Source organism: Sphingobacterium composti (genome assembly GCF_009829075.1).
Lineage (GTDB): Bacteria > Bacteroidota > Bacteroidia > Sphingobacteriales > Sphingobacteriaceae > Sphingobacterium > Sphingobacterium composti.
Window position 1 is genome coordinate 1 of sequence record NZ_WUQZ01000016.1, and the last position, 57,671, is coordinate 57,671.

Below are 57,671 nucleotides of genomic sequence, written 5' to 3' on the forward strand. Positions count from 1 at the left end.
AACCATATATTTTCTTCCCTGTCTTTCGCAATAGGGTATCGTCCATGTGCGCATAGATATACCTATCCTCTGATTCATTCAAAAGAACAACTTGTTTTCGAATTACCCCAAAAATATCTTTTAGATTTATTCGGCTCCCCTTAAATAGATGGTATGCTGCAGACCAATCTTTAAATTGATTGCCACTTGCTGTTAACATACCAGTCACTGTACATCGACCTAGACTACATAGCAAACCCAATGCTAAACTGCGGGCTCTCTGAAAGGTACGGTGTTGATTAAAAGCCGAACTACATTATTCAAAAAGATATTGAAAATGAGCGATTATGCTTTTTTGGGGAGTTTTTTTTTAAGGTCTTTTACAGACTCGTCACTTCGTTGAAGAACAAGTCGCTGATGATCATCTATTACCCACTCTACAATTTCTCCTTGTTGAAATTCAATAGCTTGAGCAACTGCGGCTGGAAAGTTAACATACCACTGTTCACTTTTAGCGCGTTTAATCACTTGAACTTTTGTTGGATATCCCATACCTAGTTGTTTAACTAGATGTTAAGTTGTAAAAAAAATGCGATAAATCAAAAATCATCGCATTTTTTTTAAAATATCTAATAAACAGCCAAAGTCAAGAGAGAGCTCAATTGAGCTCTCTTCCTGTTTAAAAAACAGCTATCTATCTAATATTACTTTAGGGGGCAATTCCAAAACTTACAGCCACACCTTTGGACTGTAAGTTTGTTCTTCCATAACCAATACCTGTTAGAGGTATTTGCAAGAACGGTCTTATTCCAATACTCAACTCAATATTAATTTCTAGAGCAGACTAATGATAACAAAATCCCTGTGAGTGTTGCCTTTTTTGGAAGTGCAACCACTTCAGCAATGGGCAAATCCGAAGACCTAACATCTCCTTCTAATTTCTCAAAATTTAGCGATAGAATGACCTATGTAAGTCAGCTAGTAATAGCAAGAATGTTTAATCCTGCATTTTCATTAGTATTAATCCCAAGCTACATACATCATGATTATACAGCGTATGGAGATCAAAATTCAACCTTTGCGCTTTCTGTCGGTGGTCGATTAAAATTCACAAAAAGAATGACCCTTTTAGCCGACTATGTTGCACCGTTTCGAAATAAAGAAAAGAAAGATTACATAGAAAATATCAACGGAAATTTTATAATGCACTGGGGGTCGGACTCGAAATTGAGACTGGAGGTCATGTTTTCAATCTGAATTTCACTAACGCAAATGCTGTACAAGAATCACAATATATCACAGAGACGACTACCAGTCGGACAAAAGGACAATTCAGATGGGGATTTAGTATTGCAAGACGCTTCTCATTTGATAAGCAAAAGCATTAATAGATGTTCTGCTTAATTTAAATAATATAAGATATCATTAACAATTTTAGTTCATAAAAATTGTAAAATAAATAGCATTATACTTTTCATTATAAATCAATAAATCCAATATTTTGCATTTTCTCTATTGTTAACAATTAAAACCTTAACATAATAATATATTACCTTGATTATATATCAGGAATATAAGATAACATATTACCTACAATTAAGTATATTTAATCCATCTATCTCGCACCTTTGATGATTAAAAACTTAAAAACATTAAACTGTGAAGAGGAACAAATTCATTTATGTGGAAAAATCCAGAATTTTGGCTACCTCGTAGTCTTCAATTTATTAGGTGAATGCATAGCTATCAGTGAAAATTGTGACGAATGGTTTCCTTGCGGAATAACTAAAGCGTTGAATGTACATATTAATGAAATTTTAGATTACATTAATGTAGATAAGAAATTTGATAGCGCGCAAATTTCATGTTTAGAAGAGAATCCTTACACACAACACGTACTAATTAATGACTATTCCTATCAGCTTACTATATATTCCTATCAGGGGAATTTATATGTAGAGTTTGAGAAGAACGAAAGTATGGTCATTGCTTTGAGCCAGCTCAATGAATTCCAGCATACATTCCAAAAAAGTGATAGTCTATGGCAAGCATTATGCGATAATATATCAAAGATCATTGATTTCGACCGGGTGATGGTCTATCAATTTTTGGAAGATAATAGTGGTATAGTTGTTGCCGAAAAGAAAAAGCTTGAAGAAGATTCAATTTTGGGGTATAGGTATCCCGAATTTGATATACCACAACAAGCTAGACAACTTTATCTTAAAAATTTATCCAGACAAACTCCAGATATTCATGCGGATGTAATACCACTTTATGGTAATTCTCCCAAGAGTATAGATCTTTCAAAATCTCATGTACGAGCACTATCACCTATACATTTGCAGTATTTAAATAATTTTGGTGTACGAGCAAGTGCGAGCTTTTCTATTATCATAGATAATAAATTGTGGGGATTGGTGGCTTGTCAAAATATTTTACCGAAATATATACCTTATGATAAGCGAAGTTTAGGTTTGTTCGTGACACATTATGCGGCTAATAAATATTTGGTAGAGAGACAACGTATTCAAATAAAGCAAGATCAAATTATCAGTGAAATCGAATTAGAATTAAAAGAAAAACTGTTTTATAATCAATCTTTCGAAAAGACTTTAGGTGAGTTTGCACATCAGTTTATGCTAGCTCTATCAGCGACAGGATTAATAATTAAATCACTTGACCATTTTCTCAGCTTCGGAGAAACTCCAAGTGAATATATTCTAGAGGATATTCACACAAGCATTAATGAGAAAATGAGTACAGAGAATATATACACGTCTCACTCCTTCATGCTGTCAGAAGAAAAACAACTGGATAATAGTACATGGACGGGAATAGCGCGATTGAGTTGTGATAAAGACCATGAATTTGTTATTTATTGGTTCAGAAAGGAAATTATTATTGAAGAAAAATGGGCTGGAGTGCCTGAAAAACATCAAAAATTTTCCGAAGAAAAAAATGCTTATCTCTATTCTCCAAGAACTTCCTTTCAACTATGGAAAAAAGATGTCAAAGGTCAATCTGAAAAATGGTCAAAATTTGATCATGATTTTTTAGTACGCATTCAAAAGTTGATTCAAGAATCCATGTTGCGCAAAATGAATGAGGTCAAACGCCTTAATGAGCAGTTGATAGAAGCAAATAATAAGTTAGAAACTTATACACATGAATTGTCTCACGATCTAAAAAATCCGCTATCTACAATTATGACAGCAGCACAATTCATGTATTCACGTGATCAATTGTCCAAGGAAATGATCAATAAATTTGCAAAAAATATACACGAAGCAGCGCATTTGATAAACGAAATTATTGACAAGACTATCCAATCTACAAAAACATCATCGCAAATTCTTCCTTTTGAATCTATATCAACAGAAATCTTTATAAATCAAATTATTCATCAGGCAATACAAACTTATAAGGTGCAGAATTTTGAAATCATTTTAGGAGATCTGCATCCTGTATATGGAGAAAAAACATTATTATATCAGCTTTTTATGAACCTAATAAATAATGCCATAAAATTCAGTAGTAAAAAGCCGATGACTACAATTGAAATTCATAGTAAAATGGAAGGGAATAGACTTTTATATATAATTAAAGATAATGGAATAGGCATTGAAAATACTGAAAAGCAACATGTCTTCAGTATATTTAAACGTCTTACAAATGCGAGTCAATTTGAAGGAACTGGCGTTGGAATGGCTATTGTAAAAAGAATTGTTGACCGACTAAATGCCAATATCTCTTTTGAAAGTAACGTCGGTGAAGGAACTATATTTAAATTATCTTTCCCTAATGAATAGTAAGATTTTAAAAACAGAAACCCAAGATTTACATGATAAAATTGAGGAAGTAATGAATTCCCAACTTTTATTTTCAAATCAGTTTACGCTTGATCATTATCAAAATTTAATCCTTAAATCATATAATTATATAGCGGGGATACTTCCAAAGGTAAGTTCAGATTGGCCAGAATTTAAAATCATTTTGGAGCAGAAACTATCTGCGCTGTATTCTGATTTAAAGCATTTATCAATTATTATAAACAATTTATCGCCTGTAGTTATAAATAACACAAATCGCCATTACAAGCTGGGGTTGATTTATATTGTTTTAGGGGCTATGTTAGGAAATAAGATGATACTAAAAAAGCTACATGAATATCAAACATTTAAAGGTTTTCCATTTGTATACTTATCACAACATCAAGAAGATCTTTCCAAAATATGGAAAGAATTTCAGACACTAATTAATGGATTGGAAGAGATTGAACTTCAGAAAGTCATACAAGGTGCGAGAGATGGTTATTTATTATTTGGCAAATAACAGATAGTAAAACACTCATGGCATAAGTATTTATCACATCAGTATCGTGTCAAAAACTTTCATCATGCGATTTAATACTTAATATTTATAATTTTTCAGATTTACCCGAATCCAAATAATTTTTTGGCATATCAATTGAATAAGTGTAATCAACTATAAACATAAAACATCAGATTATGAAAACGATTGAACAAAAAGCAGCAGAATTGGGACTAGAAAAAGGTTATTATTTACTTTTATTAGCAATCATAGGAGACAATGTTGAATGACCTATGAAGAAATCTCTCAAAAATACTTTCATACAATAAACGCCTGCAAATATTCATTCGCAGGCGTTTCTATTATATATCAAATCCATTTTTAACGATTCAACAAATTCCTTGCATGTGCTAATGCCGCTTCACCAGGGTTAGTTCCACTAAGCATCTGCGCAACTTCAACTACGCGTTCATCTTCATTCATCAATACGATATTTGAACGGGTTTTGTCATTCTTGTCTTCCTTATAAACTTTGAAGTGTGAAGTTCCTTTGGAAGCAATTTGAGGCAAGTGCGTAATTGACAAAACCTGCATATTATTTGCTAAATCATGCATCACCTCACCTACTCGTAGCGCTACCTCACCCGAAATACCTGTATCAATTTCGTCAAAAATTATCGTTGGTAAAGCAGAATTTTGTGCAACCAAAGATTTGATTGCAAGCATCACACGTGATAACTCACCACCTGAAGCAACTTTATGAATTGGCTGCAAAGATTGACCTTTATTTGCTGAGAAAAGAAATTGAACCGCATCCAAACCTTTAATAGAAGCTTTATCTAAAGATTGCAAAATTAGTGACACTTCAAGTTTAGCATTTGCCATGCCTACATGCGCAAGAGTTTTTTGAACTGAGTCTTCTACTTTAGCTTTAATATTTTGGCGTTTTTGATGAAGCTGTTCTCCTAGTTTTAAAACTTTACCTTCTTGATTTTTCTTATCCTCTTCTAGTTTCTCCAAAATTTCGTCATGATTTAAGGCAACTTGTAGTTTTTCTTCCAATTCAGTTTGCAATTGAATAAGTTCCGTTTCCGATTCAAAACGGTGTTTCTTCAATAAACTATAGATATCACTTAAACGTGAATTGACTTCATCCAAACGCTTTTCATCCAAATTAACAGACGCTTCTTGACGTGAAATTTCTGATGAAACATCCTTGATCTCAATATAAGCACTGTTCAAACGATTTGCCAACTCTTCTGCATCTGTAAAGTAACGTGACGCTTGTTGAATTTGCTGTATACTTTCCTTTAATAGGGTCAAGGCATTTTGTTCGCCATCCGCCAACAAATGCGTAGAAGCTAACAAAGCTCGCTTAATTTCTTCTGCATTCTCCAATTGGCTTTGCTCCTCTTCTAATTCTTTCAATTCGCCTTCACGCACATTCAGTTTTTCCAATTCATCAAATAGAAATTGGTTATAATCCAATTCAGCATTAGCCGTGCGAGATTCTTCTTTCAGCGTTTTTAATTTTTTATCGAGCTGACGCAATTGTTGTAATTCTTTTCGAAAACCCTCCAAGAGAGAAGCATTATTCGCGATAGCATCAAGTACAAAAAGTTGGAATTCCTCGGTATTGATTTGCAAAGTCGCATGTTGCGAGTGAATATCAATCAATCTTTCACCCAGAGCCTTCAATGTCGATAAGTTCACCGGAGAATCATTAACAAAAGCACGTGATTTCCCATCTACTGAAATTTCACGACGAATAATCGTTTCGTTTTCGTATTCTAAATCATATTCTTCGAAAAATCCTTTCAGATCATAGGATGAAATAGAAAAATAACCCTCAATAACACATTTCTTGGAATCATCAAAAAACTGTTTGCCCTCCGCTCTATTACCCAAAACCAAGCCCAAAGCACCCATCAGAATAGATTTACCAGCTCCCGTTTCACCCGTAATAATATTCAATCCCTTATCAAAAGCGATATCCAAATTATCAATCAAAGCGTAGTTTTTTATGAGTAATCGTGATAGCATATTGTATAAATTGATGTAATGTGTATCGAAATTTCAATGTCAAATATAGGGATAAGATTTAGGTTTGAGAACCATAAAAAATTCACTTTTTAGGATTTAAATAATAAGTTTGTAGTGATATGCCAGATTTCAGCAAACAATTGAGCAAGTACATTCCTGCAGAAGCTGCACCAATAATTTCGCAATGGATTAATGATACCTCTTGCCGATTTAAAGTTACTAAAGCGCGTAGCACCAAACTCGGCGATTACCGTGCTCCATTTCGTGGAAGTTCGCATCAAATCACCGTCAATCACGACCTTAATCCCTATTCTTTTTTGATGACTACGGTACATGAGTTTGCACATTTGAAAACATATCAAGAGTTTAAAAGCCGTGTAAAGCCACATGGTGAAGAATGGAAAAACAACTTTAAATCGCTAATTCAGCCTTTTTTGAAATTGAACATTTTTCCAGTTGATGTCGTCTTGGCAATTAATAATTACATGAACAATCCTGCGGCATCTTCTTGTACGGATTTGAATCTATATCGTGTACTAAAACAATATGATAAGAAGGTATCGGAACTGATTCATGTTGAAGAACTACCGGAACAATCAATTTTTCAAATGAAAAATGGAAGAACATTCCAAAAGTTAGAAAAACTCCGTAAAAGATATAAGTGCTTGGAGATTTCGACACAAAAAATCTATTTATTTCATCCAATAGCAGAAGTCATTCCTGTCAAAGATTAGATACAAACCGCTACTTTTCTTTTTTAATCGTAATTTTAGTGGTTTCAACACATAAGAATTATGAATAAAACTTTTCTATTTTCCTGTGCATTGAGTATAGGTCTATTTTCGTGTAGTGAACAAGCTTCCAACTTTGATGCTACAGCATTAGACAGCACAGCACTTGGAGCTATTACAGAAGAATCCTATAAAGCCTACGTTGCACAACTCGCTTCTGATGAATTTTTAGGTCGCAAACCTTTTACCAAAGGTGATACATTGACGGTCAATTATATCGAAGAGCAATTTAAGGCAATAGGTCTTGAACCAGGCAATGGCGATTCATATTTTCAAGAAGTGCCCATGGTTGAAATCACATCAAAACCTGTAGAGCCCAATTTAACTTTCAAAGGAAAAAACGGTTCTATTTCTGTAAAATCACTAGATGATTTTGTTATTGGCACACGCAAACTCAAAGAGAACACTTTAGTGGAAGATACAGAACTTGTTTTTGCAGGATTTGGTATTGTCGCACCAGAATATAATTGGAACGATTACGAAGGTTTAGATGTAAAAGGCAAAACTGTTGTCGTGATGGTATCTGACCCTGGTCGATACGATAAAAACCTTTTCAAAGCTGATACGATGACCTACTATGGTAGATGGAGATACAAATTTGAAGAAGCTGGTCGTCAAGGCGCGACTGGAATTTTATTGATTCATGAGACTGCAGCAGCTAGTTATGGTTGGGATGTTGTTCGTTCAGGATGGTCGGGACCGCAATTGGAATTAACAACCAACAATCCAGACGAATTACCCGAATTCGAAGGTTGGGTTTCTACGCCTACTGCCGAAAAATTATTTAAACTTGCTGGACTTAACACGGACTTAATGGAAGCTGCTAAAAAGCCAGGCTTCAAAGCAATGCCGATGAATATCAGTACTAAAGTAGAATTAAAAAATGCATTTAGACACTCCAAGTCCAACAACGTAATAGCTAAAATATCAGGCACCAAACGTGCTGACGAAACAATTATTTACACAGCACATTGGGATCATTTGGGTGTTGGTGAAGCTGTAAATGGCGATTCTATTTATAATGGTGCCATTGACAATGCGGCTGGTGTAGCGGCTCTATTTGAAATTGGTAAAGCTTTCAAAGCTGCTAAGCATAAAGCTGAGCGTACCATTGTATTTATTGCGTTGACAGCGGAAGAAGAAGGCTTATTGGGTTCATCTTATTATGCAAACAATCCGATTTATCCTTTGAACAAAACTGTGGCAAACTTAAATATGGATGCTTTTAGTCCTTTAGGTGCTACAAAAGATGTGTCGATAGTCGGTATTGGACAAACAGAAATTGAAGATTATGTTGAACGCTCTGCTGCTAAATTCGGGAGAACAGTAGTTGGTGAGAAAAATCCAACTTCTGGAGGTTTTTATCGTTCTGACCATTTCAATTTTGTGAAAAAAGGTGTTCCAGGATTGTTTATGGGTTCGGGTTCAAAATTAATTTCGACAGATTCTGTAGCGATTGAAAAGCGTAAATCAGCATTAGCAAATAGATACCACAAACCACAAGATGAGTTGGATGAAAATTGGGATTTTAGCGGAATTTTGGCTGATATTCGTCTATTCTTCGACATCGGATATGTGATGAGTCAAGAAAAAACATTCCCTCAATTCAAAGCAAAATCTGAATTTAGAGAATTAGGCGAAAAACGACTTTCAAAATAGTACTTTTGTAGAATAGAAAATATTTAAAACTTTAAATCATATGTTAACAGGCATGAAACATTTACACTCCACTTTAGCTATTATTCTCTTAGTGGCCTTAGTTATTTCAATTGTCATTACGGCAGTGAATTATTTCAAAGCAAATCCATATAATCGTAAAATTGCTTTAATCGGGTTTATCTCTGCGCACTTGCAATTGCTAATTGGTTTGATAATTTACTTTGTGTCGCCCCTTGGTATTAAAAGTTTTTCAGGTGAAAACATGAGCAATAGCTTATCAAGATTATATTTCTTAGAGCATCCATTGATGATGATTATTGCTATTGTATTAATTACGGTTGGTTATATCAAAGCGAAAAAAGCTACACAAGATTTTGCTGCGAATAGAACAGTATTTATTACATACACTATCGCACTAATCTTGATTCTGTCCAGAATTCCTTGGTCGACTTGGTCGATTTTGAACTAATAACGAAAGGCTCATTTGTAAAAAATGAGCCTTTTTCTTTTATAAAATTTTCATAATAATGAAGAAGTATAACAATGCTATACATTTTTATGATTTCTATCAACTATACACTTCTTTAAACATTTAATTTCATTAACTTTACACGCATAATTTGTATAAAACAATCAAAATGAGTGTAGATATCAATAAACTTGAACAAACTGCAACACAAGTAAGACGTGACATCGTACGCATGGTACATGGATGTCAATCAGGACATCCTGGAGGTTCATTAGGCTGTGCTGACTATTTCGTAGCATTATATTTTCATGCTATGAAAAATGACCCATCGTTCAATATGGATGGTATTGGTGAAGATTTGTTCTTCTTGTCAAACGGACACATTTCGCCTGTATTTTACAGCACATTAGCTAGAGCGGGATACTTCCCTGTTAGCGAATTAGCGACATTCCGTAAATTAAACACACGTCTTCAAGGACACCCGACTACCCACGAAGGATTACCTGGTATTCGTATTGCTTCAGGTTCATTAGGTCAAGGTCTATCAGCTGCTATCGGTGCTGCACAAGCTAAAAAACTAAATAAAGACAATAATTTAGTTTATGTATTGATGGGTGATGGAGAATTGCAAGAGGGTCAAGTATGGGAAGCTGCTATGTATGCTCCACACAATAAAGTTGACAATCTAATCGCTGCTGTGGATTATAATGGTGCTCAAATTGATGGTTCTACAGACAATGTACTTTCATTAGGCAATCTTCGTGCTAAGTGGGAAGCATTTGGATGGGATGTTTTAGAAGTAGAGAAAGGTAATGATATGGCTGCAGTAGTAGCTGGTATCGATGAAGCTAAATCTCGTACTAGAAAAGGTAAACCTGTGATTATATTATTACACACAGCAATGGGTTCAGGTGTAGATTTTATGATGGGTACGCACAAATGGCATGGTGTAGCGCCAAATGATGAGCAATTAGCAAGTGCATTAAATCAATTACCAGAAACATTAGGCGATTATTAAAATAGATTTTAGATATAAGATGTTAGATATTAGATTATTTTCTAAATACTAACTACTAACATCTAAATACTACGACAAACATGAAAAAATATACATTCACAGAATCTAAAGATACACGTTCGGGCTTTGGTGCAGGGTTAGTAGAGGCAGGTAAGCAGAACGAAAATGTAGTGGCATTATGTGCTGATTTGATTGGTTCATTAAAAATGGATGCTTTTATCAAAGAGTTTCCTGAACGCTTCTTTCAAATCGGTATTGCTGAAGCAAATATGATGGGTATCGCGGCAGGATTGACTATTGGTGGCAAAATTCCTTTCACAGGAACTTTCGCTGAATTCTCAACTGCTCGTGTATACGATCAAATCCGCCAATCTATTGCTTATTCGCACAAAAATGTGAAAATCGCAGCGTCACACGCTGGTCTTACTTTAGGTGAAGATGGTGCTACTCACCAAACTTTGGAAGATATCGGTTTGATGAAAATGTTGCCAGGCATGGTGGTTATCAACCCTTGTGACTTTAATCAAACTAAAGCTGCTACTATTGCGGTAGCAAAATATGAAGGTCCAGTTTACTTACGTTTCGGTCGTCCAGTAGTTCCTAACTTCACTCCTGCCGACCAAACTTTCGAAATTGGTAAAGCAGTCATGTTGAATGAAGGTACTGATGTTACAATCGTAGCTACAGGTCACCTAGTATGGGAAGCGATCCAAGCTGGCGAAGAATTAGAAAAATTAGGCATCAGTGCTGAAATCATCAATATACACACGATTAAACCTTTAGATGAAGCAGCAATCTTAGCTTCTGTAAAGAAAACTGGTTGTGTAGTAACGGCTGAAGAGCACAATCGCCTAGGTGGACTAGGTGATAGTGTAGCACAACTATTAGCTACTCAATTACCAACTCCTCAAGAGTATGTAGCAGTAGATGATAGCTTCGGTGAATCAGGTACTCCTGCACAATTGATGGAAAAATATGGTTTGAATGCTGCTAGCATTGTAGCCAAAGCACAAAAAGTTATTAGCAGAAAAAAATAACAAATGGAAGACGCGCAAATCATATCCATGTTTGCCGATGAAAGTTCGCGTGAAGCAGCTTTCAAACAATTGTTGAAGAAATATCAACAAAAAATATATTGGCATGTCAGACGCATGGTCATCGATCATGACGATGCGGATGACGTGACCCAAGATATCTTTGTTAAAGTATGGCGTAATCTTGAGAAATTCAGAGAAGACTCTCAACTATACACTTGGTTATATAGAATCGCGACGAATGAATGTATCACGTTCTTGAACAAGAAAAAACAAAAAAACAATGTTTCATTAGACGATGATAATTCATCATATCTATCCGAAACATTGGCTGATGGTTCGTATTTTAATGGCGACAAGGCGCAATTAAAATTACAGCAAGCATTACTTACATTGCCCGAAAAACAAAGATTGGTATTCAACATGAAATACTTTGAAGATTTGAAGTATGATGAAATATCTGATATATTAGGAACCAGTGTAGGAGCCTTAAAAGCTTCATATCATTTAGCCGTTAAGAAAATAGAAACATTTTTTAATAGCCACGATTAAACCTTTGGATATTAGAATTATCTATATATAACGTATGAAGGAAATTAACACATATAACGAAGAATTAGGAGGCAAAAATCTACCAGATTCATTGCGTGTAAATCCTTTTTTTACTCCTCAAGACTTTTTTGAAGAGCAAGAAAACGTTATACTTAACCAAATTCGCCTATATTCTGCTGTTGGTAATCATAACGAAGATTCTCTACCAAATGCTACATCCGCTGTTCCTGATGGATATTTTGACACTCTTGAAAATTCTATTTTTGCAAAAATTGCTGAACATAGTCTAAAAGACAAAGTAGCTCAAGATGGATTTTCGGTTCCTGAACAATATTTCTATAATCTTAATCAGAATATTGAGTCAGCAGTAGCTGAAGAATATTTGAAATCTCAAGTTCCAACTTTAGATTTTGAAACTCCTATTGGCTATTTTGATAATGCTGAAGAACAAATTTTTGCTAAAATAGCAGAAATTAACATTCAAGAGAATGTAGGAAAAGAGACTGGTTATATCGTTCCTAATCAGTATTTCGAACATTCAGCGAATGAAATAGAAGCAACTATTAAACTTGACCAGTGGTCTAGAAAATCTGAGAATAACTCTTTCCATGTACCTGTTGGATATTTCGAGCAATTAACAACCTCTATTTTAGATAAAACTACAAATGCATCTAAAAAAGAGACATCAATAATTGTCTTTCCAAAACTTACAAATTGGAGAAAATACTCTGCAGCTGCCGCTATCGCTCTTTTAGTAGGAATTGGTTCTTATTTTGGAATTCAAAATATAAGTTCAACTAGCCAAATGCAACAGCATATTATTACTACAGATGTGAATCTGGAAAACATAAGTGATGAAGAAATTTTAAGCTATTTAGCTCAAGTTTCTGAAGGTGGAGATTTAATCCAATTGGCAGAATTTGCATCCGATGTAAATATCGTCGAAGAAAATGCTCAATTAGATTCAAATATTGAAGATGATGAAATTGAAGATTATTTAAATTACATGTTATAATGTTACATCTTAAATATATATTTACTACTATTTGTTTACTTTTTACAATGCAGGTCACTTTTGCGCAACGCAATTTTGAAGCTATAGAAAGTGAAAAAATAGCATATATTACCAAAGAGTTGAAACTAACACCTGCTGAAGCTGAACGTTTCTTTCCTATATACAATCAATATAACAAAGAAATGTGGGAGCTAAAACGCGCTAAGCGTGGGGCAATACGTACACCCGAAGGAGTTAATTCGCTAAATAGCGAAAAGCGTGATGTTATCGCTTATGATGTAAAAGAGGTAGAACTGAAAAAAGCTTTTCGTGCAGATTTTGCAAAATTCATTGGTCAAGCCCGAGCTTCACAATTTTTTCAAGTCGAAGAAGATTTTTTCAACTTACTGCGCAGTAAGATTCAGAATAGAAAGAAAGAATAAAAGATAAGCCTGCAAAACTGCAGGCTTACTTATTATTAATATTCAACCCTAAATCACCAAGGCTTAAAATCAGAAACCACAGGCTTAGTTAAATCAAATTTTACGGTAAATAATCTATCTGAACCAATTCTTCTCAAATTGTAGGTATATATTTTACCATCCATAGTAATCCACCATACATTCTGACATGCATAATCGATAAGTTGACAAGTTTCGTTGTCTGCCGGAAACATTTGTGAATTAACAGCTCCTTCGTTGGGAGATGTACCCCCGTAAAAAGTTACTTTATCAGGTGAACCATCTTCGTGTCTATGGTCATGTTTTAGTGTGATTACATTGTTTGAATAGCTCAAAATCCATGTTCTTGATTTATCATCACCCACAAAAAAAGGAATCTTCACTTCCCTATCATCATAACTCATTACTTGCATCAAAAGTTTTTTTCCGGTAAAACCATCACCTTCTTTACCACCTTCGACGATTTCACCTTCGAAATATTGACCTAAGAAAGGTTTGAATTGCTCTAAAAACAACTTTGAATTGGGTTTATCTTGTGCGATAACTAACTGAATGCTAAAAAGAAATACGAATAATAAATACTTCATAAGATATGCTTACATAATAATAAGTTTCGAATATAGCTTAAAAATCAATTGCTTACACTATTGTGTATATCGAATATTATCCTTACCTTTGCAACGCCTTAGGCAATAGTGCCTATTGTATAATTTATTTCATGAACCCATTTTTAGAACTGGGAATCCGTGAGGAAGTTGTTAAAGCCATCTCAGAAATAGGTTTCGAAAAACCTTCTGAAATACAGGAAAAAGCCATTCCTGTTTTATTGACTGGCAGCGACGATTTTGTCGGATTAGCCCAAACCGGCACAGGTAAGACAGCGGCATTTGGTCTACCATTATTAGAGCAATTAGACTTTTCTCAAAAACACCCACAAGCATTAGTATTATGCCCTACACGTGAGCTGTGTTTACAAATCGCTAAAGATTTAGAAAAATTTGCTAAGTACATCGACAACGTACATGTTGTAGCTGTATATGGAGGTGCAAACATCAGTGACCAATTGCGTCAAATCAGACGTGGTGTACAGATTGTAGTTGCTACTCCAGGACGTATGTTAGATATCATTGGCAGAAATGCAATTGATTTCTCTAATGTAAAATATGTTGTATTGGATGAAGCGGACGAAATGTTGAACATGGGCTTCCAAGAAGACATCAACAACATCTTGTCAGAAACTCCAGAAGACAAAAAAACTTGGTTATTCTCAGCTACTATGCCTAGAGAGGTACGTCGTATCGCTCAAAAGTATATGACTGACCCATTTGAATTAACTGTTGGCACAAAAAACACAGGTAATGCAAATATCGAGCACCAATACTTCTTGGTAAAAGCGAGAGATAAATACGCAGCATTCAAACGTATCGTAGATTCTAATCCGGATATCTTTGGTATTGTATTCTGTCGTACTAAAATCGAAACGCAAGAAATCGCTGAAGCATTAATCAAAGATGGTTACAATGCGGATGCATTACACGGTGATTTATCACAACAACAACGTGACAAAGTAATGAAACGTTACCGTGACCGTAGCTTACAAATGTTGATCGCAACTGACGTAGCTGCACGTGGTATCGATGTGAATGACGTGACGCACGTTATCAACTTCTCATTACCTGATGAAATTGAAAACTATACGCACCGTTCGGGTCGTACAGCTCGTGCTGGTAAAACTGGTATTTCAATCTCATTGATTAACATCAAAGAGCAAAGCAAAATTCGTCAACTTGAAAAAGTTATCGGTAAACCTTTTGTTAAAATGGAAGTCCCTCAAGGGGAAGAAGTTGTTGCTAAACAATTGATGACCATTATTGACAAGGTTAAAAATGTAGAAGTAAACGAAGAGCAAATCAACACTTTCTTGCCTGCTATCATGGAAGGTTTCGAAGATTTATCGAAAGAAGAAATTGTAAAAAGATTTGCATCTCTTGAATTCAACCGTTTCTTAGACTATTACAAAAATGCACCTGATTTAAATATCGATGCACGCGATATTAGCGCTAGAGGCGAACGTGGTGAAAGAGTAGAACGTGGTTCACGCCAAGGTTCAAAAGGATACACTCGTTTGTTCATGAACTTAGGTTCTGTAGATGAATTTAGCCGTGGAGATATGTTAGGTTTTATTTGCAACACAGCAAATATCACTGGTAAATCTATCGGTAAAATTGATTTGAAAGGTGTATTTACTTTCTTCGAAGTTCAAGATGAAGAGGTTAATAAAGTATTCGACGGATTCAAAGGTGTAGACTTCAACGGACGTCAAGTGCGTATTGAAGTTTCTGGCGAAGGACGTTCGGAGCGTGGTGGCGACCGTGGTGGTCGCTCAAGAGGCGGTGACCGTGGTGGAAGAGGCCGTAGCGAACGTAGCGGAGGTTTTGGCGGAGAGAGAAGAGACCGTGGCGGTGACCGTCGTGGTGGATTCTCCGGCGAACGTAGAGACCGTGGTGGAGATAATGGCGGTTTCCGTGATTTCTCAGGCAAACGTCGCGAATCAAAAAGCAAATATTAATCTTAAAAATATTGCGTAAATTTGTAAGGCTACCTACTTTGGGTAGCCTTATTTATTTTGTGATATTGCTTATGAATAACGAGCCTACACGTATATTTGACCTAGTCAACTATAGAAAGCACACTTACCCCACTTCCGCTATATTTTCTTATAAAAAGAACAATAAATGGATAGAAATATCGAATACAGATTTCCAAAACAAGATTGACGAAATTTCAAAAGGCCTTATTGCATTGGGTGTACAACCCGATGATAAAATAGGTATTGTAAGTGAAAATCGAATTGAATGGTCTTTATTGGATTTGGCAATTCAACAGATTGGTGCTATCGTGGTAGCTCTTTATCCAAATATATCTGATAATGATTACACGTACATTTTCAATCACGCTGAAATAAAACTAGCGGTCATCAGTTCTAAAGCCTTATATGAGCGAATTAATGAATTAAAGCCTTCTCTTCTACTATTAGAAAGCACTTTTATATTAGATGAAGAAACGACATTTCGACATTTGAATATGATAAATCAAACAGGAAAAGTTATTTCTGATAGTCAATTATTAGAGCGCAAAGCCGCAGTTAGAACTGAAGATATTGCAACTATTATTTATACAAGTGGCACTACTGGAAATCCAAAAGGTGTAATGCTCACGCACAAAAATCTATTAGCTGACATGATTAGCAGCGAATATTCGTTTCCAGTGACGGCTTATGACCGTGCCTTATCGTTCCTACCGGTATGTCACGCATACGAACGCTTGTTTCATTATGTCTATATGTACAAAGGGTTGACTATCTATTATGCGCAATCAATGGATACAATCGGAGCCGATATGAAGGAAGTCAAACCACATATTTTTTCTGCAGTACCACGGGTGTTAGAAAAAGTTTATGATAAAATTATCGCTACTGGAGAATCCTTAACCGGAATCAAAAGAAAACTATTCTTTTGGGCGATAGGCTTAGGAGAAAAGTATGATTTGGATGATGCGAAAAGGTCATGGTGGTATGATGTGCAATTGAATATTGCTCGCAAATTGATTTTTTCGAAATGGAAACAAGCTTTAGGGGGAGAAATAAAAGGTATAGCATCGGGTTCTGCAGCACTACAAGAGCGTTTGATTAGATTATATATGGCGGCTGGCATCATGATATACGAAGGATATGGACTGACCGAAGGAGGTCCATGCCTGTCGGTAAATGATTTTAAACGTGGAATGAAAATTGGAACTGTCGGACTTCCACTCATCAACATTGACATCAAACTAGCAGAAGATGGAGAAATTCTAGCTAAAGGCGACAATGTGATGTTAGGTTATTATAAAGATGCTGAAGCTACACAAGAAATCATCAAAGATGGCTGGCTACATAGTGGCGATATCGGACAATGGGTTGAGGGGAAATTCCTAAAAATCATCGACCGCAAAAAAGAAATGTTCAAAACTTCGGGTGGTAAATATGTCGTACCTCAAGCTATAGAGTCCAAAATGGTCGAGTCGCCTTTTATCGAACAATTTATGGTGGTAGGTGATGGCGAAAAATTTCCTGCCGCTTTTGTTGTGCCATCGTACACAAATCTATTAGCATGGGCTCAAAAATCAATTCCAGAACTTCAATCACTCACTGTAGAGCAGTTTTTGTTAAGCGAGCAGGTAAAAGACAAAATCACCTCAGAAATCAACAGAATCAACACTAATTTTGGTCAATGGGAACAAATTAAGAAGTTTTGTTTAATCCCAACTGAGTTTACAATTGAAGGAGGAGAACTTACTCCTACCCTGAAGATGAAACGCAAAAAAATCATTGAGAAATATAGTAAAAATTATAAAGAGCTTTACTCTTAATTAGAAAGGCTTCATAAAATGAAGCCTTTCTAATTATATTTTTTCTTTAGTACTTAAGTATTCCATTTTAGGATTGTCCTCAGAAAATTTCTGAATCAATTTGAATGTTTTTGGAACCATAATTTCTAATCTCTTCAACGTCTCTGTCGAAATATTCTTTCGATCAAAGGGAACAGCTTTTACATATTCTTGAATTTCGCCAGCATTTCGGCCATATTTATAATCGTAAGTGAACCTTCCTTCATCATCTAATTTCACATTAGAATTGGTCACATTTGGAACAGAAATATAGAATTCTGATTGCTCCATTAGCACTTGACTGCTAGAATTGAATAGCTTTTTAGTATTCAATGCGGCATATAATTCTTGAGCCACATAGACTGAAGGATCAATAATATGCAATTCCTCTCCAATCAAATTGCGATAAGTATATTTGCCATCCTCACTTTGATATGCTTTTAATTCTTCAAAAACCTGCTGAATCTCTTTGATTAAATACGGGTAGTGCGTACAGCCTAAAATTATCGCTTTCAACGGTTGTGCATTTTCGGATTTTCGCATTTGTTCCATTAGTGACACAAGGTGATAACGCACATAATTTTCTGCGTTGTTTAACTGTATAACAGAACAATCCTCGATATTTTCACTATCACACAGCAAACTATTTCCATCATTTTTAAAATTATAAACTTCTAAAAGTGCTTTATCAATTTTAAAGTCTGGATTTTCTAACGAAGGTCCACGATAGGCTTTTAGTGGAGTAGTGCTATTTTTACGAATAAAATCCGGTTCTTCATCTACTGCTTCAGCTAACCCAAAACCTCCTTGATTGAAAATTTGAATATTGCCAGAAAAACCACCTTCTGATATTTGCTTCTTTATAGTACGTTCATAACCTTTCGAAGCAATTGTACCTACTGTAGCAAAAACAGCTATTGACCCACTTTCATTTTTATCGAAGAAAGAAAGTGTTCCACGTGCAGCAGCATTTATCACCCCTATTACTGGTATATCTAAATTCGTTTTTTTCAAAAAAGACGTAGCTTCTTCATAGCCATATGCTGTAGCCGTATTACACGCAATAACAATTGCTTTTACCTGCTCTTTATTCCTTTGAAATGAAGTATGGCTAGAATGTTGATAATATTTATTACCTAAAAGAAATTGAAAATCTTTGATAATATGCTCCTTTAACAAGTTATCTTTACCCATAGCGTTATAATTGCCATAAGGCATATTCGCCTGATCTGCGAGATAGATAAATTTTTCATTTGAAAAATCTGCAACACCATCTCCCCCATCTTTTCTAGAGACATTATCAAATTGATCAAAATTAACCAACGCATCCAATACGGTTAGTCCACCAGTACCAGAATCAAATACACCTATAGGCAATTGTTGTAAAGGCTTCGCATAATTTTTAAAGTCTATATAATAGAAATTCTTTGAATTTGTTAGGATACTTTCTTCAATTGGAGTAGTTAACTGTGCAAAAGAAATTTGGGTAGAAAAACAAAGACCAGTAATAAATAGGAAACTTTTAAAACGTTTATTCATGTTCACATAGGTTGAGAATACTAAAATAAAATTTTTAATATTCAAACACGAACAAACATGCAAAAGAAGATGAGAAAATTACGGATTAGAAAATCTTTTCTTTAACTGTAATCTTCTCGATTTTCGTAATCGAGAATGCTTTACAGGATAGTGTCTATCCTTAGTAATGTTATTAAATATTAAAGCTATCATCAATAGAATTAGAGATCCAGTAAGAACTGGTGATAATACATACATATACCCTAATTCTGCAATCTTTGTTCCTCCAGTAATGGCAATCAAAGCTGTAGCTCCTCCTGGAGGATGTAAACATCGTGTCACTTGCATTGCAACTATTGATAAAGCCACAGCGGAAGGTGCCGTCAGCCAAATAATATCAGGAAAAAGTTTAGCAATAGTAACTCCTACTATTGCTGATACCACATGTCCAGCAACTAAATTTCTCGGTTGTGCTAAAGGACTGTGAACAGCACCATATACTAATACAGAAGACGCACCAAAAGAACCTATAAGAAATATGTTTTCTAGATCGGGAAGTTGGAGGGATTGTAAATAAGCAATTATTCCAATCCCAATAAAAGCGCCAATAAAAGACCATAAGTGATCTTTAAAATCAACTAACGTTTCTTTATAAACTACGTATTTATAAACTCTAAATTGTCTGCGTAGTTTTTGCTTAAGCATTTTTACTTATTATTTCGTTGGCGAATAGCCTCATAAATTACCACGCCTGCTGATACAGATACATTTAATGACCCTATCGCTCCAAACATAGGAATCTTAGCTAACTTGTCCGAAATACGAATCAAATCATCCGAAACACCAACATCTTCCGCCCCCATAATGATACAAGTAGGACCAGTATAATCAACATCATACACAGAATCCTTTGTCTTTTCAGTACTAACGACCAATTGAACACCTGAATCAATTAGAAATCTACCTGTCTTGCCTAAAGAATCTTGACGACAAACAGGAATTTTATACAGCGCTCCAGCCGAAGTTTTAATCGCATCAGGATTAATTTCTGCTGAACCTTTTTTCGGAACAATGATCGCATGTACGCCAGCACATTCTGCTGTACGTGCAATAGCTCCCATATTACGTACATCCGTCACCCCATCCAACATCAACAATAAAGGAGTCTCCCCTTTTTCATAGATTTCTGGAAGAATATCTTCAATATTGTGGTAAGTAATAGGAGAAATAACAGCGATCACACCTTGATGATTTTTACGTGTGATTCTATTTAGCTTTTCAATAGGAACCTGCTGGTAACCCAAATTACGTTCTTTAATTAATGCTTTCAATTCCAACAATAAGCTTCCGCTTAATCCACGTTGAATAAAAAGAGACTCTATCTCTTTACCACTGTCGATGGCTTCGATAACAGCTCTGATACCAAACACCATTTGATTACTTTCTCTTTGTTCGCCGCGATCACGACGTTGGAAATTAGTTTGCATTATTTTTTTATATAAGTAAGAGGATAAGTAGATGTTAACTACCTATCAGAATTTTGTACAAAGATAAGAAAGAGAAATTTAGCTAAGACCTAAATTGAATGTTTTTCGCAAAGTTTCCAAAGCAGGATTTTTTTCAACCATTACTTTATACTTTTCTTGAGAAGTATACGCCTTACGAACCACAGATTGTTCGAGCTGATGTGTCGTAATATCAAGCGCAAAATTTTTCAGTTCTACACGCAAATAATTGAGAATATCAATTTTACCCTCCTTTAGCTGTTCGCTTTGCACCATATTCTCAACATCAATCTCAATGATATTACCATTCAATCGAGGCTCATTGGCAGTCATAATCGTATATAAGGTAATGCGATTTTCAGCCTTCAGTTGCTCGGCTAAAGCATTCCACTTACTAATAAATGAGTTGAAAGTAACTTCTCTAAATTCATTTCCTTGAACTAAATCTGATTCTTCCTCAGCATCGGCAGATTTTTCTTCAAAAACAGTAGCTAAACTAGGAACCGCAACAGAAGGTTTGAAATTTCCCCATCCCTTTCCTGATGAAAAAGACTTTTTATCGGGTTCCGCGGCTTTCAACGGACTTGGAATAGCCGACTTGACAAGCGCAGGAGCTTCATTTCTGACTGAAGGTATTGGAGCTGAAGTTGTTGTATTTGTGGTAGCTGTAACAGTAGATTTTACTGACTCAGGGAGTTTTTTTTTTAGTTCCACTTGCGTAGTTGATATCCCATTTACTCCTAACTTGATAGCAGAAGACAAATGGCACATCTTTAATAAGGCAAGTTCTATTTGCAAACGCTGGTTTTTGCTGGTACGATAAGATATCTCACATTGATTTGCGATGTTCAATGCTGAAAGCAATAATCCTGAGCTTAAAGCTGATGATTGTTCGAAATATTTTTTCTTTATATTCTCACTTACATCCAAAAGCTTCAATGTACGTGGCTCTTTTGTCACCAACAGATTACGAATATGATTCGACAATCCAGCGATAAAATGCCCCCCATCGAATCCTTTATTCAAAACATTATCAAAAATCAACAAAGCCTCTGCCGCTTCTTCTTGGGCAATAGCTTCCATTAATTTGAAATAATAATCGTAATCAAGAATATTGAGGTTGTCAATGACTGCTTGATAGGTCAAATTACGGTTTGAAAAACTGACAATTTGGTCAAACATTGACAATGCATCACGAAGACCTCCATCAGCTTTTTGAGCAATAACATGCAATCCATCAGCCTCAAATGTCACCTCTTCCTTTGCTGCGATATTTGCCAAATGATTAGCCATATCTTCTACTTTGATACGATTGAAATCAAAGATTTGACAGCGAGAAAGAATAGTAGGAAGAATTTTATGCTTTTCTGTCGTTGCCAAAATGAAAATTGCATATGAAGGTGGTTCTTCTAGCGTTTTCAAAAAAGCATTGAAAGCTGCCTGTGAGAGCATGTGAACCTCATCAATGATGTAGATTTTGTATTTACCTGTTTGAGGAGGTATACGAACTTGCTCTATTAAACTACGGATGTCATCAACTGAGTTATTTGATGCGGCATCTAATTCGTGAATACTGAAAGAAGCTCCATTTTGGAATGATTTACAACTTTCGCATTCTCCACAAGCTTCTGTATTTTCTGAGATATGTTCACAGTTAATCGTCTTTGCCAAAATACGCGCACATGTTGTCTTACCAACACCTCTAGGTCCACAAAACAGGAAAGCTTGCGCTAATTGATTATTGTGAATAGCATTTTTGAGGGTGTTCGTAATATGCAGTTGACCTACGACAGAATCGAAGGTAACGGGACGATATTTACGGGCTGAGACAATGAAATTATCCATTAAGACAAAGATATAGATTTGAATTGGCTTACCAAATTATAATATATTCCTAAAACAACAAAGACTTCTAATTATAGAAGTCTTTGTTGTTTTAGGAATACTACAATTTAATCATTGTTACTTGGATACACGACCTTCCATGCTATTGCACCTATGACTGCTCCCAAAATTGGAGCAACAATAAATAACCACAATTGACCCAATGCCAGCCCTCCTGCTAAAATTGCAGGTCCAAAACTGCGGGCTGGATTTACGGAAGTTCCAGTCACAGGTATAGCCACCAAATGAATCAATAAAAGGGTAAAACCAATTGCCAAACCAGCCATCGTGCCATTACCTACTATGGAAGTAGTTCCTAAAATGACGAATAAGAAAAGAGCTGTCAATACAGCCTCAGTTAGGAAAGCAGCTACGATTCCATACTCATTTTGATAACCCGTCCCCCAACCATTGGAACCAAATGCCCATTCTCCAGCAGTAAAACCCGCTAATTGACCAGCTAATATTTGGGATAAAACAAATGCCCCTAATGTAGCGCCTATAAATTGAGCTAGGATATAAACACCTGCATCTTTAATGGATATTTTTCCTGCCACTAATACTCCAATTGTTACTGCTGGATTGATATGACATCCAGAAATACCACCTATAGCATAAGCGAACACCACAACAGATAATCCAAATGCAATTGAAATCCCCAATAATCCTAAACCAGCTGTTTCTGCCAATGTAGTCCCACCTGCGACTGCAGCTGCTCCACAGCCAAATAATACAAGACCAAATGTTCCAATTAATTCAGCTGTAAATTTTGAAAATATTTTAACCTCCATAGTTATTAATTAGTTTATAATTAGTTGAATTTAAGGAAAATTAACTATTCCGTACAAAACATAACTCATTCAAGATTGATATTGTAAACTTACGGCTACTATTATACTTTATAAGCGCTTCTATAAGCAAGAGAATAAATCTATTTTATCATCGTATGCAATTCTTTACGGTATTGCAAAGCACTTTTACCCGTAAATTCTTTAAATAATTTATTGAAATGACTGAAATTATGGAAGCACTTTCATAACTTATATTAGCTATACTCATTGGTTTTTCAGCCAACAATTTACAAGCATGCACTATTCTGTATTCATTTACAAATCGTGTAAAAGTCTTATTCGTTACCTTTTTAAAAAATCGGCAAAATGATGGTACAGTCATACTTGAAATATCCGCAACATGCTCTAAACTAATCTCCTCAAGAAAATGATCCTTTACATAATTAAATATCATATTTATCCGATCATTATCTTGAACTTGCAATTCAACAGTAAAACAGGAAGCATTCAGGAATTTGTGATCCACTGAACTTTCTAACTCTTTAAGGAGTTGTAATAGACATAATAATCGTTCAAAAGGCTGCATTTTAGCATCTTTTCTATTTTCGGCCCAACTGATTTTTTTGTTGCAGAACTATAGGCTATTCCAGACTTTGCACTTTCAAAAAAATCTACCAAAAATCTATTTTCGGGAAGCATCATAAAATCCTGACCGAATAATGTCGGTTTGAATTGAATAACTGTTTCTTTCTTATTACCTGTATTTGTATCCGTAAAACCACAATGTGGCAAATTACTTCCAATCATTATAAGATCACCATCCGTGTAGTAAGAAATATGACTTCCTATCTGCCGCTTTCCAGACCCACCATTTACGTAAACTATTTCTATTTCAGGATGATAATGCCATACATGCGCTTTGTTATTTTCATTCTCAATATATTTAAAATAAGCGAATGAACTTCCAAAACTTGGTTCTATAATTTCAAAGCTTGGGTTGACTTTTTTCATAACTACATGAAAGTTAACGAAAAACAAATATGATTTTAACTTAAAATTACATTTTATAAGAAATTATCAATATAGCATAGAAATCAGAAAATTATGCATTAAAATTTCACGATAGACCGATATATCTTTGCCATGTAAGTTATTTAATAATCATTTAATTTATTTGTTATGAAAAATTTATTAAAAACCACTTTTTTATTCACTTTAATAGCGTCTTCATCATCGACTTATAGTGATGACATCAAAATGACATTAAAACCATACACATATAATCAGAAATCACTAGTACTTTCAACAAAAGAAGCTGAAAAAATTGACTTATCGATTTATAATGTGTATGATGGAGTCGTTTACAAAGAAAGTATTAAAGCTGAAAAACACTTAACAAAGGCGTACAACTTAAATAAGTTTCCTGAAGGAAATTATTTAATCAAAGTGGTAAAAGAAGACAAAACAGTAGAATATGAAATAAAAATTACCAGAGATAAGGCTTTGGTTTCTGCTCCTTTCACTAGCAATTAGTTGAATACTTCAGATACGATAAAATATTAAGCAATCTAATCTATTACCCTCAGTATAAATTACTCATTTCAAAATAAGCTTTAGTACCAGACTAATAGCTAAAGCTTATTATAAAATAGAACTTTCTCTCCCCTATATATATTAATGCAAACTCCTTGTCCTAATCTGGATCAGGAGTTTACTTTGACCAAGTAGTAATTAAACTTTTACTAACTTTACTTTAAGTAAGTGTTAATATTTTGCAAAAACATATTGGTTTGTTCGGCTAATATTGTGTTATATAGCTATTCTTAGCAATAACCAGTTAACATATGCTCAAAAGTTAGATAGTATTCAATTTTTTCAAACGCTTTTTTTGTCAATAAATCAGTACTAAAAAATAGAAAGCAAGCCTGAGCTGTATGCTCAAGGATATAAATACAAAAGCATCAATTTTGAATATAATAAGGTCTACAACTTTAATAAAAAAGTAAATGAGGAGGTTTCTGATATTTTTAAATTATATAGAAGTTGACTTCGAAACATAATTTAATCCCCCTTTGACTAATTATTCTATTTGTGAACCTACTCCACAAGAAAGAAGTCTAAATATTGGGTAATTATCCGATAAATATTAAGGCGAAGAGTAAAAAGTCGTCTATCACTATAGTCCAAAATAAAACTCCTCACCTAATAGGGCAAGGAGATATTATTTATTTAAGTTTATTGTTGAATGCTTATATATTATAATCCTACAGTCCAACCCTTAGCCCATTCAGGCACTGCAGTACCTGCACCAGCTCCTGTAGCAGTCGCATCTTCAGTAAATACGGAAGCAACATCTACAGATGAGCCGTCACTTTTCTTACCTTTAGATTTAGTCGCAACATTATCAAATTTTACACGTGTTGCTTTTAATGATGTGCCTACATAGGTAATAGTGGCATCATTTTCTACATCAAATCCTGTTCCCCAATTCGAAAGGACAAGGTTGTCAAACATTCCCTTCGTACCTACACGTAATTTTAATGCTTGAGATTCTCCATCATGTGCTCCACGACCAATCAATGTCAAATTTTTAATAGTTGGGTTTGATATTGGATCCACTGTATGAGTTTTAAAGTTATTATCAGCCTCGACACCACGATTTCCTTTGTTCGAAGCTTCTTTAGCATACCAATTTTCATTGGTACCATTCCAGCCTTCTGTCCAGTCGAACTGATCATCCTCGTTTGAAGTAGAAACTAAATACTTCGTATTAACTGTACCACCAAACCATTCAAATCCATCATCAGAACCTTCGTGTACTTGTACGTATTCAATGGTAGTGCCTCTCCCTACGCCAAACATGGACAAACCATTGAATTCTTTTTCTGCTGAATAAGAATATCCAGAATATTCAATACGCAAATATTTAATTGAGCCAGAGTTGTCATTCACATCTGTACCACCATAGGTTAATCCAGAAACCTCAGCTGACCCTGAAGTACCGTTATTAATTGGAGCTTTTCCACATAATACTAAACCGCCCCAAGCAGCTTGAGTTTTGTTGCTAGCTGTCATTACTACAGGCTTAGCAGCAGTGCCTTCAACAAAAATTTGTCCACCTTGTGCTGTCGCGATGTATCTGATTTCCTCACCACCTTTGAAAGCTGTAGCTTCTACAGTCACACCTGCTTTGATAGTAAGCTTACCACCATTTTCTACAACTAGAGGTCCAGTTAATTTATAAACTCCACTCTCTAAAATTATATGTTCACCGTTTCTAATTGATCCCTTTAAATTTTCACGATCAACTTGCTTACCAGGATCGACAACAGTCAATTCATCATCATCACTGCTACATGCTGTAAAAATAAACGGCGTCGCAGATAGAGACATTAAAAGTAAAAGGGTTGTAACTGATTTTTTCATTATTTCTGATTTATTAATTTTCAAATTTTATTATTCAAATAAACTAAGCCAACATTAAAATGTAATTAACTGATTATTAATTAAATATTAATTTTTATATTAAAAACTATACTTAAATCCAAGGTTGAAGAATTTCCCTTTTTTGTAAGATAAGACCTTAACAGGCTCTACATTTTCTTGCCATCTCTCGAAAGCTGGATTTAAAATATTACGAGCTGAAAACTCTAAGCCTATATTTTTTGACAGCTTACTTTTTATCACTAAATCCAACATTCCAAAACCTTTGTCTACACGGTGTCCTAAACCACCTGTACCAATAGCATAAATCTTGTCCGAGTAGTAATTATAAATTACTGTACCCACAATATTTTTATCATCCGTCAGTTTTTTGTTATAGGATAAGTCTGCATTAACAATAAAATCAGAAGCACCGGTAAATCTTGAACTTAAATGAGTAGGATCAATATTCACAATACCATTTGTTTCTGTAGTTACTTTTTCAGCATCAAAATCTTGGTTCGTTTTCATAATCGCGGAATTAAATCCGAAACTCAATTTATCTTCATTAAATTCAATTATGTTCTTTTTCAACTCCAATTCTACACCATACACATAACCTTTGTCGCCCGTATTCGCATATGAAATATCATTCGTTGCCGAAGCAATCATAATTTCGTTAATCGGATTTTGAATATATTTACCAAATGCAGCAACGGAAATCAACTCTGACTCTTTAGGAAACATTTCCCATTTAAAATCCAAATTATAATTGTCTGAAGCATACAAATATGGATTACCAATAATCACTTCCGTCACATCGTCATATGGAAAACGTGCTCTCTCTTTAAATTGTGGTAATGTATAAGTTTTGCTAGCCCCTAATCTTAGATTTTGCTTATCATTAAGTGCATATTTAAGATTTAAGCTTGGAAGGAATGCGTCTTTACTATTCTTATTTTCACTCTTAGGAAATTCGATACTATAGTAATCTACACTTTGTATAATCTTTTCAAGTCGAGCACCGACAACAGCAGTTAATTTTTCCGTTAGTTTATAATCTAAACTTGCAAAACCAGCATGAATAGTTTGATCGCCATTATAATATTGGAAGGCATTTCCCGCAAATCCTTTTAACTCATAAAAGGTACCGAATCCAGCTGCCCCTAAATATTGATCAATATTATCTGGATCAATCACTGTTTGTCTATAATCTGCGGAAATATTAAAGTTCAATTGCATAACATCAAAAGATCTTCTTTTCATCCTTCCAGTATATCCAACTGTAATATTTCCTTTATTATAATCCCCTAACTTATATTTTGCAGATACATTTGCAACGAATTCATTTTCCTTTAGAAAATAATTATAGCGGTGGTTATCAGCCTCGTTGACACGAATAAACACATACTCACCATTATCCATCTTACGCAGTTGCGATTGCATACGATCAGGCATGTTTCCATCCACCATATTTGCCGCGAGTCCCCAGTTCAAATCGATTTTATCTGAGAATGTATGCTTACCTAATAATTGATTGATAATTAACTTTGTTTGGGCAAATGTATTTCTTCTTAATATACCATTACCATCTTCAGCAGCATCACGGATGTAGCCTGCAAAATCATCTGTGAATTGATCTCCAGAATTGATATACAAGAAATTATAAGCTATATTATGGTTAGTATTGATTTGGTAATTAGCATTGAACATGCCAGTAGATTTTGTGTTGTAGTTGTATCGTGTTTGAAAAAAACTTTTTAACTTATCTCCCTGAGCACCTACATTCGCATTGATACCTTCACGATATGTGTATCCATTTGCAAAATTTAAAGTAGCAAAAAGGCTTAGACGACTTTCAGTTCCGAAATTGAATGATTTACCAAGTTTTAGTCCTAAATCAACTGGCAACATCGATTTTGGATAAATATCCCAACTATTTTTGAAATGATAACTTCCTTGTGCATCAGATGGAATTAAAGAATTTGCAAATCCAAAAAAGTTTGGTCCTTGTTGTAGTTTAAAATTCCCAGCTTCTTTTAAGGCATTTGTATTAACTGTAGATCCAAAAGAAACTTCGAAGAATTGATCTCCTTTGAAATTTTTCGAACCAATATCCACATTAGCTCCTCCAAAATCTCCTATTAACGTAGCATTGTGTAATTTATCCACACCGATGTAATCTACTACATCCGTACTGAATATATCCAATGCAATATTTTTAAGATTTGGATCACTTGAAGGAATTGGTAAACCATTTAATGATGTGGTGTTATAACGATCGCCCAGACCACGAACATATACTTGACTGCTTCCCTCTTGCTTAGACACGCCAGATAATTTTGATACTGCTATAGCAGCATCTCCTACACCTTTTCTGGATAATTCCTCGACTCCAATTTTTTCGACTACAAGTGAGGCATTTTTTCTTTCTTCTAATAATGCTATTTCACTGATTTGTGTGCGACGACGCGAAATAACAACTTCATCCAATGCCGAACTCGTATTTACTAACACGACATTGATCATTTCCCAATTTTTATCCGAGAAATTCACAGGAACAATTTCTTTGTTATATCCCAAATAACTGGTTTCTACACTGAATTTACCTTTTGCGTTTACTGGCACTGTGAATTCCCCGCGCTCATTGGTAGATGTTTTTCTACCATTTTCTAAAACAACGATACTCACACCAGGTATCGGCTGCAAAGTCTCTACATCAATTACACGACCTTTGATACCTAATGCAGAAGTACCATCAGCAATAGGATGACTATTTTTTTGTAATGCAACTAAAGTTTTTGAGCTATCTGAACTAGAGTTAGGTACTTGATTATTCTTATGATTATTTAGCAAATCGACATTTAACTTTGTCAATTGCCCTTCTGTGATTAATACAGAATCAATAGTTTGCGTTTGCCAGCCTTTAGAAGAAAATTCAAGTGTGTATTGACCTTGGGTCAAGCCAGCTAATGTATTATGACCGCTTGGCTCTGATATTATTTTTTTATCCAGTGAAATAATCTTGACAGCAATACCAGAAATAGGCTCTCCAGTTTTAGCATTTTTTATAGTACCAGAGACTAATCCTGCACGCTGAGCTACAACGATTCCATTTAAAATTACACCTAGTAATAATAAACTTGCCTTATTGATGTGTAAATCTACTTTCAACTTTATTTAATTTTAATTTAACACAAATTAAAAGCAAGCAGATTAACTGAATATTACGCGCAAATTACCTTTTGATAACCGAATGATTAAGCAATTGTTAATCCATCTAATAATAGAATGGTTTAGGATAACTTCACTTCTTATATATTAGCACATATTGAGTTAAGATTAATTTTATTTTACGTCCTACACTGTATTGAAGATGTAATAATTTTAATAGAATTTTCTTTTATTAAGGTAATGTCTATACCTTTAAACATTATCTAAAAAGCTATTTAGAAATAAAAGTCTATGATACGTTCAGAAAATCTTACGTTTAAATATCCCAACGCTGCTGATCTTAAATTTCCAATTGTTCATATTGAAAAAAATAAGCATTCCCTTTTATTAGGTGAATCAGGAAGTGGCAAAACAACTTTACTTCATTTGCTAGGAGGACTATCTGCACCTACTTCTGGCAAAGTTTTTATAAATGACACTGATATTTATGCATTAAGTGAACAAGAAAGAGATCTTTTCAGAGCAAAAAATATGGGCTTTATTTTCCAAGATGCACATCTACTTAAAAATCTGACTATCGAAGAGAATATTTTATTAGCACAATATCTGGCGAAAGAAAAGCAAGATAAGAAAGCAGTAGCTGATATTTTAAACAGATTACAAATCGAAGAGAAATCTAACAGCTATCCTAATCAGCTTAGTAGAGGGCAATTGCAACGAGCAGCCATTGCACGTGCTGTGATTAATAAACCAAAAGTTTTAATTGCAGATGAGCCAACTGCTGCATTGGATGATTCGAACACAGCGCATGCTATGGATTTAATTTTACAAATCGTAGCAAACTATGATGCTACTCTATTAATTGCCACACACGACACTCGAATTAAATCTTACTTTGCTAACACCTATCAATTATAATATAAGACTATGAATACTTTATCTCTTGTTTGGAAAAATATTTCACAACAATGGGGATCCACATTGTTAAGTGTCCTACTTACTGCTTTTGGTGTGGCTATTCTTATTGTCATATATATAAGTTCTGTAACTCTTGAAAAACAATTAGAAAATAACACTAAAAATATTGATTTAGTAATTGGGGCAAAAGGAAGTCCTATGCAATTGATATTGAGTTCTCTTTATCACGTTGATAACCCTACGGGCAATATTCCGATGAGCGAAGCGAATAAACTTGCCGAAAATCCGTTAGTACAATTAGCAACACCAATTTCCTTAGGCGACAATTACAAAGGTCATCGAATCATCGGTACCGATGCTAGTTTTCTAGAATTATACGAATTAAAATTAGAAGAAGGTAAATTATGGAGTAAATCCTTTGAAGTCGTTTTAGGAGCCGAAGTCGCCCGAAAGCATAATCTTAAAATAGGTGATCAGATTTTCAGTGCTCACGGCCTATCTGCAGATGCACATCAACACGACGAACACCCGTTCACTGTCGTTGGAATTTTGAATCCCGCTCAGTCTGTGGTTGATAATTTGATATTGAGCAATCTTGCAAGTGTGTGGGAAGTTCATGGAATAGCACATAATGGCGAGCATATTCACGGTGAACATTGCGACCACGGCCATGATCATGATCATAACCATTCGCATGAAAAAAATTCTGTATCACATAACCATAAGGATGAGCACAACCACGAACATACAGATCATGCACATCATGAAGAACACGATCACAGTCATCACGATCATAAACACGAACCCACTGAATCATCACCTGTACACGAAGAGGAATTAGTAACGGAAAAACCACAAAATAATGAATTTATTAAAAGTCTTGGACAAGATATGATCGAAGATCAAGGTGTCGAAATCACAGCATTGCTAATAAAATATAGTTCTCCTACAGCAATTAGTGTATTACCAAGAATGGTAAATCAAAGCACACAGATGCAAGCAGCTTCACCAGCAATGGAAAGCTCTCGCATATTCTCATTGTTAGGCGTTGGATTTGATTCTTTAGGCGTTTTGGCATATGTAATTATGATAATTGCCGGCTTCAGCGTTTTTATAAGTTTATACAATGCAATGAAAGATCGAAAATATGATTTAGCAATAATGCGAACTTTGGGAGCTACTAAAGCTAAACTTTTTACACTTACTATAGTCGAAGGATTGGTCATTACACTTATTGGTGGGACTATTGGATTGATTTTGGGTCATGTAATTTTATATTACATCAGTTTACAAACTAGTGAAAGCGCGGATTTTATTCAAGCATTTAGCGTGAATCCTAAAGAGTTCTTTATTTTACTTACTGCTGTATTAATTGGAATGACTGCAAGTATTATTCCTGCTATCAAAGCCTATCAAACAACTATTTCAAATACATTATCTTCAAAATAAATGAAAAAGTATTTAATTATATTGGTTTTAAGCATCTTTTCAGTAGGCGCTAAAGCACAAATATCTGGTTTCAATCAAGGTTTAGATATTCCTGATCATACTCCTATGATGAATAGCACATGGGAAGCAATTGATAAAATGATGTATAAAGTAACAACAAGCGGAAATAAGAAAGTATACACACCACATTATCCCGCAGAGTTAAAAAAATTAGAAAATAAGATTGTAGAATTACCGGGATATTTAGTTCCATTGACTAGCGGACGTCAGCACAGTACATTTATGCTATCCGTTTTACCTATTGCACAATGTCAGTTTTGCGGTACGAATGGTATCCCTCCTATGGTAGAAATTTTCATGAAAAAAGGCACTGTAAAATTCACAGAAGAACCTTTGAAAATAAAAGGAAAGATGGTTTTTAATCCAGAACCTTTAAAAGGAAATGCAGAAATTCAAATCGTCGATGCAGTAATCGTAAATTAGCGATTTAATAAAGAGACTTCAATAACTGAAGCCAATGCTGCTGTCTCAGTACGCAAGCGAGCTTCACCCAAAGACAAAGGAACAAAGCCAGCTTCAATAGCCTGGCTTATTTCTTTTTCAGAGAAATCGCCTTCTGGACCTATTAGAATCAAATATTTGCCCTTTGGTTTGAAAGTCGAAGTAATATGTTTCTTTTCTAAATCAACACAATGTGCTATACCTTTGGTATAATCGACATGCTTGATGTCTTGAATAAACTTCGTAAAAGTTATGATAGGATTAATTTGTGGTAAATAAGCTTTTAGAGATTGTTTCACCGCAGCTATTGCGACTTTTTCTAAACGCTCCACTTTTACATCTTTACGTTCGGAATGTTCACAAATAACTGGAGTATAGGAATTAAGACCGATTTCAGTAGCTTTCTCCAAAAACCATTCTATTCGATCAATATTTTTAGTCGGCGCTACTGCCATATGAATTTCATAAGACATTTTACCGAACTCCTCTGTTACAGACAAAACACGCAGAGTGGTTCTCTTTGGATGAGGATCAATTATTTCAGTTTCATAAATTCCACCTCGTCCATCGATGAGATGAATCCTATCCCCTTCACCGAGGCGTAACACTCTGACAGCATGTTTACTTTCCTCTTCACTCAACATGAATGTATTATGCTGAGGATTAATCTCTTGTGTATAAAATAATTGCATATTAAGAATCAGAATTCTCGTCATCAATTACCTCCACAATATCAAGTTTTACATACTCAATATTCTGTTGAGTTTTTTTCATTATAGTAAATCGATATCCGAATTCTTCCGTAGACTCACCTACATCAGGTATTTTTTCAAAAACATGACTTACTAAACCAGCTACTGTATCGTAATCAGAACTTTCAGGCAATTCGATAGGTAAATATTCGTTTACGTAGTGTACACCGGCTCCTGCGTCTAGCATAAATTCAGTTTCTGATATTTGCTCTACCACAGGCGTCTCTTCATCGTATTCATCTTGAATATCACCGACCAATTCTTCAACTATGTCTTCCAAAGTAACCATACCTGAAGTACCACCAAATTCATCCAAAACAAAGGCTATCTGAATACGTTTTTGCTGGAATTCAGCCATTAAATCATTAATTTTCTTTGTTTCAGGAATGAAATAAGGCTTTCGCATGATACTTTTAAGCTCGATCTGTTGTCCCTTGAATAATAATGGCAAAATATCCTTGGTATGTACTACGCCGACAATTTTATCAATATTATCGTCATAAATAGGAATTCGAGAGTATCCTTCTTCTGTGACAGTATTAATAAACTCTTCTGCGGGATCATTTTGCTCTACTGCGATAATTTTAGTACGAGGCACCATAATATTCTTTACAATACGCTCATTAAAATCGAAGACATTTTTGATCAGCTCATGTTCCGAAAGATTTAAAGCACCAGATTCTTTACCCTTATCTAATAAATATTGAAGCTCTTCGGAAGAATGGTAAGCCTCTGAGGGATGAGGCGTAATACCAATTAATTTTAGCAAGAAATTAGCAAATCCATTAAAAACATAAATTAAAGGCATCATAAGCCAATAAAACAACCTTAACGGAACTGCTACTTTCATTGTTGTAGCGATTGGCTTTTGAATAGCAATAGATTTTGGTGCTAATTCACCCAATACCACATGCAACAAAGTTATAGATCCAAAGGCAAGCACTAATCCTGTACCTTTAGCCCAACTTTGCGCTATATCAATATTGAAATAAGTAAAAAGTTTATTGACAATGTCTGTCATAACTTCTTCACCGATCCATCCTAAGCCTAGAGATGCTAAAGTAATACCTAGCTGCGTTGCAGCTAGGTATTTATCCAAATGCTCTGTAATATTCTTTGCAATTTTTGCTACATTGCTACCAGACTTAGCCTGTAGCTCGATCTGCGATGCCCTTACTTTGACAATCGCAAACTCCGCGGCGACAAAAAAGCCATTTGCAAAGACCAATAAAAATGTCCAAAAAATATCGAGAGCCATTTGATTATTTATTTCTTATTTCCGTATTGTAAAGCTCAATACTTTCGTTGATGATATTTTGAGCATAAGCACGACCATAAAGGTTTTGAACCTCAACACTTTTACCTTCTAATGCTTTGTAATCTTGGAAGAAACGCACGATCTCTTTCATCGTGTGCGGAGGTAACTCCGACAAATCGTTGATGTAATTCACAGATACATCGTTTTTAGCTACCGCAATGATCTTGTCATCTTGTTCGCCACCGTCAATCATGTGCATCACACCGATAACTTTAGCTTCAATCAAACTCATTGGGTATACATCTACAGAACTAATTACCAAGATATCTAATGGATCTTTATCATCACAATAAGTTTGTGGAATAAAACCATAGTTAGCTGGATACATTACTGAAGAAAATAAAACACGGTCTAATTTGATTAAACCACTGTCTTTGTCAATTTCGTATTTTGCTTTCGAACCTTTAGGAATTTCTATTATAGCATTTACTGAATTTGGCACGTCGTCTCCAGGAGATACTTGATGCCAAGGATGTTGTGTACTCATTAATATAATTACTGTTTATTTTGTTGTTTATTTTTGACTTCTATTTTTTATCCATCGCTTTATTAAAGCTATAATAATTGGTAAGAATGCGATTACAATCATTCCAATCACAATATATTCCACGTAGTTTATTATTTGCGGAAATGCTGCTCCTAAATAATATCCTGATAATGTCAATACACCAACCCAAATTAAGGCCCCAGAGACATTATAAAAAACGAACTTTTTGAAGTCCAATTTTACTACGCCAGCGAATATGGGTGCAAATGTACGAATAATCGGAACAAAGCGCCCAACAACCAAAGCAGATCCACCATATTTTTGGTAGAACTCTTCCGCCATTACAATATATTTCTGTTTAAAAACTACGGAATCCTTCCGCTTAAATAGCATAGGACCGGCTCGATATCCAAACCAATATCCAGCAAAGTTACCTGCTATTCCCGAACCTAGTATACCAAAAAACATGGTTGTGATTGTTACATCAATCTTATTTAATGCACAAAACAATCCTGCTAGAAACAATAAATAATCGCCTGGTAAGAAAAAGCCAAAGAAAAGACCTGTCTCGGCAAATACAATCAAGCACACTATATAGAATCCACCATGACTTAGTAAGTACTCTGGATCCATCAATTGCTGGAAAGAAATTAAAAAATCTTGCATAGTTGTTAGTTAAAAAGACAATAGCTGTAGTTTACTATTCAGCATTCGTCACTTCTGAAATTGCTTGACGAATATCTTCAGCAATTTTGTTCATCTCATCAGCTGGCAATGATAATTTTGGTTTATCAAAGCTCATATCACTAACCTTATTTAACGGAATCAAATGAATGTGTGCATGTGCTACCTCCAAGCCGACTACAGCTACACCCACTTTTTTACATGGAAATACTTTCTTAATGCCTTGTGAAACTATTTTAGCGAAAATCCAAAGCCCCATATATTCATCGTTTTCGATATCGAATATGTAGTCGGTTTCCTTCTTAGGAATTACCAATACATGCCCCGGCGTTAATGGAGATACATCTAGAAATGCTAAAAAATCATTACTCTCAGCGACCTTATACGCAGGAATCTCACCGGCAACAATTTTAGAAAATATTGTAGACATAAACTTTTATCAAATCTGTGTATTCGCAAATATAATAAAATCTATATGACTAATTCGTATATATTATAGTTGATTTGATATTCTTATTACATTAAGATTATGAAAGTTTTTAAGCTTGTAAGGAATTTATAATGCTGGAATTGTTAGTATCTAAAAAGTTTTAACTAAAAAATTCTTTTGTTTAAAGAGGTAAAAAGAATAATTCTAAGCGGAGTTAATAATTTATTAAAAATTACTCCGATTAGAATTACTGATTTTGGTGATAGGATAAATAATTTGATTATTTATCCTAGAATGATTACGAATTTTTATTTGAAATTTGTCCTTACAGTCGGACCTTCTACAGTTAAATCACCATTGGAATCAATTTGGAGCGGATCCATAAAGACCACTCGGTCATCTCCTGTTACAGAAGTCCTACCATGATAAACACACCAAATATTACCATTTTTATCCGTTAATAAACTATTGTGACCAGTTCCTGTTACAACACCACCCTTACTTGTATTTTTCTCTAAAACTGGGTTATTTATTGATTTGGTAAAAGGTCCCAATGGATGATTGGAAGTTGCATAGCCTACAGCATAATTTTCTCCAGCATAAAAATTGGCAGAGTACATCATATAATATATGTCATTATGTTTAAATAAATACGAACCTTCAGTCCATCTGCGATTTATTTCACCACTTGTTACAGACCTACTCTCCCATTCGGATTGTTTGTCATCCATTTTTACTGGAGGACGAAGCAATAAAACTGGCTCTCCAATTACGCCGGAAAAATCAGCCTTTAGTTCTACTCCGTAAATCCAACTTTCTTCAATATTATCATACATACCTTTCTCTTTAGCCCAAGTCGCAATTTCACTGTCAACTGAATGTTTGTAACAACATCTTGAGTAATACAAAAACAATCGCCCATCTTCACTGAAATATACATTTGCGTCTATAATTGGGTATCCTGGATCAAAAAGTGGAGCACCTGTCATATCTTCAAAAGGACCTAAAGGGCTATTGGAGACAGCTACACCAATTTTATAATTTTCAAGTTCATTATTAGGGTTATCCTTCCAATGTGAGCTATAAAACATATAGTATCTATCATTGTAGTGATAAACTTCCGGAGCCCAAAAATCTTTAATGCCCCAAGATTTTGTTTGATTATTGGTATACACAGCTCCTTTATTCTCCCAATTGACCAGATCAGATGACGTATACACTCCAAAACCATTTTCTACTCCTCCTGTCCCATACATATAATACAGATCCGATTGTTTATCATATAAAACATACGGATCACCAAATTTTACGTTTAAAGGATTATTGGAAACAACAGTTTTATTTTTCGGTTGTTGTGGCTGTTGACATGATAAAATACAAAATACCAGAGTTAGTATGAAAGTTATAATTTTTTTCATAAGTATTATTTTTGGGGTTTAAAAAATGGTTTTCTTTGGCTCTTTTCACCAACTTTAGCATCGATAATTGTAGGCCAATCATTTTCCCAAATAATCTTATCTAAAAGTAATACTCTGCGACTTGCTCCACTAGCAACCTTTCCATTCGAAGAATTGATACCGTGATATAAGATCCAATCTTGTTTATTGTCATCTGTAAATATTCTAGAAGTGTGACCAGGACCAACATAGTTTTGACTTCGCTCTAATAGTAATGTTCCATTACCTCTGTTTCGTATATCTCGCCCCTCTTTATCCAAATAAGGACCTTCCAATTTTTTTGACCTCCCTACCAAAACATGGTAAGTACTATTTACGCCCTCGCAACAAGAACCTTTAGAACCAATGAAATAATAATAATCTTTTCTTTTGTGTATAACCACGGCTTCAAAATCACCTGCTGCAATTTTGAATTTCTGTGACAAATCTGGAACTGAAAGACCATCGTTACTTAATGGAATGCCAAATGTTCCTTGTGTAGTGGCATCACTAAAACTTCCCCAAAACAAATATTTTTTACCTTTATCTTCCCAATAGAAGGGATCGATAGAATTTGGAACACCCACTTCTTTGCTAAGAAACAACTTTCCTTTGTCTATAAAAGGGCCTTGAGGCTGAGCGGCTACTGCGACACCTATCCCTGGATTCGGATCGCCCCAAGTTGAATATGCATAATACATCACGTATTTGCCATTCACATATACGACTTCTGGTGCCCACAATGCACCATTTTTTTTCCATACTGGTTTTGATTCAAAAGCTTGTCCAATATTTTGCCAATTCGTCAGATCTGTAGAAGTTAGGATTGGTATAAGTCGAGAACCTACTCCATCCCCCCAGTCGTCCTGCGTACCATAAGCATAAAAAAGTCCAGATTTGGGATCGCGCAATACTGTGGGATCTGCGAAAATAGGTTCAAAAACGGGATTTTTATATCTAGTGCTTGAGGTGTCACTCAGCTCCTCCTCAACTGATCTTCCACATGCTATATTAACAAGACAAACCCCAATCACTAGCATTACTATTTTTCGTACTTCAAAATTTCTCATTTATCCTTTTTATTTAATCGTTCCTAAAATCATCCAGACCGCTATTGTCCCTCCATCCAAATTGGAAGCGACTGTAGCTACTATCGTGTGTTGATCCCATAATGAAATAGATCCCCATTTTGCTTCCCGATCTAATGGCACTTGGAATGGTTGATCTAAAATTCTAAAGTTTTTCCCTTCTTTATCTCCAATAGCCACGTCCATCGTAGATTTTTCCCAATCATTTGTGCGGTTTCTGGTAGTCTGGTAAGACATCATAATTTCGCCACTTGGGAGTCGCATTATATACGGAGCTCCAGCATACGTTTCGTCCGAAAGAGGATTTGCTAAGGCATTGTTACGTTTATTCGTATCACCTATTACAGGAATCTCCCACGGAGTTTGAAGTGATGTACGAACAATATATGGTTTAAATTGCCCCTGTTTATTATCTTCGATCGCGACTAATATTTCATTGCCAGCTATGACTGGTACGGGCATTCCGTCTCTTCGATGAGTTCTGAATGATACCATCTTTGCATCTCCCCATGTTTCGCCATTGTCCTTAGATTGTATGTAAGATATTTCCTGCTCATCTGAATTGGTATAGGGTTTTTCATTTGCAAAATATATGTGAATGTCTTTATTAGGAAGTTGTAAAAATGCGGGCTCCCAACATCCATCACCGAATCTCGGATGTGCTTCAAATACAACTTGAATATCTTCCCACATTTTACCTTCGTCCATACTTCTTCTTATAGCAATTGCGTAAGGCGAAATTTCCGCCATCGAGGGTCTATAATTACATGCCATTGCCCAATGTCCATTACTCAAGGCAATAAATTCAGGGTTTGACATGTTGACCCGAGTTTTTAAAGTGCCTTTGGAATATTCGAACGACGAAAATACCACCTGTGGTGACGACCATGTTTTCCCCTTATCCGAACTCTGAATTAATTCCACATTCCCAGCAGCCTCATATACCGCAACTATTCTCCCATCTCCCAAAGATTTAATGCGAGGATAACCAGCGTAGCTTAGCTTTCTTCCTTCTAAGGGTGCAATTTTTCGTAATGTAGATTTATCCCATACAACTTTCTTCAATTTCTTAGGATCATCAGCTTCTGATACAGTATCATCACTCGCTTTGCAAGATAAATTGACAAGAAATAAAATTAAAAATATAAACCACCTATTAATCATCTTTTTGGGTTTTTAAATGAAGTATATCTTCACCCTTAAATATAGGCTCTTGGTAATCATTCTCTTTCTTCAAAAACACAAAAGGTACAATGGCTGTCCGTCTAGGGCCTACTTTTTGTGAAGAAAAGTGCGTGTGACACACATAATACCAATCTTGTCCTTTGCTAAATACATCTCCATGACCTGTACCAGACCATTTCGTATTATGTATACTTAATAAAGCATTTTCTCCGATTCTTTTCCATGGGCCATATACATTGTCTGATACTGCTGCCCCTACGGCATACTTAGGATTTCGAAAATCATTCGCAGAATAAAACATATAATAGCGACCATCATGACGAATCACTGTTGGTCCCTCAGCCACTGGCCAAGTTACGTTGTCAACATTTTCCCACGGCAGTGATGCATTAATACACTCTTTTAATGTTTCCTTTTTTATTCCTGAATAATCTTCGTTCAGTTCCGCTACGAAAATTCTATTACCTTGTTGCAATTTAACATGGTACATATATTTTTTTCCATCGGTATCTATAAAAATAAAGGGATCAATTTGTTTACCTTCCGTAATAACAGGGGTATGATTGATTTGCTTGAATGGCCCCAATGGTGAATCACTCATGGCTATTGCAATATTTTCGTTAGCTGTATAGGCCATCAAGAATTTACCATTCTCATACCACACTTGAGGTGCCCAGAAACCTACATCTCCAAAAACATCTTTTTTGACAAGTGCGAAGCCATTATTTGCTCCAACAGGCCCTGTCCATTCAACCAGATCTTTTGACTGATAAACTTCAAATCCGAGATCCGCATTATCACCTTTTGTACCATATAGATAATAGGTACCATCATGATAAAAGATAGTAGGATCAGCTTGAAATACACCATTTAGCTTTTCTTGTTGTTGAATTTTAGACAATCCTAGATTTGTTTTGTAACGTGCTGAAATTAACAAATAAGGTATTCCAAAGAACAATAAAAAAAGAAGACCTATTTTATATTTTCTATTTCTTGCTCGATTATCTATCATATTTAGATTTATAAGTATTTCCTTAAAAATTTCTTACCTGATCGTGTCTTCTCGATTATTGTTTATATACACATCTCGTATTTTCAGATTATCACTTACATTGGGTTTATAATGATTAATTCAAAATTCAATATAACTTTTCACAAAGAATTTCCATATTGTTTCATAAAATCATTAAATTGTTTCATATTACAACCTTTGATAAACCAAATGACCATTAGACTTTTAATCTTTACGTTTTTCTTATTCACTTTTAATCATATTCAAGCCCAACATTATTACTTCAATCATTACAAGGTAGAAGATGGTGTTTCGAACAATACGATTATTTGTAGTGCACAAGATCAAGATGGTTTCATGTGGTTTGGTACTAAAGATGGACTAAACAGATTTGACGGCTACAGATTCAAACATTTCTTTTTGGAATCTAATCGCACGAATAGTCTTGTTAGTAATTTCATTCATAGTTTATTAGTTCGCTCCAACAAAGAATTGTGGGTAGGAACAGATCAGGGAATCTACATTTTCAATCCTTACGAAGAAAAGTTTACTGCTATAGAAAACTTTGAAAAAGGTGAAATTTTAAGCATTCAAGAGGATGAAGAGGGTAATATCTGGTTTATATCTAACAATCGACTATATCAATATATTGCTAATTCCCACAAAATTATAAGTAAAACACCTCACTTCTTGATCAATGCATTTTGTATTGATAAACTAAATCAAGTTTGGGTTGGCACAAATCAAAAAATTATTAACATCGCGAATTCATTAGAGTATCATCTTCCTATCCAAAAAGATATACCGAATAGAATTGAACGATTATATGCTGATGAGACAAATGATATTTGGATAGGAACATCAAAAAAAGGAGTATTCAGATGGAACAGAAATTCTAAAACAATTACGAACCTAATAGAGACCGTAAAAGAGAATGTTCCTTTATTTGTCAGAGATATTAAGCAAATTTCACCATCAGAATATTGGTTAGCTACTGAAAGTGGGTTAATAATCTATAATAGTGTAAAAGAGAATTATCATATTCTACAACATGAAATAGACAATCCTTGGAGCGTTTCAGATAATGCGCTTTACACAATCACGAAAGATCATCAAGGTGGTATATGGATTGGTTCTTTTTTTGGTGGCATCAATTATTACCATAATTCAAATAATTTGTTCGAAAAAATATTCCCTCGATTTAGTACAAATTCTTTACAGGGACATGCCGTTCGTGAGATTGTTGAGGACAATTTTTATAATATATGGATTGGAACAGAAGATAACGGATTGTCGCATTGGAATCCTCGAACGAACGAATTCAAACATTTTAATCTCAACTCCAATTTAGCTCACACAAATATTCACGGATTAGCAATCATTGGTGACAGTTTACTTGTTGGGACCTTCGATCATGGTATGAATGTCATTGATGTCAAGTCCAAAAAAGTTATAAAATATTTTGATTCACAAAACACTAATAAAACACTTTCAGATAACTTCATTTTTCATATCTACAAAACAGCACACAACCGAATACTAATAGCTACTTCTAGAGGCTTGTTTGAATTCTATCCTGGTAAAGACACCTTCAAACTCGTAGAAAGTGCTCCTTCCCATATTTTTTATACATCAATTTTTCAGGATAAAGATCAAAATATATGGTTGTCTACTTGGAGAGATGGACTACTCAGACTAAGCAATAATCAACTTACAACTTACAGACATAATCCTAATGATTCCAATTCTATAAGCAGTAATAGGATAAATAAGGTTTTTCAAGATTCGGATAATAATATTTGGATTGCGACCGAAATCGGATTATGCAAATGGAATAAAAAATCAGATACTTTTCAATCATTTACGAAAAAGAACGGTTTACCAAGTAATTTAATTTTAGCTATTCAAGAAGATAATAGAAAAAACCTATGGATATCTTCTACCAATGGATTGATAAGGTTAAACACAGAGGACCTAAAAATTAAAATTTACAACCAAGATTTAGGCATTCTTACTCCACAATTTAATTATAATTCTACGCTCAAAGACTCCAAAGGGTTATTGTATTTTGGCTCTTCCAAAGGGTTAATACGATTTGCACCCCATATGATTAACGATGATTTTTCGACAATAAGTACCACTCCAATTTATATAACAGGGATACAGACACACCAAAAAGAACTATCAATCGGTAGAGCCAAAAATAATTTAAAAAAATCGATTATATATACGGACAAAATTGAACTGGAGCACGATGAATCAACCATTTCTTTAGAATTTGCTGCGTTGAATTATACCTCTGCCAAATCTACCTCTTATCGCTATAGATTATTAGGATTGGATACTACTTGGACATTTACTAGAAATTCAACCAAGGCAAATTTCACTAAAATTCCTTCTGGGAGTTATACTTTCCAAGTGCAGGCTGTTGATGCTAATGGTGACGCTATTTCAGTTACCAAATCCTTACAGGTAATAATTCATCCTTCAATTTGGGCGAGTTTACCTGCTAAGATTATATATCTTCTACTCCTATTTTCCACTCTAGTTTTTATCATAATAGTATATGACAGAAGAATTAAAGAAAAAAATAGAAAAAGACTTGAAATCATTAAGGCACACAAAGAACAAGAAATTTATAAGGCCAAAATGAATTTTTTCATGAGTATTACGCACGAAATAAAAACACCGCTTACATTAATTCGTGCACCAATTGAAAGGTTACAAGAAGATGAGCTCCCTCCTGAAAAACGAAGAAACTTGGTTAGCATTATTTACAATAACACAGAAAAATTAGTCAGACTAACTGATAAACTATTAGATTTTAGAAAAACGGAAAGCAGTCAATTCAGTCTTAAACTCGAAAAAAAATCAATAAACAAATTAGTAAGAACCTGTATACAAGAATATCAAACATTAATAGAAAGAAAAAGTATCAAATTGACATTTTCAGCCACACAAGAAGTAGAAGCGAGTATTGATGTAGAAGCAGTATATAAAATAATAGACAACTTGCTGTCAAATGCAATTAAATATTCTGAAAGAAGAATTACGATTGAGCTAAATGTCATTTCAGATCCAATTCCAAAAGTTAGGCTAGTCTTTAAAAATGATGGAATATTACTATCAGAAAAGGAAATTAAAAGCATTTTCAAACCTTTTCATCGCTCCAGTGAGCACTATCAGATTGAAGGATCGGGACTTGGGCTTGCCTTAGCGAATTCATTTGCAACATTACATGGTGGAAGTTTGTTTTTTGAAGAAAATAAAGAAAAATTGAATATATTCGTATTACAATTACCTGTTTAATAACCAATTCTATGTCAATCTTTTCCAGTCAAAAATCGACTATTTTGCTTGCAGATGATAATCAAGATATTCTGGATTTTATAGCAGATGACTTAGCACACTTATTTAACATTGTAAAAACGTCTAATGGATTACAAGCATTCGAATATGTAAAAAACAATAATGTAGATGTAGTAGTCAGTGATATTATGATGCCTGTGATGAATGGCTATGAGTTATGCGAATTACTTAAAGAAAACAGTACTTTCTCGCATATTCCCTTTATAATGCTTACTGCCAAAAATAGTATACAATCAAAAATCGAAGGGTTAGAATATGGCGCAGATGCGTACATAGAAAAGCCATTTTCTCCGAGCTTCTTACAAGCACAAATTACTAGTCTAATCCGAAACAGAAAAAATGTACGAGAACATTATGTAAATATAAGTGATGCTCCTATTGCAAAGCCCAAACTCAACAAATCAGATCAACAATTCCTTGATAAAATTCATCTTTTTATTCTGGATAATATTACAGACCAAGATTTGTGTGTGGATAGTATTGCTAACAAGATGAATATGAGCCGCCCCACCTTGTATCGAAAAATAAAATCTTTATCGGATTTACCACCAAACGAACTTATAAATATTGTTCGACTAAATAAAGCAAAACAATTACTTAGCGAAGGTGAATTAAAAATTTACGAAATATCTGATTTAATTGGATATAGTAATCCTTCTCATTTAAGCCGTAATTTTCAAAAACACTTTGGTATGACGCCCAAAGACTATGCAGACTTTCTGAAAAATGGAGAAATAAAAATATAAAAGTTTATAAAAACGTGAAGGGTTCTAATCTGCTAATAGAACCCTTCATATTTTGTTATAAGTATTATAAGCGGTTATGGCAATACCGCTCATAACCTTTATAAAATATTATCTTGAAATCTCTAAAACTTCAAATTCAATCTCACCAGCTGGCACTTGCACTACTGCTACATCACCAACAGATTTACCCAATAAACCTTGCGCAATTGGAGATTTGACTGAAATTTTCCCTGCTTTTAGATCCGCTTCAGTTTCTGACACCAATTGGTAAGTCATTTCTGCACCATTTTTCTTATTCTTGATACGAACAATAGACAATGCTAGAACTTTAGATAAATCCAATTTTGATTCATCAATCAAGCGTGCGCTCGCCAATACCTCTTCTAGTTTAGCTATTTTAGCTTCATGCAACCCCTGAGCTTCTTTTGCAGCATCATATTCTGCATTCTCTGACAAATCACCTTTGTCTCTTGCTTCTGCAATTGCGTTAGCAATCTTAGCTCTTCCTTCAGTTTTTAAATACTGTAATTCCTCTTTGAGCTTTGCTAACCCTTCTTCGGTGTAATAAGTTACTTCTGCCATAATTATATTTATTAACTTAATTATTTTAACACAAAATTTTAAACAAAAAAATAAACAAGACCATTCGCTCTATGAGAAAATGGTCTTGTTCATCGATTAATACGAAGATATATTTTAAATGTTAATATTCCAAATAAATCTTCTGCTATTCTTCATCTACAAATTTATACCCTAAACCACGAACAGTTTGTAAATAAGTAGGTTTATCAGGGTTGCTCTCAATTTTTTTACGTAAACGTACCACATGCATATCTAAGGTTCTTGTGTTCACATTAGAACTGTATCCCCAAACAACTTCCATTAATTCTTCACGTGTAATTTCCTTACCCATGTTTTGCAAGAAATGCAGCAAAATACGGTTTTCCAATATCGTTAATTCTATTTTTTTACCATCACGAATCAACGAATGGATTTGAGGATGATGTTCAGTTTTACCAAAAAAGTATACATCTTTATTCGCATTCTTAGGCACGAAGAAACGCACTTTATTATCAATCATAGCCACCAACACGTCCATATTGAATGGCTTGGTAATATAATCCGTAATTCCATGACTATATGCGTCGATTTTATCAACATCTTGGGACTTAGCTGTCATCATGATGATAATATTTTCAAAGCCCTCTTTACGTACTGCTTGACATACATCAATTCCTTCTTTACCTGGTAACATCCAGTCCAAAAGAACGATATCAGGCTGCACAGATAATATTAACTCTTCTGCTTCAATTCCATTACCGGACTGAACTACTTTATATCGCTCTGTCTGTAAACGATGACTGATCAAAAAGCGTAAATTCTCATCGTCTTCTATGACAGCAATTGTTATATCTCTATCCATAATTTAAACATTTCTAACGTCTATAGGAAAAATCAATGTAAATGACGTCCCTACATTCAATTCACTTTCTACCTTAATCTCACCCCCCATAAATTCGGTGATTTCTTTACAAAACGCCAAGCCCAAACCTATACTTCCTTGTTGGTTGAATTGGTTCTTGACGCGATAGAATTTCTTAAAAATACTATTAAATTCTTTCTTATCTATACCTATGCCTCGATCTTTGAATAAAATAACAAAATTTTTCTTAGTTTGTTCCACTTTTATCTCCAAAAACCTATTTGCAGGGTCAGAATACTTATATGCATTGTCAATCAAATTCTGAAATACACTATGTAATAATACAGGATCAGCATATATCTCATCCCTCACCTTTACACTGTCCTTTAATGATAGGTCAGGATATTTGATGCGCGTCGATTCAAAAACATGTTGACAAAACTCCTCTAAATCTATAAACTCTCCATTAAATTTTATAGATTTATTTTCAATTTGAGCAAATGATAACAATTTATTCATTAAGCTATTTAGCTTATCAGCCTCTTGATCCAAAATACGACCATACATAGCCCTTTCTGTATCGCTAATTTGTTCTGCACTTTTGATATTGTTACCAGCTATTTTGATAACACTAACAGGGGTTTTAAATTCATGAGTTAAGTTATTGATGAAATCATATTGCAATTGAAACATTCTATTATTAATCAAAACATTGCGATATATCAAATAACCAATCAACAGCAAAATCAAATAAATCAAAACCAAAATCACAACAACAGGAAAAAACCATTTATTCACTTCCTTTGTGATATGACTTTGAGAAGTTTCAAATTGCAGTTTGTAGTCTGAAAGTGCCCCTGGTAATGCAATTTCTGTTTTTAAATAGGATTGTTCGTTCAACGAATATTGATCTACTACTGGCTGAATAGTTATATCCTCGTACAGATTTGGATACTTATTCTTGACTTTAATTTTCGTTGGATTAATATAAAAAACATAAAAATCCTGTTCATAACTCGACTTTTGAAAAGTAGCATCAACCATCATATTACGAAATGACAAGATATCTGTCATCCGAGGTATATTCATATAAGAAATTTTGCCTGGTTGAATATTGTAAAACAACTTATAAACTTCTGTATTGGAGATTCGACTCGTATCAATATTATCTCTACCCAAATAAGTACACAGCTTCAAAAAGATACTATACAATTCTTCATTCGATGATAAATCGCCACCACTTCCTTGACGAGAACTTTGAAATTTATAATCGCTTGTCAAGGTATACTGATAACTAGATTTAGCCGATGCCCCAAAATTACCAATCCGCATTTGACGATCTATCGAATCTATATTGGTAAATAAAATATCTGAAAAGTCAATTTTCTGTACAAATGGATACCGACGCAATATAGAGTTAGAAAAATCCTTAGCTTGCACTGAATCCATAAAACCTTGATAATAGGCTACCTCAGGTATTTTCTCTTGAAAAAATTCGTTAAAATCGCTTATAGTCTCATCAAAAACTTCAGCTTTTCGGTTATTGAAGTCAGTTTGTACAAAATTGGTCGTGATGGTTCGTGCAAAGAAAACCGAAATAACAAACAATAATGTAACGAAAAGAAGGAAGACGATAAGTAAACCAAAATTTTTCCTATATCTCGAATCTAATTTAGCCATTATTTCATCTTCTCTTTCAGAAAGTTCTCAATAATTTGATAATACTCAATTATATTTTCTTCCTTTCTAAACCTTCTACCTTCGTCCTCTTTCCATACATATTGCAAATCAACATTATTACTTTTTACTTTCTGCACAAATTGATTCACATCTGTCATGGTGTTATAACGATCTCTTCCTCCTTGAAACATCAAAATTGGCATTCGAATTTTTTCAGCATGAAATAAAGGCGAAATAGCTTTAAAAAGCTCGTATTCTTTCTGAGGATCTCCTATTATTTTATAATACAATTGCTTGTAAGAGTTATAATATGGAGGCAATTCTTTGAAATAAGTAAATAAATTTATATATCCAGAAGATGAAATCGCACAACTATATAATGTAGGATTGAAACAAGCAGCGTATAATGCTGAATATCCGCCAAAACCTGTCCCCATAATAGCAATTCGTTCTTTATCAGCAACCCCCTTATGTATCAACCAAGCTACCCCATCATTAATATCATTTTGAATTTCGCCACCCCATTCTTTAAAACCAGAAACATAAAAATCTTTACCTAAGCCTACAGAACCACGATAATTTACTTGAAACACCGCATATCCCCTATTTGCTAAGAATTGTACTTCAGGATGAAATCCCCACACGTCCCTTCTATTAGGCCCATCATGGACAAGCACTACAATTGGATATTTTGATTTTTTTTGAAGTGGATAGGTAATATAACCCTGAATTCTTCTTCCATCTCGTGAATCAAAGCTAACTTCTTCCATTGGAGAAAGGTGTTTATCTCGTAAAGAAGGGTTCATAGGTGTTAATTCCTTGATTTTCCCTTTATAATAATAATAGATTCCTCCCGGATGAGTGTCTGTATAGGTTTTGAACAATACAGTATGAAATGCACTATCTACATCAATGATATCGACACTATTTCCTTCAAATTGTGAAGAAATAGTATTATAAATTTTTTGAAGTTCCGCATTATGAATAATGCTTTCTTTCTTCTTAGAAAAAGCCGTTGAAAACAAAACTTCTTGACGCGCGAATGAATAACCATCTGCGTTCAGATCCACCTCATCGTTGCTTGCCAATATTGTTTCTTCACCATTTTCCAAATCCAAACGTACAACAGCCACTTTATCCCTTTCTCTATTTGAAAGAGCATAAATAGTATGTATTGAATTTTGAACGGGTCCCAAGGGATATACCATAGAAGAAAAATCTGTCTCGATTACATTACTGTATGGCATACCTTCTTCTTCCCTATACCACAATTTATCCTCTACACTATCACTCGATAGAGCCAATCTTACTTTACCATCAGATGACACAAACCATTCATTAAAGTTGTGAATATTTTTGTCTACTAATATAGGTTCACCTCCATCCAAAGGAATACGATAGAGATCAATAACTGTAGAATCTCTCCTATTCATTTGTGCTAATAAATGTCCATCAAAAGCCTTAGATGGGGATAACCATTTAATACTATGTTTTGCAGGCTCTAGAAGCGTATTTATTTTTTCTGAATGAATGTCAACAGTATAAAGTCGTAGACTATCTTGATAAGATTGCGCATTAGAAAAAACAATTGTATTATCCGTCGCCCAAAAATAGTACTGCACATTCATACTATTTTGGTAAGTCAACTGCTTTGAAGAGTCTGGATTTTCTAAATTTAAGATAAAGATATTTTTGCAATGATCTTCGAGCCCTAGGTAGGACACCCATTTACCATCAGGCGAAATTTTGAAACTAGTATGATCAGGTTTATCAAAAAAATCTTCTATAGGTATTAATTGATCTCGATCCTTTCCACCACAACCTATTACTACTATGGATAGCACAATTAACAAACACCTGAATAGCAATTTTATATTCATATACCCGACTTCTATTCAAATAAAGTAATTTTTTAACATATTTTGAGAATTGCAACCTTAATTTTACAGCTTATGAAATTCTATTTCTAACTTTGCTATATGTATCTATATAACATATCGATTATAGTCGACAATGATCGACACGAGATTTTGATTCAATGGGTGAAAGAAAATTGGTTGAATACACTTCCTAATCAAGCTAAGTTTTTGAAATTATTAGATTCACCTCACGAAGGACAGACATATTGTGTTCAACTGGTTTTTGAACACCCTTCGGATATACCGACTTTTCAAAAAGAAAAATTAGCTATGCTGCAAGGATATATTGCCGAAAATCATTTAGAAAAAGCATTTCTATTTGATAGTACAATGAAATACTTGTAAAAAGCAAATACAAGTATTAAAAACAAAGTCTCCTAAAAAATAGGAGACTTTGTTTCTTTATGACGAAATTTTTTGTACCATAAGAATGCCACACCACCACCTATAAGAAAAGGCATAGCAAGTAAAAAAAGTATCCCATCGTTTAAACCTTTTCCTTGTGAGTTTCCATTTTGAGTACTATTTTCTGCATTCAAAGAACACATCGCACATTGCGCCTGTGCAACAGAAGGCATAAATATTTGTATACTTACACTAAGCATAAAACATACAAGAAGGCTACGGAATAATTTCATAATTCAAAGATAACTATTTATATATCAAAATCGTGTAAGAAAACTATTTCAAAAGCACATTAAACTTCTCCCAAAATCCATCTACTGGCAATGGTGCTTTTATGGTCATTTCTTCTTCTTTTACTGGGTGTAGAAAACATAGCGAACGAGAATGCAAACAGATAGTACGACGGATTGATCCACGTGGATAGCCATATTTGTTGTCACCAACTATAGGACAGCCCATATAAGCCAACTGACAACGAATTTGATGTGTACGGCCGGTAAGAGGATTTATTTCTAACAAATAATATCCGTCCAATTGACCTATTACTTCATAATCTAACTCAGCATAACTGCCATTTTTCACCTCGCGATCATACGCTTTGGTAACCATTTTTTTGCGGTCACGAAGTAACCAATTCTTTAATTTCCCTGCCTTTTGTGGAGGACGTTCTTTGACGACAGCAAAATAAGTCTTTTTCACTTTACGATCATGAAAAGCCTTATTCATTCGATCAAGCCCTTTGCTAGTCTTTGCAAGCAATATCATTCCACTCACAGGTCTGTCTAAACGGTGAATTACTCCAGCAAATGCTCCGTTGGGTTTGTTATATTTCTTAGCCAAAAATTCTTTGACCATATCTTCTAGAGACTTGTCTCCCGTATTATCTACTTGAACAATATCTCCACCTCGTTTATTTATAGCAATCAGATGGTTGTCTTCGTACAAGACATCCCTTTCTGTAATCTCTGGCATATGTATCTTAATGAAAACGAACTATTTAATCTCTTCAACTTCCTTATGAGCTTCTTTTTCTTTTTTCTTGAAAAATCCTCTAAACAAGAAATTACTTTGTAAAGCTTCCATATTTTGATCAAGTTTTTCTGTACTTGTATTCAAATTTTTCAGTATTTGTTTAATTTCGTTTGCCGCATCTGGATCATTTGTTAATACCCCGATAGCGTTATCTTTATCATTTAGACGTGCTGAAGTTTGATTTAAATTCTCCACGAGAGCATTGGCAGTCTGCGTAACTCCCTGCAATTGTGCAGCAGCATCACGTAATGAAGCAAACACTTTAGTATCTGTTGTCAAATCATGAATAAGCCCTTGATTACTATTTAATTTTTGTGTCAACGCAACCAAATTATTAACTGCAACATTTGCATCGGACATCACTTTATTCATCGTGGTTACAGAAGATTTTAAATTTGTAGCTATCCCGTCATCAGTCATTAATGCACCTACGGTACCCTTGCCATCAACCATTTGTTGAGATAGTTTGGCAAAATTTTGTGTTATCGTCGATAGATTAGCTCCATTTTCTTGAAGAAGGCCCATCATTTGCTCCATACCTCCACTTGGTCCTGAAGTCAAGACATCACCTTCTTCTATCTGAGGATTCTGCGCATTCCCACCGACTAAACTGATAATTGAATTACCAATCAAACCATCCGAACCCAAGGTAGCAATAACATCTTTACGAATAAATTGGCTATTTTTTTCCTCAATATTCATGGTTACTCTTACATTTTCGACTCCTTCAAAAGCAATATCTTTAATAATACCAACTTTTACACCAGAAAACCAAACATTGTTCCCTACTTTAAGCCCCTTTACATCTTTGAAATAAGTAGTAACTTTAATGTTTTTACTAAATTTATTTTGCTGTGTACCAATGACTAGTATCCCTGCGACTAATATTATTAGTCCAATAAATACGAAAAGTCCAACTATTAATGATCTTTTATTATCTGTAGCACTCATTACTAATGTTATATTATACTATAAAATTATAATCATAAAAAGGTTTGACACGAGCATCATCCGTGTCAAAAATCTCTTCAAATTTCCCTTGTCTTTCAAAACGTCCATCCAACAACATGACCATACGATCACCTACCATCTTAGCACATGCGAGATCATGTGTAATAATAATTGACGATGTTCTATATCTTTCTTGCACCTCGTTAATTAAGGTATTAATATCAAGACAAGTAATAGGGTCTAAACCTGCAGTCGGTTCGTCATACAACATAATATCAGGTCTCAATATTAATGTACGTGCAATACCAATTCTTTTTTTCTGTCCTCCAGAAAGTTCTGATGGCATTTGATTGATCGCTTGTGACAACCCTACTCCTTCTAATACATCTTCAACTTCCTTATCAATCTCTGCACGAGTCAAATTCCTTTTGTTCCTCACCAAAGGGAACTCCAAATTTTCACGGACCGTCATACTATCGTACAAAGCACTATTTTGGAATGAGAAGCCTATTTTAAGACGAAGCTGCATCAATTCACGCTCTTTCAAATCATTAACAACTTCTCCCAAAACATTAATTGTACCTGAGTCCGGTTTTAACAATCCAGATATAAGCTTAATTAATACCGATTTACCTGTACCAGATCTTCCTAATACAACTAGATTTTCTCCTCTGAATAATTTCAAATCTACATCACGTAGAATTTGACGATCTCCAAAAGACTTACTCAAGTTTTCGACATCGATAACTGCGTCATTATAGTCTATATTTGATTTTATCTTTTCCATTAGACTATGTAATTAAAGGTGTAATAACTGCTAATAATTGAACGATTAGCAATTCTTCTATGAATACAATAAACATCGAGGCAACTACAGCTGAATTCGCAGCCTTACCAACTCCCTCTGTGCCTTTGGAAGAATTATACCCTATGTAACAACTCGCAAACCCAATTGTAAATCCAAAAACAATAGCTCTTAATGTCATTGCGAATACATCAATAAACGCAATCTTATCAAATACCTGCGTAAAAAAACTTAATAAACTAAGTTGATCCTGTCCAATAATACTTAGATAACCTCCAAACAAACCTATTGCCGCGATATAAAAGCATAATACAGGAATCATAATAGTTGTAGCCAAGATTCTACTTACAACTAAATATTTAAATGGATTAGTACCTGAAACTTCCATCGCATCAATCTGTTCGGTGACATTCATAGAACTTAATTCTGCTCCAATCTGAGATCCAACTTTACCTGAAGCGATCAACGCCGTCACAAGTGGAGCTAAAGCTCTAACAATAGCAATAGATATTAATGCCGGCAACCAAGATGTTGCACCAAAATCTTCTAATGATGGACGAGATTGTTTAGTAAAAACGAATCCAACGATAAAACCAGTCAATCCAATAAGGGGAAAGGATTTCCACCCCACCTCATAACACTGACGGATAATCTCCTTAAATTCATACGGAGGACTCACTGCTTCTCGAAAAAAACGCATTAAAAAACGATGAATATTTGCGAATTCGAGGAGTAAACTATTGATTTTCCTTCCCATGTATATTTCTTGAGCGTATATAAAATTTTAAAGCGACTTTGTAAAGTACTGCGCAAATGTACGAATTTTTTAGGCGACCACTCTTACCCTATGACTAAAATTACAAATACCAATATTCGATAAATTGTTTTAAATAATTGTTAAAAACGAGCAGTATATTTTTAAAAATTACTTCACAAAGACAGTTTATCCTCAAAATAGAAATGGGAATATTACTCAAGTAAAAATATATTGAGCTAGCAATTAAACCCTCTTCAACATTTCGTTGTCATACTAACAAAATCAGCAAAAAGATTATTTACATTTTAATTCACATATTATGAAAAACTGGAAATCAACCCTCTATATGTCCGCGATACTAATCGCCCTTTCCAGCATTTTGTCTTTTAACACAGCGAAAGCTCAAGCTTATGGACAAGTTTCATTGGATATATTCTATGATGAACTGTCACCGTATGGCCACTGGGATATGGATCCTAATTATGGCGATGTTTGGTATCCAAATGAAGGGAGAAATTTCAGGCCATATAGTACAAATGGCTACTGGGCTATGACCGAGTATGGCAACACTTGGGTTTCCAATTACTCATGGGGATGGGCTCCGTTTCATTATGGTCGTTGGGTATATAACTCATATCGTGGATGGGGATGGATCCCAGGTTATGAATGGGGACCCGCTTGGGTAGAATGGCGTTCGGGTAATGGTTATTATGGATGGGCTCCGATGATGCCACATTATGGTGTCAGTATCTCTATACATATACCTATATCAGCTTGGTGCTTTGCTCCTGTAAGACATATTTATTCGCGCAATTTTCACCGTCATGCCTATTATGGCAGAACTAATATTTACAATAGAACTACCATAATAAATAATACGTATGTAGTGAACAATAATCATTATTATGGAGGACCTGCGCGCAGAGATATTGAAAGAGCAATCGGCCGTCGCGTAGAAGTTCGAAGTGTTAGACAATCTGATCGTCCAGGCGCATCACGCGTGGATAGTAGAAGTGTATCAATATATAGACCTGAGCGCGACAATAACAGAGCAACGACTAGCCGATCGGTCTCTTCGGAAAGAAGATCTTCTACATCTTCACGGGAAGGAAATAGAAATGAAAGTCGCACAGACAATAATAGAAGTGCTGCAAGAAGTGCGCAACGTGAAATGCATATTGGAAGCGATGGCAACACGACTATTCGAAATAGAAGTAATCAAACGAATGAGAGAGCTGTTTCAAATAGAAATTCGACTTCAGAAACGCAAAGAAATACGCAAAATAGAAGTTCAGAAAATACAAACCGTAATACTGACAGAAGTGTAAGAACTGTGGAACGCAGTCCAGTTTCGACTAATGGACGTGCAAATCGCGAAAGTGGAAATTTACAAAAAAGAGAATCTGTTACTTCAAGAAGTACTTCACAGCCACAGCGTGCAGAGAGAAATCAACCGCAACGTGTGGAGAGATCAGAAACTCCAAGGGCAGAAAGAGCACAACCTCAACGTCAAGAACGTACTCAACCACAAAGAGAACAGAGAACACAAGAGCGAAGTGTGAAAAGCAGTACTCCTGTACAACAAGCTTCAAATACACGAAGCTCTCAACATTCAAGTTCTAGTGTAGCGCGATCATCTACTCCTAGAGTAGAACGTTCCGCTCCTTCTTCAAGCGGTAGATCAGCTGGTACTACACAACGCGGAGAGTCTGGAGGAAGTTCAGAACGCAGCAGAAGATAACAACGAATAAAAATTATAATTATCTATTTAGCGAGTTAAGTCATGTTAGCTCGCTTATTTTATGTAATTTCGGTTAAATTTTGATCGCACAAGCATAGCTTAATAGCAGAGGTTTCATCTTTTACAAGAAATTCTTATGGCAAAACTCGAATCCATCTTAGATAATGATTTTTACAAGTTTACGATGCAATATGCTGTAGTTAAACTTTTCCCCAGAGCGAAAGCTAAGTATCAATTTATCAATAGAGGCAAACATAAATACCCAGAAGGATTTGCAGAAAGATTGAAAGATGCTATTCACGAATTAGGTAAACTTAAATTATCCAAAGAAGAAAAGATTTTCTTTGCTGAAACTTGTCCCTATATCGATCCGACGTATTTTGATTTTTTACAAGGATACCGTTATGATCCAGATGAGGTAAAAATAACGCAGAATGGTACTGACTTGACAGTAAAAATCGAAGGTTATTGGTATCGCACAATACTCTGGGAAGTACCAATTATGTCGTTGATTTGCGAATTGTATTATGAAATAACAGGTCTTCAACGTGTTTCAGACGAAGAGGTTGCTGCTATTGTTGAAAACAAGATGCAGAAATACGACAAGTTGGACATCACTATTGCGGATTTTGGAACAAGACGTCGTCATTCGTTTGAAGTACATGATTTGGTTATTAAGACACTTAAAAACCACAAATCCAAAACATTCATCGGAACAAGTAATGTATATTTTGCGATGAAATATCAAACTAAACCAATCGGTACCCACGCGCACGAGTGGTTTATGTTCCATGCTGCAAAGTTTGGTTATAAAATGGCAAACTTATTAGGGTTAGAAAATTGGGCGAATGTATATCGAGGGGATTTGGGTATTGCTTTGTCAGACACCTACACTACAGAAACTTTTTTCAAACAGTTTGATAAGAAATTGACAAAATTATTTGATGGCGTGCGCCACGATTCGGGAGATGCTATTGAGTTTGCGCAAAAAACCATCAATCATTACCAAAGCAAAGGAATTGATCCAAATTCGAAGACCATTATTTTCTCCGATGGATTGGACTACAATAAAGTAGAACGTATTGTGAACTTTTGCAAAGGAAAGATTGGTATTTCATTCGGGATAGGCACGGACTTCACAAATGATGTAGGTTTAGAACGTATGAATATTGTATTGAAAATGACAGAAACCCTACCAGAAGATGGAGAATGGACTCCGGTTATCAAACTTTCAGATGAAGCAATGAAACATACGGGCGATCCGGCGGAGATTAAAATGGCAAAGAGATATTTACACATTGATGGGCATGCATAGAGACGTATACGGAGAAGCTTTAGCTGAGTATTTTGAAAAAGAAGAATTAACTGTTCCCTTGTTATTACATAGTACATATGGTGATATTGAAGAAATGCCTGTAGAAGTCTTTTTTCGTGATGCGGAAGATTTTCCTGAATTAGAGTTTATTGCACTTTCACTTTGTGATGGAAAAGTATTGGATGTCGGCGCAGGTGTAGGCGCACATGCTCTGTATTTGCAAGAGAAGAA

Annotated in this window: 55 protein-coding genes (1 of these 55 running past the window's edge); 24 read left to right on the top strand and 31 right to left on the bottom strand. The window is 34.8% G+C overall.

Translation table 11 applies throughout. The features are described 5' to 3' along the window. Together GOQ17_RS10935 and GOQ17_RS10940 are read right to left on the bottom strand one after the other, a co-directional pair. Positions 1-199, bottom strand: a 199-nt coding sequence (locus tag GOQ17_RS10935) for a hypothetical protein (protein ID WP_394350608.1), incomplete at its 3' end; no start/stop codon positions are given. 125 nt (positions 200-324) lie between these two features. Then, the gene (locus GOQ17_RS10940; RefSeq protein ID WP_132778533.1) at positions 325-531 is read right to left on the bottom strand and encodes a hypothetical protein; all 207 of its coding nucleotides are present in this window, start codon (positions 529-531) and stop codon (positions 325-327) included. A gap of 312 nt (positions 532-843) precedes the next feature. Here GOQ17_RS10940 and GOQ17_RS10945 point away from each other — a divergent pair, with 312 nt between their 5' ends. The 4 genes from GOQ17_RS10945 to GOQ17_RS10955 all read left to right on the top strand — a co-directional run bounded on the left by GOQ17_RS10945 (position 844) and on the right by GOQ17_RS10955 (position 4,314). Next, positions 844-1,236, top strand: coding sequence for a DUF5777 family beta-barrel protein (locus tag GOQ17_RS10945; RefSeq protein WP_159637430.1), 393 nt, complete (start codon positions 844-846; stop codon positions 1,234-1,236). Continuing rightward, positions 1,206-1,367: a DUF5777 family beta-barrel protein gene (locus GOQ17_RS16600; protein ID WP_394350610.1), complete on the top strand. Its 162-nt coding sequence runs from the start codon at positions 1,206-1,208 to the stop codon at positions 1,365-1,367. Before GOQ17_RS10945 ends, GOQ17_RS16600 begins: the two co-directional genes overlap by 31 nt. Before the next feature lie 243 nt (positions 1,368-1,610). Beyond that, the gene (locus tag GOQ17_RS10950) at positions 1,611-3,791 is read left to right on the top strand and encodes an ATP-binding protein (RefSeq protein WP_159637431.1); all 2,181 of its coding nucleotides are present in this window, start codon (positions 1,611-1,613) and stop codon (positions 3,789-3,791) included. Next, positions 3,784-4,314, top strand: coding sequence for a biliverdin-producing heme oxygenase (locus GOQ17_RS10955; protein ID WP_159637432.1), 531 nt, complete (start codon positions 3,784-3,786; stop codon positions 4,312-4,314). Before GOQ17_RS10950 ends, GOQ17_RS10955 begins: the two co-directional genes overlap by 8 nt. A gap of 360 nt (positions 4,315-4,674) precedes the next feature. Here the strand turns inward: GOQ17_RS10955 and recN are convergent, their stop codons facing one another. After that, the gene (recN, locus tag GOQ17_RS10960) at positions 4,675-6,336 is read right to left on the bottom strand and encodes a DNA repair protein RecN (protein WP_159637433.1); all 1,662 of its coding nucleotides are present in this window, start codon (positions 6,334-6,336) and stop codon (positions 4,675-4,677) included. Positions 6,337-6,455: 119 nt separating this feature from the next. On the opposite strand from recN, the gene GOQ17_RS10965 reads away from it, so the two are divergent. From GOQ17_RS10965 to GOQ17_RS11000, 8 genes are all read left to right on the top strand, one after another. Further along, positions 6,456-7,070: a SprT family zinc-dependent metalloprotease gene (locus tag GOQ17_RS10965; RefSeq protein WP_159637434.1), complete on the top strand. Its 615-nt coding sequence runs from the start codon at positions 6,456-6,458 to the stop codon at positions 7,068-7,070. Positions 7,071-7,130: 60 nt separating this feature from the next. Further along, on the top strand, positions 7,131-8,786 hold the full coding sequence (locus GOQ17_RS10970; RefSeq protein WP_159637435.1) for a M28 family peptidase: 1,656 nt from the start codon (positions 7,131-7,133) through the stop codon (positions 8,784-8,786). A 52-nt stretch (positions 8,787-8,838) separates the two neighbouring features. Beyond that, positions 8,839-9,255, top strand: a complete 417-nt coding sequence (locus GOQ17_RS10975; RefSeq protein WP_159637436.1) for a hypothetical protein — start codon at positions 8,839-8,841, stop codon at positions 9,253-9,255. A 169-nt stretch (positions 9,256-9,424) separates the two neighbouring features. Then, positions 9,425-10,273, top strand: coding sequence for a transketolase (locus GOQ17_RS10980; protein ID WP_159637437.1), 849 nt, complete (start codon positions 9,425-9,427; stop codon positions 10,271-10,273). 80 nt (positions 10,274-10,353) lie between these two features. Next, entirely contained in the window at positions 10,354-11,310 is a 957-nt protein-coding gene (locus tag GOQ17_RS10985) for a transketolase family protein (RefSeq protein WP_159637439.1), read from the top strand. Positions 11,311-11,313: 3 nt separating this feature from the next. Beyond that, the gene (locus tag GOQ17_RS10990; RefSeq protein WP_159637440.1) at positions 11,314-11,859 is read left to right on the top strand and encodes an RNA polymerase sigma factor; all 546 of its coding nucleotides are present in this window, start codon (positions 11,314-11,316) and stop codon (positions 11,857-11,859) included. Between the two features lie 34 nt (positions 11,860-11,893). After that, entirely contained in the window at positions 11,894-12,874 is a 981-nt protein-coding gene (locus GOQ17_RS10995; protein ID WP_159637441.1) for a hypothetical protein, read from the top strand. A gap of 47 nt (positions 12,875-12,921) precedes the next feature. Continuing rightward, positions 12,922-13,296 (top strand): hypothetical protein, encoded by a 375-nt coding sequence (locus GOQ17_RS11000; RefSeq protein ID WP_236537128.1) that lies wholly within the window; start codon positions 12,922-12,924, stop codon positions 13,294-13,296. Positions 13,297-13,349: 53 nt separating this feature from the next. On the opposite strand, the gene GOQ17_RS11005 is transcribed toward GOQ17_RS11000, so the two are convergent. After that, the gene (locus GOQ17_RS11005) at positions 13,350-13,901 is read right to left on the bottom strand and encodes a hypothetical protein (protein ID WP_159637442.1); all 552 of its coding nucleotides are present in this window, start codon (positions 13,899-13,901) and stop codon (positions 13,350-13,352) included. Between the two features lie 131 nt (positions 13,902-14,032). On the opposite strand from GOQ17_RS11005, the gene GOQ17_RS11010 reads away from it, so the two are divergent. Together GOQ17_RS11010 and GOQ17_RS11015 are read left to right on the top strand one after the other, a co-directional pair. Continuing rightward, positions 14,033-15,883, top strand: coding sequence for a DEAD/DEAH box helicase (locus GOQ17_RS11010; protein WP_159637443.1), 1,851 nt, complete (start codon positions 14,033-14,035; stop codon positions 15,881-15,883). Between the two features lie 71 nt (positions 15,884-15,954). Beyond that, complete coding sequence (locus tag GOQ17_RS11015) at positions 15,955-17,724, top strand: AMP-dependent synthetase/ligase (protein WP_159637445.1); 1,770 nt, start codon at positions 15,955-15,957, stop codon at positions 17,722-17,724. A 33-nt stretch (positions 17,725-17,757) separates the two neighbouring features. On the opposite strand, the gene GOQ17_RS11020 is transcribed toward GOQ17_RS11015, so the two are convergent. The 7 genes from GOQ17_RS11020 to GOQ17_RS16415 form a co-directional block, all read right to left on the bottom strand. After that, positions 17,758-19,281: a glutamate racemase gene (locus GOQ17_RS11020; RefSeq protein ID WP_159637446.1), complete on the bottom strand. Its 1,524-nt coding sequence runs from the start codon at positions 19,279-19,281 to the stop codon at positions 17,758-17,760. A gap of 78 nt (positions 19,282-19,359) precedes the next feature. Continuing rightward, on the bottom strand, positions 19,360-19,965 hold the full coding sequence (locus GOQ17_RS11025; protein ID WP_159637447.1) for an HPP family protein: 606 nt from the start codon (positions 19,963-19,965) through the stop codon (positions 19,360-19,362). A gap of 2 nt (positions 19,966-19,967) precedes the next feature. Further along, positions 19,968-20,747, bottom strand: coding sequence for a 23S rRNA (guanosine(2251)-2'-O)-methyltransferase RlmB (rlmB, locus tag GOQ17_RS11030; protein ID WP_159637448.1), 780 nt, complete (start codon positions 20,745-20,747; stop codon positions 19,968-19,970). Between the two features lie 78 nt (positions 20,748-20,825). After that, positions 20,826-22,610: a DNA polymerase III subunit gamma/tau gene (locus GOQ17_RS11035; protein ID WP_159637450.1), complete on the bottom strand. Its 1,785-nt coding sequence runs from the start codon at positions 22,608-22,610 to the stop codon at positions 20,826-20,828. A 107-nt stretch (positions 22,611-22,717) separates the two neighbouring features. After that, positions 22,718-23,440 (bottom strand): MIP family channel protein, encoded by a 723-nt coding sequence (locus GOQ17_RS11040; RefSeq protein WP_159637451.1) that lies wholly within the window; start codon positions 23,438-23,440, stop codon positions 22,718-22,720. 148 nt (positions 23,441-23,588) lie between these two features. Next, on the bottom strand, positions 23,589-24,026 hold the full coding sequence (locus GOQ17_RS16605) for a helix-turn-helix domain-containing protein (RefSeq protein ID WP_394350609.1): 438 nt from the start codon (positions 24,024-24,026) through the stop codon (positions 23,589-23,591). Beyond that, positions 23,975-24,451, bottom strand: a complete 477-nt coding sequence (locus GOQ17_RS16415; RefSeq protein WP_236537129.1) for a hypothetical protein — start codon at positions 24,449-24,451, stop codon at positions 23,975-23,977. The genes GOQ17_RS16605 and GOQ17_RS16415 overlap by 52 nt, the downstream gene beginning before the upstream one ends. A 168-nt stretch (positions 24,452-24,619) precedes the next feature. Here GOQ17_RS16415 and GOQ17_RS11050 point away from each other — a divergent pair, with 168 nt between their 5' ends. Continuing rightward, entirely contained in the window at positions 24,620-24,973 is a 354-nt protein-coding gene (locus GOQ17_RS11050; protein ID WP_159637452.1) for a T9SS type A sorting domain-containing protein, read from the top strand. Positions 24,974-25,696: 723 nt separating this feature from the next. Here GOQ17_RS11050 and GOQ17_RS11055 read toward each other — a convergent pair. Both GOQ17_RS11055 and GOQ17_RS11060 read right to left on the bottom strand, forming a co-directional pair. After that, complete coding sequence (locus GOQ17_RS11055; protein ID WP_159637453.1) at positions 25,697-26,866, bottom strand: beta-helix domain-containing protein; 1,170 nt, start codon at positions 26,864-26,866, stop codon at positions 25,697-25,699. Positions 26,867-26,965: 99 nt separating this feature from the next. Next, entirely contained in the window at positions 26,966-30,037 is a 3,072-nt protein-coding gene (locus GOQ17_RS11060) for a TonB-dependent receptor domain-containing protein (RefSeq protein ID WP_159637454.1), read from the bottom strand. 291 nt (positions 30,038-30,328) lie between these two features. On the opposite strand from GOQ17_RS11060, the gene GOQ17_RS11065 reads away from it, so the two are divergent. The 3 genes from GOQ17_RS11065 to GOQ17_RS11075 are packed head-to-tail and all read left to right on the top strand — an operon-like array spanning position 30,329 to position 32,887. Beyond that, complete coding sequence (locus GOQ17_RS11065) at positions 30,329-30,955, top strand: ABC transporter ATP-binding protein (protein ID WP_159637456.1); 627 nt, start codon at positions 30,329-30,331, stop codon at positions 30,953-30,955. A gap of 9 nt (positions 30,956-30,964) precedes the next feature. Continuing rightward, positions 30,965-32,404, top strand: a complete 1,440-nt coding sequence (locus tag GOQ17_RS11070) for an ABC transporter permease (protein WP_159637457.1) — start codon at positions 30,965-30,967, stop codon at positions 32,402-32,404. Continuing rightward, positions 32,405-32,887: a hypothetical protein gene (locus GOQ17_RS11075; RefSeq protein ID WP_159637458.1), complete on the top strand. Its 483-nt coding sequence runs from the start codon at positions 32,405-32,407 to the stop codon at positions 32,885-32,887. It abuts the gene before it with no gap. Here the strand turns inward: GOQ17_RS11075 and GOQ17_RS11080 are convergent. The 9 genes from GOQ17_RS11080 to GOQ17_RS11120 all read right to left on the bottom strand — a co-directional run bounded on the left by GOQ17_RS11080 (position 32,884) and on the right by GOQ17_RS11120 (position 41,297). Next, positions 32,884-33,597 (bottom strand): 16S rRNA (uracil(1498)-N(3))-methyltransferase, encoded by a 714-nt coding sequence (locus tag GOQ17_RS11080; RefSeq protein WP_159637459.1) that lies wholly within the window; start codon positions 33,595-33,597, stop codon positions 32,884-32,886. The genes GOQ17_RS11075 and GOQ17_RS11080 overlap by 4 nt on opposite strands. Position 33,598: 1 nt before the next feature. After that, a complete protein-coding gene (locus GOQ17_RS11085; protein WP_159637461.1) occupies positions 33,599-34,915 on the bottom strand; it encodes a hemolysin family protein in 1,317 nt (438 codons plus the stop codon). 4 nt (positions 34,916-34,919) lie between these two features. Next, positions 34,920-35,462: an inorganic diphosphatase gene (locus tag GOQ17_RS11090; protein ID WP_149915562.1), complete on the bottom strand. Its 543-nt coding sequence runs from the start codon at positions 35,460-35,462 to the stop codon at positions 34,920-34,922. Between the two features lie 27 nt (positions 35,463-35,489). Beyond that, complete coding sequence (locus GOQ17_RS11095) at positions 35,490-36,128, bottom strand: DedA family protein (RefSeq protein WP_159637462.1); 639 nt, start codon at positions 36,126-36,128, stop codon at positions 35,490-35,492. 34 nt (positions 36,129-36,162) lie between these two features. Beyond that, complete coding sequence (locus GOQ17_RS11100; RefSeq protein WP_159637463.1) at positions 36,163-36,576, bottom strand: HIT family protein; 414 nt, start codon at positions 36,574-36,576, stop codon at positions 36,163-36,165. A gap of 308 nt (positions 36,577-36,884) precedes the next feature. After that, complete coding sequence (locus GOQ17_RS11105; protein WP_159637464.1) at positions 36,885-37,994, bottom strand: glycoside hydrolase family 43 protein; 1,110 nt, start codon at positions 37,992-37,994, stop codon at positions 36,885-36,887. A 5-nt stretch (positions 37,995-37,999) separates the two neighbouring features. Next, positions 38,000-39,082, bottom strand: coding sequence for a family 43 glycosylhydrolase (locus tag GOQ17_RS11110; protein WP_236537130.1), 1,083 nt, complete (start codon positions 39,080-39,082; stop codon positions 38,000-38,002). A 9-nt stretch (positions 39,083-39,091) separates the two neighbouring features. Continuing rightward, positions 39,092-40,264, bottom strand: a complete 1,173-nt coding sequence (locus GOQ17_RS11115) for an exo-alpha-sialidase (protein WP_159637465.1) — start codon at positions 40,262-40,264, stop codon at positions 39,092-39,094. Then, positions 40,257-41,297 carry a glycoside hydrolase family 43 protein gene (locus tag GOQ17_RS11120; protein ID WP_159637467.1) on the bottom strand — a complete coding sequence of 347 codons (1,041 nt, stop codon included), beginning with the start codon at positions 41,295-41,297 and terminating at the stop codon, positions 40,257-40,259. The genes GOQ17_RS11115 and GOQ17_RS11120 overlap by 8 nt, the downstream gene beginning before the upstream one ends. Positions 41,298-41,507: 210 nt before the next feature. Between GOQ17_RS11120 and GOQ17_RS11125 the strand changes: the two genes are divergently transcribed. Both GOQ17_RS11125 and GOQ17_RS11130 read left to right on the top strand, forming a co-directional pair. Beyond that, positions 41,508-44,606: a ligand-binding sensor domain-containing protein gene (locus GOQ17_RS11125; RefSeq protein ID WP_159637468.1), complete on the top strand. Its 3,099-nt coding sequence runs from the start codon at positions 41,508-41,510 to the stop codon at positions 44,604-44,606. An 11-nt stretch (positions 44,607-44,617) separates the two neighbouring features. Further along, positions 44,618-45,412 (top strand): response regulator transcription factor, encoded by a 795-nt coding sequence (locus GOQ17_RS11130; RefSeq protein WP_159637469.1) that lies wholly within the window; start codon positions 44,618-44,620, stop codon positions 45,410-45,412. Positions 45,413-45,520: 108 nt separating this feature from the next. On the opposite strand, the gene greA is transcribed toward GOQ17_RS11130, so the two are convergent. The 4 genes from greA to GOQ17_RS11150 all read right to left on the bottom strand — a co-directional run bounded on the left by greA (position 45,521) and on the right by GOQ17_RS11150 (position 50,395). Beyond that, positions 45,521-45,994 (bottom strand): transcription elongation factor GreA, encoded by a 474-nt coding sequence (greA, locus tag GOQ17_RS11135; RefSeq protein WP_159637470.1) that lies wholly within the window; start codon positions 45,992-45,994, stop codon positions 45,521-45,523. Between the two features lie 145 nt (positions 45,995-46,139). Next, a complete protein-coding gene (locus GOQ17_RS11140) occupies positions 46,140-46,835 on the bottom strand; it encodes a response regulator transcription factor (protein ID WP_159637471.1) in 696 nt (231 codons plus the stop codon). A gap of 3 nt (positions 46,836-46,838) precedes the next feature. Continuing rightward, entirely contained in the window at positions 46,839-48,515 is a 1,677-nt protein-coding gene (locus GOQ17_RS11145) for a sensor histidine kinase (RefSeq protein ID WP_159637473.1), read from the bottom strand. Next, the gene (locus GOQ17_RS11150; RefSeq protein ID WP_159637474.1) at positions 48,515-50,395 is read right to left on the bottom strand and encodes a S9 family peptidase; all 1,881 of its coding nucleotides are present in this window, start codon (positions 50,393-50,395) and stop codon (positions 48,515-48,517) included. Before GOQ17_RS11150 ends, GOQ17_RS11145 begins: the two co-directional genes overlap by 1 nt. Positions 50,396-50,494: 99 nt before the next feature. Here GOQ17_RS11150 and GOQ17_RS11155 point away from each other — a divergent pair, with 99 nt between their 5' ends. After that, complete coding sequence (locus GOQ17_RS11155) at positions 50,495-50,779, top strand: DUF4286 family protein (protein ID WP_159637475.1); 285 nt, start codon at positions 50,495-50,497, stop codon at positions 50,777-50,779. A gap of 32 nt (positions 50,780-50,811) precedes the next feature. On the opposite strand, the gene GOQ17_RS11160 is transcribed toward GOQ17_RS11155, so the two are convergent. Genes GOQ17_RS11160 through GOQ17_RS11180 form a run of 5 tightly spaced genes read right to left on the bottom strand, consistent with a single transcriptional unit; the run spans position 50,812 to position 54,327 of the window. Continuing rightward, a complete protein-coding gene (locus GOQ17_RS11160; RefSeq protein ID WP_159637477.1) occupies positions 50,812-51,072 on the bottom strand; it encodes a CAMCR motif-containing small membrane protein in 261 nt (86 codons plus the stop codon). Between the two features lie 43 nt (positions 51,073-51,115). Then, complete coding sequence (locus GOQ17_RS11165) at positions 51,116-51,811, bottom strand: RluA family pseudouridine synthase (protein WP_159637478.1); 696 nt, start codon at positions 51,809-51,811, stop codon at positions 51,116-51,118. Between the two features lie 21 nt (positions 51,812-51,832). Continuing rightward, positions 51,833-52,822 (bottom strand): MlaD family protein, encoded by a 990-nt coding sequence (locus GOQ17_RS11170; RefSeq protein ID WP_159637479.1) that lies wholly within the window; start codon positions 52,820-52,822, stop codon positions 51,833-51,835. A gap of 13 nt (positions 52,823-52,835) precedes the next feature. After that, positions 52,836-53,609, bottom strand: a complete 774-nt coding sequence (locus GOQ17_RS11175) for an ABC transporter ATP-binding protein (protein WP_159637481.1) — start codon at positions 53,607-53,609, stop codon at positions 52,836-52,838. A 4-nt stretch (positions 53,610-53,613) separates the two neighbouring features. Further along, entirely contained in the window at positions 53,614-54,327 is a 714-nt protein-coding gene (locus GOQ17_RS11180; RefSeq protein ID WP_317163272.1) for an MlaE family ABC transporter permease, read from the bottom strand. 376 nt (positions 54,328-54,703) lie between these two features. On the opposite strand from GOQ17_RS11180, the gene GOQ17_RS11185 reads away from it, so the two are divergent. From GOQ17_RS11185 to GOQ17_RS11195, 3 genes are all read left to right on the top strand, one after another. Next, a complete protein-coding gene (locus GOQ17_RS11185) occupies positions 54,704-56,125 on the top strand; it encodes a DUF6600 domain-containing protein (protein WP_159637483.1) in 1,422 nt (473 codons plus the stop codon). Between the two features lie 136 nt (positions 56,126-56,261). Then, complete coding sequence (gene pncB, locus GOQ17_RS11190; RefSeq protein ID WP_159637484.1) at positions 56,262-57,440, top strand: nicotinate phosphoribosyltransferase; 1,179 nt, start codon at positions 56,262-56,264, stop codon at positions 57,438-57,440. Beyond that, positions 57,433-57,671, top strand: the 5' end (the start) of a protein-coding gene (locus GOQ17_RS11195) for a class I SAM-dependent methyltransferase (protein WP_159637485.1). Its footprint extends 463 nt past the window's final position; the window shows 239 of its 702 coding nt (coding positions 1-239); it begins with the start codon at positions 57,433-57,435; its stop codon lies off the right edge, out of view. Before pncB ends, GOQ17_RS11195 begins: the two co-directional genes overlap by 8 nt.

Excerpts from the sequence above, each read along its gene's own strand:
- GOQ17_RS11155 (WP_159637475.1), top strand. The coding sequence starts at position 50,495 with ATGTATCTATATAACATATCGATTATAGTCGACAATGATCGACACGAG.
- GOQ17_RS11120 (WP_159637467.1), bottom strand. The coding sequence starts at position 41,297 with ATGATAGATAATCGAGCAAGAAATAGAAAATATAAAATAGGTCTTCTT.
- GOQ17_RS11100 (WP_159637463.1), bottom strand. The coding sequence starts at position 36,576 with ATGTCTACAATATTTTCTAAAATTGTTGCCGGTGAGATTCCTGCGTAT.
- GOQ17_RS11015 (WP_159637445.1), top strand. The coding sequence starts at position 15,955 with ATGAATAACGAGCCTACACGTATATTTGACCTAGTCAACTATAGAAAG.
- GOQ17_RS11095 (WP_159637462.1), bottom strand. The coding sequence starts at position 36,128 with ATGCAAGATTTTTTAATTTCTTTCCAGCAATTGATGGATCCAGAGTAC.
- GOQ17_RS11170 (WP_159637479.1), bottom strand. The coding sequence starts at position 52,822 with ATGAGTGCTACAGATAATAAAAGATCATTAATAGTTGGACTTTTCGTA.
- GOQ17_RS11175 (WP_159637481.1), bottom strand. The coding sequence starts at position 53,609 with ATGGAAAAGATAAAATCAAATATAGACTATAATGACGCAGTTATCGAT.
- GOQ17_RS11080 (WP_159637459.1), bottom strand. The coding sequence starts at position 33,597 with ATGCAATTATTTTATACACAAGAGATTAATCCTCAGCATAATACATTC.
- GOQ17_RS11140 (WP_159637471.1), bottom strand. The coding sequence starts at position 46,835 with ATGGATAGAGATATAACAATTGCTGTCATAGAAGACGATGAGAATTTA.
- GOQ17_RS10995 (WP_159637441.1), top strand. The coding sequence starts at position 11,894 with ATGAAGGAAATTAACACATATAACGAAGAATTAGGAGGCAAAAATCTA.
- GOQ17_RS11165 (WP_159637478.1), bottom strand. The coding sequence starts at position 51,811 with ATGCCAGAGATTACAGAAAGGGATGTCTTGTACGAAGACAACCATCTG.
- GOQ17_RS16415 (WP_236537129.1), bottom strand. The coding sequence starts at position 24,451 with ATGAAAAAAGTCAACCCAAGCTTTGAAATTATAGAACCAAGTTTTGGA.
- GOQ17_RS11105 (WP_159637464.1), bottom strand. The coding sequence starts at position 37,994 with ATGAAAAAAATTATAACTTTCATACTAACTCTGGTATTTTGTATTTTA.
- GOQ17_RS10965 (WP_159637434.1), top strand. The coding sequence starts at position 6,456 with ATGCCAGATTTCAGCAAACAATTGAGCAAGTACATTCCTGCAGAAGCT.
- GOQ17_RS11010 (WP_159637443.1), top strand. The coding sequence starts at position 14,033 with ATGAACCCATTTTTAGAACTGGGAATCCGTGAGGAAGTTGTTAAAGCC.
- GOQ17_RS11000 (WP_236537128.1), top strand. The coding sequence starts at position 12,922 with ATGCAGGTCACTTTTGCGCAACGCAATTTTGAAGCTATAGAAAGTGAA.
- GOQ17_RS10975 (WP_159637436.1), top strand. The coding sequence starts at position 8,839 with ATGAAACATTTACACTCCACTTTAGCTATTATTCTCTTAGTGGCCTTA.
- GOQ17_RS10970 (WP_159637435.1), top strand. The coding sequence starts at position 7,131 with ATGAATAAAACTTTTCTATTTTCCTGTGCATTGAGTATAGGTCTATTT.
- GOQ17_RS11050 (WP_159637452.1), top strand. The coding sequence starts at position 24,620 with ATGAAAAATTTATTAAAAACCACTTTTTTATTCACTTTAATAGCGTCT.
- GOQ17_RS11025 (WP_159637447.1), bottom strand. The coding sequence starts at position 19,965 with ATGCTTAAGCAAAAACTACGCAGACAATTTAGAGTTTATAAATACGTA.
- GOQ17_RS11185 (WP_159637483.1), top strand. The coding sequence starts at position 54,704 with ATGAAAAACTGGAAATCAACCCTCTATATGTCCGCGATACTAATCGCC.
- GOQ17_RS11115 (WP_159637465.1), bottom strand. The coding sequence starts at position 40,264 with ATGATTAATAGGTGGTTTATATTTTTAATTTTATTTCTTGTCAATTTA.
- GOQ17_RS10955 (WP_159637432.1), top strand. The coding sequence starts at position 3,784 with ATGAATAGTAAGATTTTAAAAACAGAAACCCAAGATTTACATGATAAA.
- GOQ17_RS11180 (WP_317163272.1), bottom strand. The coding sequence starts at position 54,327 with ATGCGTTTTTTTCGAGAAGCAGTGAGTCCTCCGTATGAATTTAAGGAG.
- GOQ17_RS11085 (WP_159637461.1), bottom strand. The coding sequence starts at position 34,915 with ATGGCTCTCGATATTTTTTGGACATTTTTATTGGTCTTTGCAAATGGC.
- GOQ17_RS11020 (WP_159637446.1), bottom strand. The coding sequence starts at position 19,281 with ATGAATAAACGTTTTAAAAGTTTCCTATTTATTACTGGTCTTTGTTTT.
- GOQ17_RS11065 (WP_159637456.1), top strand. The coding sequence starts at position 30,329 with ATGATACGTTCAGAAAATCTTACGTTTAAATATCCCAACGCTGCTGAT.
- GOQ17_RS11160 (WP_159637477.1), bottom strand. The coding sequence starts at position 51,072 with ATGAAATTATTCCGTAGCCTTCTTGTATGTTTTATGCTTAGTGTAAGT.
- GOQ17_RS11070 (WP_159637457.1), top strand. The coding sequence starts at position 30,965 with ATGAATACTTTATCTCTTGTTTGGAAAAATATTTCACAACAATGGGGA.
- GOQ17_RS11075 (WP_159637458.1), top strand. The coding sequence starts at position 32,405 with ATGAAAAAGTATTTAATTATATTGGTTTTAAGCATCTTTTCAGTAGGC.
- recN (WP_159637433.1), bottom strand. The coding sequence starts at position 6,336 with ATGCTATCACGATTACTCATAAAAAACTACGCTTTGATTGATAATTTG.
- GOQ17_RS11005 (WP_159637442.1), bottom strand. The coding sequence starts at position 13,901 with ATGAAGTATTTATTATTCGTATTTCTTTTTAGCATTCAGTTAGTTATC.
- greA (WP_159637470.1), bottom strand. The coding sequence starts at position 45,994 with ATGGCAGAAGTAACTTATTACACCGAAGAAGGGTTAGCAAAGCTCAAA.
- GOQ17_RS10950 (WP_159637431.1), top strand. The coding sequence starts at position 1,611 with ATGATTAAAAACTTAAAAACATTAAACTGTGAAGAGGAACAAATTCAT.
- GOQ17_RS11125 (WP_159637468.1), top strand. The coding sequence starts at position 41,508 with ATGACCATTAGACTTTTAATCTTTACGTTTTTCTTATTCACTTTTAAT.
- GOQ17_RS10980 (WP_159637437.1), top strand. The coding sequence starts at position 9,425 with ATGAGTGTAGATATCAATAAACTTGAACAAACTGCAACACAAGTAAGA.
- GOQ17_RS10990 (WP_159637440.1), top strand. The coding sequence starts at position 11,314 with ATGGAAGACGCGCAAATCATATCCATGTTTGCCGATGAAAGTTCGCGT.
- GOQ17_RS10985 (WP_159637439.1), top strand. The coding sequence starts at position 10,354 with ATGAAAAAATATACATTCACAGAATCTAAAGATACACGTTCGGGCTTT.
- GOQ17_RS11090 (WP_149915562.1), bottom strand. The coding sequence starts at position 35,462 with ATGAGTACACAACATCCTTGGCATCAAGTATCTCCTGGAGACGACGTG.
- pncB (WP_159637484.1), top strand. The coding sequence starts at position 56,262 with ATGGCAAAACTCGAATCCATCTTAGATAATGATTTTTACAAGTTTACG.
- rlmB (WP_159637448.1), bottom strand. The coding sequence starts at position 20,747 with ATGCAAACTAATTTCCAACGTCGTGATCGCGGCGAACAAAGAGAAAGT.
- GOQ17_RS16605 (WP_394350609.1), bottom strand. The coding sequence starts at position 24,026 with ATGCAGCCTTTTGAACGATTATTATGTCTATTACAACTCCTTAAAGAG.
- GOQ17_RS10940 (WP_132778533.1), bottom strand. The coding sequence starts at position 531 with ATGGGATATCCAACAAAAGTTCAAGTGATTAAACGCGCTAAAAGTGAA.
- GOQ17_RS11055 (WP_159637453.1), bottom strand. The coding sequence starts at position 26,866 with ATGAAAAAATCAGTTACAACCCTTTTACTTTTAATGTCTCTATCTGCG.
- GOQ17_RS11145 (WP_159637473.1), bottom strand. The coding sequence starts at position 48,515 with ATGGCTAAATTAGATTCGAGATATAGGAAAAATTTTGGTTTACTTATC.
- GOQ17_RS11130 (WP_159637469.1), top strand. The coding sequence starts at position 44,618 with ATGTCAATCTTTTCCAGTCAAAAATCGACTATTTTGCTTGCAGATGAT.
- GOQ17_RS11110 (WP_236537130.1), bottom strand. The coding sequence starts at position 39,082 with ATGAGAAATTTTGAAGTACGAAAAATAGTAATGCTAGTGATTGGGGTT.
- GOQ17_RS11035 (WP_159637450.1), bottom strand. The coding sequence starts at position 22,610 with ATGGATAATTTCATTGTCTCAGCCCGTAAATATCGTCCCGTTACCTTC.
- GOQ17_RS11040 (WP_159637451.1), bottom strand. The coding sequence starts at position 23,440 with ATGGAGGTTAAAATATTTTCAAAATTTACAGCTGAATTAATTGGAACA.
- GOQ17_RS11150 (WP_159637474.1), bottom strand. The coding sequence starts at position 50,395 with ATGAATATAAAATTGCTATTCAGGTGTTTGTTAATTGTGCTATCCATA.